Consider the following 56339-nt stretch of genomic DNA (forward strand, 5'->3'; position numbering starts at 1 on the left):
ACATGACCTAGCTAAAGGAATTAAAAATGCTGGCCAGAACTTATCTGCAATGAATGTACTAGATGATAAAGGAAATATTTTGTCTGCAGTAAAATTAAAAGAGGCTACGTTGAATGTAACATTAGCGCGACAAACTTTGATTGAATTGATACAATCTTATGTTAATCCTCAATGCATTTATACAGACCATGATGTTATTAAGGTTGAAAACGTTGAACAACATACGATGGTTCACTTTTCAAATCATGCAAGTCAAAGTTTTGATTTATGTATAGGTGCGGACGGGCTTCATTCTGTTGTCAGACAAGCTATTCATCCGAATGCGAAGATACTTTATCAAGGGTATACGTGTTTTCGTGGCTTAGTGGATGATGCTGATCTACATAACATTGATATTGCTAGTGAATATTGGGGTAAACGAGGTCGAGTAGGGATAGTGCCACTTATTAACAACCAAGCTTATTGGTTTATCACAATTAATGCGTCTGAAAAAGATCCCAAATATCAATCGTTTGAAAAACCACATCTACAAGCATATTTTAATAATTATCCTGAACCAGTACGACAAATTTTAGATAAGCAAAGTGAAACAGGTATTCTGAAGCATGATTTATATGATATGAAACCACTCAAATCATTTGTAAATCGACGTATTCTATTGTTAGGGGATGCAGCGCATGCAACGACGCCTAATATGGGTCAAGGTGCTGGACAAGCTATGGAAGATGCGATTGTACTAGTTAATTGTTTAGAAGAATATGATTTAGAAAAAGCATTAAAACGTTATGATAAATTAAGAGTTAAACATACTACAAAAGTTATCAAACGCTCAAGAAAAATTGGTAAAATAGCGCAAAAAGATAAAACATTTGCTATTTCATTACGTAATAGTGTTATGAAACGAACACCTAAACGTTTGTTAAGTGGACAAACTAAATTCCTGTATAAAGCGAAGCATAAATAAAATAAGACGGATACTGAAGACTAATTAAGCATATAAGTTAATGATTAATATGCTTCGTAGTCTCTTTCAGTTTCCGTCTTATTTACATTATAAATTATTTATTAACTATAAACTGTGGATTTTCGCCATTTAACTTTTTAATCGTATCATTTGCGACGATTTTAGACATCATATCTCTTGCTTCATAAGTTGCGTTACCAATATGAGGTGTGATAACTACATTATCTAGTGATTTCAAACCTTCTGTAATTTCAGGTTCAAATTCATATACATCTAATGCGGCACCTTCAATTTCTTTGTCTTCTAAAGCTTTTACTAAAGCTTCTTCATTAACTATTGGACCGCGACCTGCATTAATTAAATAGGCTGTAGATTTCATCAGTTTAAATTGTTCGGTATCAATCATGTGATGTAAATCAGGATTATAAGCAGCATTGATTGTGATGAAGTCAGCATTTTCAAGTAAGGTATTTAGATCTACATATTTTGCACCAATTTCACGTTCTTTTTCTTTCTTTTGGTGAGGACCAGTATATAAGATATCCATATCAAAACCTTTAGCACGCTTAGCTACTGCACTACCAATTTCACCTAAACCGATTATGCCAATCGTTTTGCCAGACACTTCACGACCTCTAAAGAATAAAGGTGCCCATCCATCAAAACCTTGTGTTCGAGATAATTTATCTCCTTCAACTATGCGACGCGCAACTGCTAAAACGAGTCCGAAAGTTAATTCAGCAGTTGAGGCTGTTGATGCTTTAGGTGTATTTGTTACATCAATATCTTTTTCACGTGCATATTTAACATCCACATTATTAAAGCCAGCACCATAGTTTGCAATGATTTTAAGGTTACTTGCACTATCAATCACTTCCTGATCAACATTCGTAGATAGAATGCTTATAAGCGCAGAAGCATCTTTGACACCTTCCATTAGTGTTTCTTTATCAATAATGCCTTCACCTTCATACATTTCTACTTCAAAGTGTTCTTTAAGTAAATTTAATCCTACTTCTGGAATTGCACCTGCTATATAAACTTTTACCATTAAGCTCACTCCTTATCAATAATCTCTCTTTAAGTATAATAAAAGGAGAAAACGTATACAAATGTAATTCATACAATTTTATTAAATCATTTTAAGGCCGATTACAGAGAAGAGTATCAAGAAAATAAAAATGATACGGCTAAAATGTGTTGATTCTTTGTAAAATAACATTCCTACAATAGCTCCTCCAGCTGTGCCAATACCAGTCCATATAGCATATGCTGTTCCCATTGGAATTGTTGTCATAGCTAATTTTAATACACTAAAACTAAAAATAAACGTAATTGCCATTAAAACAATATAAAATTTTTGTTTTGAGCGTGCATATTGGTTTAACCATATGACACCAAGTACCTCTAATAATCCTGCAATGAATAAATATAGCCATGACATATTACATTCCTCCCTTAGGTGAGTCATACGTTGACAGTTTAAGTCCAATAATGCCAACTAATAACAGAAGCAGTAATACAACTTTCATTTTTGTAAAGGGTTCTCCAAAGAAAAGCATATCTGCAATAACTGTACCAGCAGCTCCTATTCCCACAAATACTGCATAAACTGTACCGACTGGAAGTTGTTTAGAGGCGGAAATCATCAAGTAGAAGCTTAGTGCAATAAAAACTAATGTAAATAACCAAGTTGCAAAATTATGGGCATTATTTAATCCAATTACCCAAATAACTTCAATAATGCCAGCTAAGATGACTTTAAGCCATTGCATACCTTCACACTCCTTATAAAATAAAGACTAATATGCTTATTCTCTCAAAGCGTTACCTTTAATTCAATTTGTAAAACTTAAAAAGGACTTGGGAGTGGACAGAAATAATATTTTCTCAAAATTTATTTCGTTGTATCCCCAGCTTGCTTAGCTTGTAGAATTTCTTTAGGAAATTCTCTTTGCTGGGGTCCCGCCTACCAGGCAAGGATGACTAGGTTTGAAAAAAGCTTGATTCAAGCGCATTTTCAAATCAGTCAGCTACTGACAAAATGATAAAGTAGGCTGAGACATTTTATATTGTCCCAGCCTCTAGTCCTACATGAATGATTAGAATTGAGAAAGCTTGATTTAAAGCGACTTCTCAATCATTTAGATACTGTGAATTTACAATGCAGCTCTATAGTATAATGTTATCCTATATTTATGATTAGCATCATTTAAGCTTTATTTAAAATTATGATAAATGGATGTAGTTATAAGAACTAGCTTGGCTAGCTGAAATTGTACGTGTATCTTTCACATATGGTCCACCAGAATAATTCATTTCAGAAACAGTTACTGAACCATCGCTACCAACACTTTCTACATACGCAACATGTCCATAAGAACCTTCAGATGTTTGAAGAATTGAACCTTTTTCTGGAGTATTATTTACAGTGTACCCAGCTGCTGATGCTGCACTCGCCCAGTTATTAGCATTTCCCCAAGTACTACCGATTTTACCACCAACTCTGTCATATACATACCAAGTACATTGGCCGGCTGTGTATAAATTACCTGATGTAGAAGATGTAGTTTGAGTTGAAGAAGTAGTTGTAGAAGAACTACTAGATGACGAACTTCCATCTGATGTTGTTGAAGTTGTAGTGCTTTGATTATAATTGAAAGATTGTTGTTTAAATTGAGGTTGTTGATAATCTTGTCCTTGTTGATGACTAAATTGCATATTTTGACCATGTGGACCTTGTTGTCCGAATTGATTATGTTGTGGTGCTGGATTGTGAATATATTCTGCAGCATCTGCATGGTTAGCATTTAATCCTAATGCTGATACACCAATGCCTGCTGTTAAAGTTGAAATTGTAATAATTTTTTTCATAGTAAAAAGTCCTCCCAAAATTTGTATTCAACAATAGGTTAAAAATAGCGATATGTTGAATAGACTTTGAATTTGTATTTTTTTTGTCGCTCCCAACGACAAGTCATACTTTATCAGATTCTATTAGCACTGTGTGCAATGTTACGATTTCGTAAATGAAATACAAAAACCTTGAACAACTCCGTAATAAAGAGTAGTTCAAGGTTACGTACTGTAATATAGCTTGAATTATGCATGTATACTACATTAATCTTATATTTAGTTAGTGTTAACAAATGATTATTGTTACAACCTTTTGTAATATTAGATGCTGTACAACTTATTTGAAGAAACGAATTGATAAAGGCACTACATACTCTTTTCCACCAAAATATTTAACGCATGCAACGATATGAAAAACTACATATAGGATAGTAAGTATAATTAATAGTAATGAAAGAACAAATAATAATATTGTAGCGATAATGATCGCTGCTTCATTATTAACTATATATATGAAAAATACAGGTACCATACATATACCAACAACAAAGTTCCAAATTAAATAAGAAATAAGCATGTTGAAGTAATTCTTTCCAGCTTTATCAACTAATCGTGATTCATTACGCTTGATAGCCCAAATAATAATTGGACCTATTACAGAAGTGAAGAACCCCAATAGGAAAATTAACATAGACATTAATCGGGCATCATCTTCATTATCTCTCTTTACCGTAGAGTCTTGTGATTGATCATAATAATCCGACATAATAATACTCCTCTCAATTAAAAAGTTATGTTTCATAATTAATATAACAAAGTTACTTAAAAAAGATTAGTTAATTTTAAAATTAATATAAATAATTGAGTTGTGTTTAATTTTTGAAAAATAGGATATAGTTTAGCGTTGTATAAAAATGGATTACTAATGATATTAGTAAAACTCATTATTAGGATTTGGCATTAGCTGACTGAATAGAAATAATGTTGATTTAATATATATTTTTATTCTAGCCAACTTTGCCCGGGAGCGGGACTTAAATATGATCATTTTAATAAATGGTTGTATTTGAGGATATAAAGAAATCTATTTACATTTATTAGATTTCTAACCTGCTCCCTTTATTTTTTAAATGAAAAGCAGAGACGCTGATTTGATTAAGAAAGGAAGTTATAACTATGAAAATAGCGGTAGTAGGATCAGGTAACGGTGCAGTTACAGCAGCAGTAGATATGGTAAATCAAGGACATGATGTGAAATTATATTGTCGAAATTCATCCATTAAAAAATTTAATAACGCATTAGAAAAGGGTGGATTTGATTTTAATAATGAAGGTACAGAATCATTTGTACCATTTACAGACATAAGTGATGACATTGAATATGTATTGAAAGATGCTGAGATAATTCAAGTTATCATTCCATCATCATATATTGAATACTATGCGGAAATTATGGCTGAGCATGTAACAAGTGATCAACTTATTTTCTTCAATATTGCAGCTGCCATGGCGTCAATTCGATTTATTAACGTACTTGAAGATAAACATATTGAGGTAGAGCCGAAGTTTGCTGAAGCTAATACACTTACTTACGGTACGCGCGTTGACTTTGAAAATGCACGAGTAGACTTATCATTGAATGTACGTAAAGTATTCTTTTCTACATATAATAAGAAGGAACTTAGTGATAGCTTTGAAAAAGTAAGTCAAATATATCCGTATCTTGTTAAAGAAGAAAATCTATGGAAGACAAATTTAGAAAACGGAAACCCAGAGGTTCATCCTGGTCCAACATTATTAAATGTAGGAAGAATTGATTATGCTGATTCATTTGCCCTCTATAAAGAAGGTATTACGAAGCACACAGTAAGATTATTACATGCAATTGAGTTGGAACGTTTAACACTAGGGCGTAAATTAGGATTTGAACTTTTAACAGCCAAAGAAGCACGTATTCAAAGAGGCTATTTAGAACGTAAAGACGAAGATGAACCATTAAATCGTTTGTTTAATACAAGTCCTGTGTTTTCTCAAATACCAGGGCCTAATTCAGTACAAAATCGTTATTTAACTGAAGATATTGCATATGGACTAGTACTATGGTCAAGTTTAGGGCGTGCAATTGATGTTGAAACGCCTAATATAGATGCTGTTATTATGATTGCATCAACAATTTTAGAACGTGACTTTTTCGATGAAGGTCTAAAAGTAGAAGAACTTGGTTTAGAAAAACTTGGTTTAGAATAATTGACAAATTTAGATTACTAAAAATGAATCTTTAATTAATATTCTATTTATGATTAAATGCACATCTAACTATGAAAAGAGGTAATTAACTAAAAAGAAAAGAGGAATGTGTATGAAAAGACAGCCATCATTTTTGGAAGCAATATCTACAATTATCGTTATGGTTATTGTCGTGACAATAGGCTTTATAAAATTTAATATTCCCATGCAGGTACTGTTACTCATATCATCTGCATATGCATCTTTGATAGCTTGGCGAGTAGGCTTAAAATGGAAAGATTTAGAAGAGGGAATTACACGAAGATTAACGACGGCTATGCCTGCAATATTAATTATACTAGCTGTAGGTATAATAGTTGGAAGTTGGATGTATTCTGGAACTGTTCCAGCTTTAATATACTACGGTCTAAAGTTTTTAAATCCACATTACTTTTTAGTTTCTGCCTTTTTAATATCGGCTATTTGTAGTTTAGCTACTGGGACAGCCTGGGGATCAGCTTCAACAGCTGGTATTGCGTTGATATCAATTGCGCATCAGTTGAATATCGATATGGGTATGGCAGCAGGTGCTATTATTGCAGGTGCGGTCTTTGGTGATAAAATGTCACCATTATCAGATACAACTAACTTAGCTGCTTTAGTAACTAAGGTAAATATCTTTTCTCATATCAGATCAATGATGTGGACAACGATACCTGCTTCAATTATTGGACTAATAGTTTGGTTCTTTGCAGGATTAACTTCAAAAGGGTCAGTGAATACGAAACAAATTAATAAGTTATTGAATGAACTTGATGGTATCTATAATATAAATATTTGGGTGTGGGTGCCGTTATTAGTCATAATCATATGTTTAGTTTGTAACGTATCTACTGTACCATCTATGTTAGCATCAAGTTTAAGTGCAGTTATTATTGGAACATTAAATAATCATTTTAATATAGTTGATGGTTTTAAAGCTATGTTTAATGGATTTACACCTGCGATGACTGGACATTCTAATCTTTCTACCAATGCAACATCGCTATTAGAACAAGGTGGAATGATGAGTATGACGGAGATACTAGTGACAATATTTTGTGGGTATGCATTTGCAGGTATTGTTGAAGTATCGGGATGTTTAGATGTCATGTTAAAAACGGTTTCTAAAGGTATACATTCAGTAGGAACGCTTATCTTAATAACAGTCATTTGCTGTTTAATGTTAGTATTTGCAGCTGGTGTAGCATCTATAGTAATTATTATGGTGGGTGTCTTAATGAAAGACATGTTTGTTAGTAGGAATTTAGATAAATCAAATTTATCAAGAACTTTAGAAGATTCAAGTACGATGGTGTTGCCGTTAATACCATGGGGAACTTCAGGCATATACTACACGCAACAACTTGGAGTATCAGTAGATCAATTCTTTATTTGGACAGTTCCATGTTACTTGTGTGCAGTATTAGCAATTATTTACGGCTTTACTGGAATTGGTATTCGAAAATTAGATAACAAAAGTTATGTAAAAAATTCGTAAAAATATGTTTAATCATTTGTGAAAAGGGTGTATTTAAGTATGTTAAAACGTTACATAGATATTTTTGTAGCGAGAATTGGATCCATGAACGATGGACAAACGAATTTATTATCAACAATTATGTAGTAATAGATATAACAAATCAAGAAAGAATGAATTTGTTCGAAATAGATTAAGATTGGAAAGTATTGATTATTACTTTCCAATCTTTTTTGTTTTTAATTATACGGCAGGATGCTATTTATATCTCATAATAAGATTTTTAAACTAGTGGAGATGCATGTTGTTTAATGTATATATCTTTGAGTCTGAAAGTAAGCGCAAAAAAGCGATCCAAAAATGGATCGCTTTTATACTTATTAATAAAATTAGTGAATGTAGTTATATGAAGCAGCTTGGCTAGCTGAAATAGTACGTGAAGTAACAACACCAGCACCGTGACCATAGTTCATTTCTGATACTGTAACTGAACCGTCACTACCAACACTTTCAACGTATGCTACGTGACCATATGCACCTTGTGAAGTTTGTAAAATAGCACCAGCTGATGGTGAATTGTTTACTGTGTAACCTGAAGCAGCTGCAGCGCTTGCCCAGTTATTAGCATTTCCCCAAGTTGAACCGATTTTACCGCCAACTCTATCAAATACATAATATGTACATTGACCAGCAGTATATAAGTTACTACCTGAACTTGAAGTTTTTGAAATTGAAACGCCAGTTGATTGTGATGATGGAGCAGTAGTTGTAGTTACTTTAATGTTACGATCTGAAGTTGAGTAACTAGCACCTAAACCACCAGTTTGTTGATTATTTGCACTATATGATTGAGTGTTATTACTGTAGTTGTTGTAGTTATTATAGTTATTGTAATTATATGAATAGTTGTTGTATGAATGATTAGATTGACTAGAGTGATTTACTTGATTTGGGCTCCAGTTACCTTTCCAAGTGTAATGATAGTTACCTTGTTGGTCGATAGTGTAAGAGTAGCTGTATGAAGTTGGATCATTTGGGTTATATCCTTGTTCTGCTGCATGTGCCTCATGACCATGTCCAGCGATAGCGATAGTTGCAACTCCTGCAGTAGCGATTGTAGCTGTAGCGATTTTTTTCATTGTAAAATTTCCTCCTGAGAATTAAATTAATATTTTATATTTAATAGTCATTTGATGACCCTTGAGTCCAGTTTGTAATAAGTTTCTTAACGACAAGACATACTTTATCAGAAAAAAATCATTTTGTGTGCGTTGTTATCATTTTGTAATTTTTTGCTAATAAATAGTGTTGAGTTAAATACAATAAGAAATTTTTTGTAATATTAAAAAACGTTGTCATAACAGTGTTTAAAAAAATATATGAAAAAGATACTCATTTTCTTGTAACATTTTTGTAAAGTAACAGCAAAAATTAATTTGATATAAAATTAATAGAATTCATTATTTTTGTATTGTTTTAAAATTATATATATACAAAAGATCTATTAATTAAATTGTATTATTACTCTGAAATGCTATAAAAGAAGCTCTTATTGGGGATTATTCATAAAAACATTATAAAAAAATATACAAAAACATTTATATAAGATAATAAAATGATATAATTGGTTAAAAGTTTGCTACTGCTAATACCGAAATAAAACATACAATTATATATGAAGATAGGCATTCAAAAAAAGCGTTTAATTAGAAAATCGTTATTAATGCAGCAATAGTTATTAGCGTTATGGGGGATAATTTATTATTTCTGTTTATGTCATATCTTTATATATTATAAAGTGAAAGGACGTTCGTATGATTGATAACTTTTCGGTAAAGCTTTTAAAAAATATAAAGATAAGTAGTCAAAAGGAATCAAATATTAAATTAATCTATTGGCTAAAGGGGTCAGGGAGAGTAATTTTAAATTTAAAGAATTTTCAAATGAAAGAGAGAGATTTATTATTTGTAATGTTAAATGATATTTACTCGATTGAGAATGAGGATGGAGCAATTATCGCTAGTATTGAAATAGCATTCAAAGATTATTTGAAATATGCTGATGATTATATTAAGTCTAATGGATATAAATTTCCTTCTATTGAAAGAAAACAATTAGAACCCTTTATTTTAAATTTACTTGATTTTGAAAGTAGTAAGTCAGATAAATTACAAATAAAAGATAAGTTGGTAAAACACTTATGTGTAGAATTAGGATACTTGCAGAGAAATCAACGCACTCATTACAAATTAGATAATGCCTTAGTTGACAAAGTACATGAGTATATTATTAAACATCACAGTAATAAGATAAGTCGCCAAGATATGGCTAATGCACTCAATATGTCAGCCAAGGAACTTAGTAAAGTCATCAAGTATCACACGCCTTATCATAATATTACACAATATATTAATGATGTTAGATTAAAATTATGTTTGATAGACATTTTAAAAAGTAATCATTTAATACAAGATATTGCATATAAGCATGGATTCAACCATTTTCCACATTTCATTGCTTTATTTAATAAAAAATACGGCACCACACCTGGTCAAATCAGAACTAAGAATCAATCGCATCAATATCAATCATTTAATCAATCAGAAATACCATTAGATGAAGAAACACAATTATTAATTGCTGAAGCAAAAGATAATTACAGTTCAACCGAATAATAATAGATATAAGTCAAACATGATGATTGAGTACAAGTAAACACGACCTTTCAATTGATAAATTATAAAGATAATGTTGTTTATTTAAGAAATCAAGTCAATGTCTATCTTTAATAGATTGGGTAAATATAGAGTTATATATTCAATAGTTTCAAATGCAGTTTTAAAATATGGGGCTATGTTTAGAGAATTTGTTATCAAATTAGCATGGAAACTCTTAACCGTCCAATCCTGAAATAGTGTTATGAGGTGATAGCTATGATGAATAAAAATAAGCTAGAAACATTATTATTTTATCTTGTTTTTATGAAAGCGGTAGGTGAGGTGCTAAAGTATAGTTACCAATTAAAATTTGAGCAATTAAAAACATTGTATGAAATCATTAAATATTTTCATGTTCATCATCAAGGCGTTTATATAGATGAGTTAATCACTTATCAAACCATTTCAAAAAGACAATTACGACATCATTTAGAGCATTTATATCATTTAGGATGGATCACTAAATTGCGTGATGATAATGACCAAAGACGTATATTATTTCTCCCATCCAATAGCTGTCAAGATAAACTGAACATTATGTTTATGGAAGTTAGTGAAATGATAAAAGGGAAGAATTTTGACTATTTAATAGAAACAACAGCCCACTATAATCAATTAGGGCATGTTATAACCATTTTTGACGCACTTTACAAAGTTCGAAATATAGCAAAGGAGTCTAATTTGAGTTTGGATGAATTGTTTTTATTAGGTAAGTTACTATCTAGTCGACAAGTTATTTCATTAAAAGAAATTCAGTCAATGTCATATCGATATTTAATATGTATGAACGTGGTTATTAATGATCTTTATCAAAAAGGATATTTAGAAAAGTATCGTAATTCAATAGATGAACGTATTGTAAATGTAAAATTTATTGAATCACGAGCATATGAAACAAATAAATTATTTATTAGATGTTACAATAAGTTTCAAGAGGAAATGAAGTACAATAAAATATCATAATATGTAAGGAGAATGAATTCATGATTCTAGATAATGTGAATCCCAACGATTTGTTTCCAACAGAGTCAAAAGGCCCTTCAGTATTAGGTGTCATTGAGTATAATGTTCAAGGCCAAAGTGAATTTGAAGGAGCATTTATTGCCACTTCTGAAAGATTAATTATGAATGTAGATATGAATGGTCAATTCTATTATAGAAATATCCCATATAATGAAATAGAAGAAATACATTTTAATGGCACAGGTATTTTGTTTACTTTTAATATTGGAAAAGTACCAATGAAACAAATCAAAACTAAAGACGTTAAAGCATTCGTTGATTATGTGGAGTCTAAAATTAAATAATCAAAAAGTTGAATAAAACCTAAAATACGCTACTATGATTCTAAAGGAAACAACGCTTGTTATAGTTATATTATTATTACTATTAGATGAGGCTAAAAACATGTGAGTCTGTAACATAAATAATATAATGTTGCTATTTTGCAAATTCGCAGTAGTTGACTGAGATGAGAAGACGCTTAAATCATGCTTTCCTCAGTTCTGGTCATTCTTGTAGGGTTGGGACGACGAATTTTTATAAAGAATTCTGTCTCAGTCCTCTTTTTTATCTCCAAATGAATACCTATAGTGACTAATTGATTATATATAATTTAATTGATGTAACTTGTTATTGATAATTAATATCATTTGAATTTCATAAAAATATTGAAATATTATACATAAATGTTATAAAATAATTTTTATAGCATAAGAAATGTTTGGTAAGTAATAAATAGTAGACATGAACCTTGTAGCAACAAGACGTACATCAGAGGAGTGGTTTAGAATATGGGACAAATTAAAGACATCAATGATTTAGTTAACGCAACATTTCAAGTTAAAAAGTTCTTCAAAGATACTAAAAAGAAATATAATTTAAATTATGAAGAGGTTTATATTTTAAATTATATTGCGAGAAGTAAAACGAATGAAATAACTTCAAAGGAAATTGCAACGTATTCAGAGTTTAAACCTTATTACTTAACTAAAGCATTACAGAAGTTAAAAGATTTACAGTTACTTTCAAAAAAACGTAGCATACAAGATGAAAGAATAGTTATTGTTTATGTAACAGATGAACAACGAGACAAAATTAATAAACTGATTGCTGAATTAGAGAAGTACATTAAGTAATCAACGTTTATTCATAAAAGACTTAAGTTTTGAGAGATTTAATCTCATTGACTTAAGTCTTTTTGTGTTTATAATCCCTTAAGTGGTTAACTTTCAATTTGTAATGTCGAGTGATAAACTAGGTTTAAATAATAATGACAATGAACAGGTGATATAATTGATCGATTCAGTTCTGATTAATACAGATATTCAAAAGAAATGGATAAAAAAATTTCAATCAATAGAAGAGACGTTTAAAGCAAGAGCAACAGAGAATGATAAACAGTCTAGGTTCCCTTATGAGAATATTGAATGGCTAGTTAAAGAAGGTTATAGCTTACTAACGCTACCTGTAGAATATGGTGGAGAAGGTGCCACTATTGAAGATATGGTTGTTTTGCAAACATATTTAGGTGCTATTGACGGTGCAACAGCATTATCTATTGGTTGGCATTTAAGTGTTATAGGTCAAATATATGAACAAACGATGTGGAAGCAGGACATGCTTAATCGCTTTGCAAAAGATATCGAAAATGGAGCTCTTGTTAATCGAGCGGTAAGTGAAGCGGATACAGGGAGCCCAACTCGTGGAGGCAGACCTGCGACACATGCAGTAAAACAAGATGACGGTTACTTATTAAATGGTGTTAAAACGTTTACATCAATGAGTAAAGCATTGACCCATTATATTGTAGCTGCATATGTAGATGATTTACAGGAAGTAGGTTTCTTCTTAGTACCAAGAGAATTTGATGGTGTAGAAATTGCAGATAATTGGAATATGGTAGGTATGAGAGCTACAGAAAGTCACGATTTAGTATTGAATGATGTATGGATACCTAAAGACTTTTTCGTAGAGTCAAAAAGAAAGCCACAACCGAATGGCTGGATATTACATATTCCAAGTACATATTTAGGAATTGCACAGGCGGCAAGAAATTATGCCATAGACTTTGCGACGAGTTATGGTCCAAATAGTATAGAAGGAACTATTAGTCATTTACCAACTGTACAACAAAACATTGGGAAAATGGAGTCTTTACTATTATCAGCACGTCACTTTTTATGGAGTACCGCAAAAGGATATAATTATTCAGAAAATCAACCACACTTATGGAATGAAACATCTGCTAGTAAAGTGCTAGTGATGAACCAAGGGTTAAAAGTTGTTGATTTAGCGATGAGAATTGTTGGTGCAAAAAGTCTGGAAATGGATCGTCCGTTACAACGCTATTATCGAGATATGAGGGCTGGATTACACAATCCACCAATGGAAGATGCAGCATACACTAATATAGCGAAATCTTTATGTAATTTATTTTAAGAGTCTAATAACTATAGATTTTAGGAAGTGGGACAGAAATAATATTTTCTCAAAATTTATTTCGTTGTATCCCCAACTTGCTTAGCTTGTAGAATTTTTTTAGGAAATTCTCTTTGCTGGGGCCCCGAACCCCAACTTGTTTAGCTTGTAGAGTTTCTTTAGGAAATTCTCTTTGTTGGGGCCCCGCCTACCAGGCAAGGATGACTAGGTTTGAAAAAAGCTTGATTCAAGCGCATTTTCAAATCAGTCAGCTACTGACAAAATGATAAAGTAGGCTGAGACATTTTATTTTGTCTCAGCCTCTTTTTAATTTCACAAATTATTAAAATTTTTATTGTAAATAAAGAGGTAGTAGGATATAATTTTTGATGAAATTGATAATCGTTTTCAATAGGAGGATGTTATGAAAAAGTTAATTTTACCTTTACTTGTTCTAATCATCGTTTTAGCTGCATGTGGTAATAATGGTGGTTCAGGTAAATCCGATTCAAAAGAAGAAACAAAATCATATAAATTAGATAGTGGGAAAACTATAAAAATCCCTAAAGATCCAAAACGTATTGCGGTAGTAGCACCTACTTTTGCGGGTGGTTTACATAAATTAGGCGCAAATATTGTTGCAGTAAATAATCAAGTTGATCAAAGTCCAATTTTAAAAAATAAATTTAAAGACACGACTAAAATTGGTGAAGCTGACGTTGAGAAAGTTGCTAAGAAAAAACCTGATTTAATTATTGTTTACTCTACTGATAAAAATATTAAAAAATATCAAAAAATTGCCCCAACAATTGTAGTTGATTATGGAAAACATAAATATTTAGAACAACAAGAAATGCTAGGTAAGATTATGGGTAAAGAAGACGAAGTTAAAAAATGGGAAGACAAATGGAAGAAACAAACTGAAAAAGATGGAAAAGAAATCAAAGATGCAATTGGTAAAGATTCAACAGTTTCTATCTTAGATGAATTTGATAAAAAAGTTTACACTTACGGCGACAACTGGGGTCGTGGTGGCGAAGTATTATATCAAGCCTTTGATTTAAAAATGCCTAAAGGCCAACAAGATTTAGTTAAGAAAGAAGGTTGGGCTGAAGTAAGCCAAGAAAAAATTGAAGACGTAGCTGGTGATTATATCGTATCAACTGGTGAAGGTAAATCTAAACCAAGTTATGAAACAACTAATATATGGAAAAATTTACCTGCAGTGAAAAATAATAACGTTATTGAAGTTAAAGCTGAAACATACTGGTATAATGACCCTTATACGCTTGACTTTATGAGAAAAGATTTAAAAGACAAGTTACTTAAAGCTAGTAAATAATAAAATATAAAAACTATAATCAATTATTTATGATATTTAAGCTATGATTACATATAATGTAGTCGTAGCTTTTTTAAATTTACAAATGTATGTAAGGAGGAATCTTTTTGCGTAAAGTATATTTTAATCACGATGGTGGAGTAGATGATTTAATATCTTTGTTTTTATTATTACAAATGGATGATATCGAATTAGTAGGTGTTAGTACTATAGGAGCAGATTGTTATTTAGAACCTTCAGTCAGCGCTTCATGTAAAATTATAAATCGATTTTCTAATAATTCTTTACAGGTTGCGCCGTCCTATGAACGTGGGGCTAATCCTTTTCCAAAAGAATGGAGAATGCATGCATTCTTTATGGATGCGTTACCCATATTAAATGAATCAACTACCAATAAACAGTCTACCATCAGTGATATAGAAGCGTATGAGGACATTATGAGAGTATTAAGTCAATCAAGTGAACCTGTAACTTTGCTATTTACTGGACCACTAACAGATTTGGCTAAAGCGCTTAAAATTGAACCTGGCATTCAAAATAATATTGAAAAATTAGTTTGGATGGGCGGAACGTTTCTCGAAAAAGGTAACGTAGAAGAGCCTGAACATGATGGTACAGCTGAGTGGAATGCGTTTTGGGATCCGGATGCGGTTAAGACAGTATTTGATAGTGAAATAGCGATAGATATGGTAGCTTTAGAAAGCACCAATAAAGTTCCGTTAACATTAGACATTCGACAAATGTGGGCTGATAAACGTCAATATCCAGGTGTAGATTTTTTAGGTGTTAGCTATGCTGCAGTACCGCCTTTGACACACTTTATTACAAATTCTACATACTTCTTATGGGATGTCTTAACCACTGCTTATATAGGGAAACCTGATTTAGTTCAATATAAATCATTGAATGTAGATGTAGAATTTAAAGGGCCTAGTCAAGGACGTACATTTATTAAAGAAAGTGGGCGTTCTATCAAAGTTGTCACTGATGTTAAGCATGATGACTTCTTTAATTATATTACTGATTTAGCTAAAAAAGTAGATTCTCCTTCTTAAATGTAAACTTTATATTTTATAAAGTTTACATTAGTGGTATAATCATTTTCGTAGAAGGAGGATACAACATGAATACAAGAAATTTAGTTTACACAGCTTTAATGACAGCAATTATTTGTGTTTTAGGATTGGTACCAGGAATCCCGCTTCCAATTATGCCAGTACCTATTGTTTTACAAAATATAGGCATATTTTTAGCAGGTATTATTCTAGGTAAAAAATATGGGACACTGAGTATCATTGTCTTTTTACTATTAGCTGCTGCAGGTTTACCAGTTCTATCTGGTGGACGTGGAGGAATCGGAGTATTTGCGGGACCATCAGCAGGATTCTTATTCTTATATCCAGTAGTTGCATTTGGTATAGGATTAGTGAGAGACCGATACTTTAATAATATTAACTTTGCGATATTATTAGTCGCTACTTTAGTTATTGGTGTATTATTCTTAGATATCGTGGGTACGATTATTATGGGCTTCATTATAAATATCCATGCAAGCAAAGCATTCTTATTGTCATTTACATTTATACCTGGAGATATTATTAAAGCCATTATTGCAAGTTTAATTGGTGTAACTCTTTTAAATCATTCACGGTTTAAAAGTTTGATACAATAAATTTATCAAGCTAATAGGGTGGGTGAATATAGCTATGTCAAATATATCAATACATAATATTGCGCAAGATGGGCATTTATATCATGAAGATAAGCAGAAAATTATTTATTTAACGCCTTCAGAACCGCTTAAGTATGATACGAATAAGTGGTTTTATAAAGAAATGCCCACATTAGATCAGTGGTTCAAGGATATGACCTCTCAATATGAACTGCATCAAAAACAGGATTCAAATCACTTAGCGTTTACTTTTCCAGAGAATGAAAGATTAAGCCAGGAGTGGATAAATGCAATTAAAGATAGAGATTTTCAATTAGGCATACTTGAATTCTATATTATAGAAGGAACTGAATTAACACAGTTAACTAGTAGAAATGATGTAGACATTAAAGAAGTTGATGAAAGCAATATAGAAGATTATTTGAATATCTATTATTCATTTGCATTGCCTTATGGTAAACCATTTGCTATTGAAAGTATTAATAATGTAAGACAAACCATCCTACAAAAAAAAGACAATAAAAAACGATTAGTTGCTTATGTTGAAAATGAACCAGTAGGGACTGTTGATGTTATTATTACTGACGTAACTATTGAAATTGATAGTTTTGGTGTAATTGAGCAATTTCAAAGACAAGGTATTGGGTCAACAATACAAGCATACATAGGTAACTTAGCAAATGAACGACCAGTTATACTTGTAGCTGATGGAGAAGAAACAGCAAAAGATATGTATTTAAAACAAGGTTATACGTATCAAAGTTTTGTTTACCACATAGTTAAAGAAGAAGTTAATTAAATAAGGCACAGAGTAGTTTAAACTAATTATTCCAACTACTCTGTGGCTTTAATACGTTCAGGATGACTATAAACATTAAAACTTCCATCTCTAATAAAGCCAATAGCAGTAATATTTAAATCGTTGGCTAATGTAATAGCTAAAGTCGTAGGTGCGGATTTAGATAATATAACGCCTACACCTATTTTAGCCGCCTTTAATAATATTTCAGATGAAATACGTCCACTAAAAATAAGCACCTTATTTCTTACAGGAATACGTCTTTCAAGACAAAACCCATATAGTTTATCTAGAGCATTATGGCGACCAATATCTTGTCTATGTTCGAAAAATTCATTACCATCGCTAATGGCGGCATTGTGCAACCCACCAGTTTGTTTAAATAATGTACTTGCAGTTTGTAATCCAGTCATCATATTGAGTACTTGTTTAGGAGTTAATGTTATTTTTGACATTGAGGTTTTAGCTATTGCCGCATCATTGTGAAAGTAAAATTCTCTACTTTTTCCGCAACAAGATGCAATCATGCGTTTAGTAGAGTATTCAAAGCGATCGCCTAAATCTTTAGTTAACTCTACATGTGCAAAGCCTTTGCTATCATCTATTTGTAATGATTTTATTTCTTCGTTTTTATAAATAGCTCCCTCTGAGGCTAAAAATCCAACTACAAGTTCTTCCATATGTGTCGGGCTACAAATAACCGTTGCGAATTCCGTACCGTTTACATTGATAGTCAATGGAAATTCTGTAACATAACTATCTGTTGTATTTATTAATTGTCCATCTTCATAGCGGATAATAGATTGCCCCTGTAACACATCTTTGTTCATTTATATTTCTCCTTTAAGGATATGTAATTCTATATTAAAACTTTTAGTTACAATTTGAAAAGATTTAAATTACATATAAATAATTAATAGTATATTAAATGTATTTAATAATATGGATATTAGGTGGATTTTTATAATTTATACCTTTCAAAAGATTAAGAATAGCGTATAATTGAATGTATAAAAGGAAGGGGTTAAGAAATGAATATTAAACATTTCATGGCAGTGATTGCTACTTTAGTAATTATTTTAGCAGGATGTTCAAATTCTGGTAGTAATGATAGTGGCAATAAATCATCTGATTCTAGTAAAAAAGATAATGACAAAAAACAAGAATTACAAATTTCGGCAGCAGCGAGCTTAGGTGATGTTAGTAAAGCATTAGAAAAAGAATTTAAAAAAGATCATAAAAATGTTGATGTAAGCTTTAACTATGGTGGTTCAGGCGCATTAAGACAACAGATCGAAAAAGGTGCTCCAGCTGACGTATTCATGTCTGCAAATACTAAAGATGTTGATATGTTAAAAGACAAAGACAAGGCACACGATGCATATAAATACGCTCATAACAAACTTGTCTTAGTCGGAGATAAAAATAGCGATAAATCATCAGTTAAAGATTTACAAGATAATGAAAAATTAGCGATTGGTGAAGTTAAAACAGTTCCAGCAGGTAAATATGCGAAACAATACTTAGAAGATCAAGGTTTATACGGTGAAGTTAAAGATAATTTAGTTTACGCTAAAGATGTTAAACAAGTATTAAATTATGTTGAAAAAGGCAACGCTGAAATGGGCTTTGTTTATGAAACTGATTTATATACTGATAAAAAGAAAACAGATAAAGTAAACGAAATTAAAGAAGCTGAACTTAAAAAACCAATCACTTACGAAGCAGGTGTTACTTCAGATAAGAAACTTGCAAAAGAGTGGATGGACTTCTTAAAATCTAAAAAAGCAAAAGATATCTTGAAAGAATATCATTTTGAAATTTAGGAGGTAATAAGTATGCCTGACATTACACCTTTTTGGATTTCGATTCAAGTGGCTGTCATAAGTACCATTATTGTATCAGTACTAGGTATCTTTGTTTGCCGGTTGCTTTATAAAGGAAAAGGGCATCTTACTAAACTCCTTGAAAGTTTTATATTATTACCCATTGTTCTACCTCCTACGGTGCTAGGGTTTATTTTACTTATAATATTTTCTCCTAGAAGTGTTGTAGGACAATTTTTTGAAAACATACTACATCTTCCAGTAGTATTCACAATGACAGGTGCAGTAATTGCATCTGTCATTGTTAGTTTTCCGTTAATGTATCAACACACTATTCAAGGATTTAGAAGTATTAACCCGAAAATGCTAAATACTGCTCGCATCATGGGGGCAAGTGAGAATAAAATATTCTATCGTCTAATTTTACCGCTATCTAAACGTTCAATTATAGCGGGTATAATGATGAGTTTTGCACGTGCAATAGGTGAATTCGGTGCAACATTAATGGTTGCAGGCTATGTACCCAATAAAACTAACACGTTACCACTTGAAATTTATTTCTTAGTTGAACAAGGTAGAGAAAATCAAGCTTGGTTATGGGTGCTTGTGTTAGTCGCATTTTCAATTACGGTAATTGGTGTATTGAATTTTACGAATAAAGATAAATATAGGGAGGTAGAGTAGATGTTAGAGTTAAAGCTTCAATATCAATTAAAAAAGACATTTATTGATATTAACATTAACGATACAGTCCCTAAAATTTACGCAATCCGAGGGCCTTCTGGAATAGGTAAAACCACAGTGCTAAATATGATAGCAGGTTTAAGAACACCAGATAAAGCCTATATCAAAGTCAATGACAGACTGATTATTGATACTGAGCATAAAGTCAATCTGAAAATACAAAATCGCAAAATTGGCTATTTATTCCAAGATTACCAATTGTTTCCTAATATGACAGTTTACAAAAATATAACTTTTATGTCTAAACCATCTGTCCATATAGATGATTTAATGGATCGTCTAAATATTCATTATCTAAAAGAGCAATATCCATCGACACTTTCTGGTGGAGAATCTCAACGTGTTGCTTTAGCTCGAACACTAAGTACAAAGCCAGACTTGATTTTATTAGATGAGCCATTTTCAAGTCTAGATGATGCAACGAGAGATGAAGGAATAAATTTAATTAAACGTATTTTTAAAGAATGGAAAATACCAATCATCTTTGTCACACATTCTAATTTTGAAGCTGAAGTATTGGCTGATAAAATTATTAAGATAGGTTAATTAAAGATAGATTGGGATTAAAATTATAAAATTTTAGCGTTATAGCAGAATTATGATTATTATCTAAGTTAACAAGATGCTTATAATAGACTATTATTAAATCTAGTCAACATTGCGGGTGTGGCCGATGAATTCATATTGAATTCTGTACCACTCCCGCTTTGTTCGATATAATGATAGAAATGGATATTAACTAGAGAGGGCAATGAAAATGACGAGTGAACGTTATTCTAGACAAACTTTGTTTAAAGGAATAGGACACGAAGGACAACAGAAAATTAGTCAAAAACATGTACTCATTGTTGGTATGGGAGCGTTAGGAACCCATGTTGCTGAGGGTCTCGTTCGTGCGGGAATCAAAACACTTTCAATTGTAGATAGAGATTATATTGAATTTAGCAATTTACAACGACAAACATTATTTACTGAAGAAGATGCTAATACTATGTTGCCTAAAGTTGTAGCAGCGGAACGCCATTTAAAAGCATTGCGCCATGACTTGAAACTAAAAACTTTTATTACACATGTCGATTATTATTTTTTAGATAAGTATGCTAAACATGTAGATCTTATTATTGATGCGACAGATAATTTTGAAACAAGACAATTAATTAATGACTTTTCTTTTAAAGAGAATATACCTTGGATATATGGTGGTGTCGTGCAGAGTACTTATATAGAAGCAGCATTTATTCCAGGAGAGACACCTTGTTTTAACTGTTTAATGCCTCAACTACCAGCAATTAATTTAACTTGTGACACTGTAGGTGTTATACAACCTGCTGTTACGATGACTACAAGTTTTCAATTGCGAGATACCTTTAAATTATTAACTGAGCAATCAGTGCCTACTAAATTAACTTATGGAGATATATGGGATGGTCAACATTTTACATTTGGTTTTAGCCGTATGTTTAGAAAAGAGTGTCCAACATGTGGTTCAAATCCTTCCTTTCCATATTTAAATAAACAGCATACATTATATGCAACGTTATGTGGTAGGGATACAGTACAATATGATAATGATAAAATTTCCCAGGAAATGGTACGTGAATTTCTTAAGCAACATCACCTTAATTATCGAGAAAACAAATATATGATAATGTTTGAATATAAAGGACATCGAATTGTTAGTTTTGAGGGTGGACGAATGCTTATACATGGTACAACGAAGACGTTAGATGCCATTCATTTAATCAATCAATTATTCGGATAGGAGTGGAATTAATGCATCAACATGATCACGCGAAAGTAGATAGAATGATTCAATGTGCAGTTTTAACTGTATCTGATACTAGGGATAAAGAGACGGATAAAGGTGGTCAACTTGTACAAACTTTAATACAAGATATCAATGTCGAAGTATTAAATTCAAACTATGCTATTGTCAAAGATGATAAAGTAGCTATTCAATCTCAAATTGAACAATGGTTGGCATCTGATATTGATGTCATAATTACAACTGGTGGAACTGGCATTGCACAAAGAGATGTTACGATAGAAGCGGTTAAGCCACTTTTGGATAAAGAAATCGAAGGTTTTGGAGAATTATTCAGATATTTAAGTTACACAGAGGATGTCGGAACTAAAGCATTGTTATCAAGAGCAGTCGCTGGTTCAGTGAAGAACAAATTAATTTATACTCTACCAGGATCTACTGGAGCTGTGAAATTGGCTATTGAAAAGTTAATCAAGCCAGAATTAAACCATATGTTGCATGAATTGAATAAATAAAAAAATAGTCATGGATTTAAACTTAAATGATAGGTTTCCCTAATTGAAGTTTTGCATCCATGACTTTATTATTTAAATTGAAACATTATATGAGCGCTCGAAATAACTTAACGACGATAGTCACCAGATTTGCCACCTGATTTTGATTCAAGGTAAGTCTCACCGATAATCATACCTTTATCGACTGCCTTGGTCATATCGTAAACAGTTAAAGCAGTTGCAGAAGCGGCTGTTAATGCCTCCATCTCAACGCCTGTTTTTCCTGTAGTGGAGACAATAGCCGTGATATTTAATGTGTATGTAGTATTATCATTAATTTGCCAGTTAAATTGAACATCTATACCTGTTAAAGGTAGAGGATGACACATAGGTATAATCGTCGATGTGTTTTTAGCTGCCATAATACCAGCAATTTGTGCAGTGTTAAGTACATTGCCTTTTTTATTAGTATTATCTATAATTTGTTGATAAATTGTTTCATTAACAGTAATGCTAGAATGAGCTTGAGCAGTACGTTTAGTAATATTTTTATTTGAGACATCTACCATTTTAGCATTACCTTGTTCATTGATATGAGTGAATTTTGACATAATAACCCTCCTGATAGGGTTAGTATATCATGATTTTAAATTATAATTTGGAGATGATAAGTATGTCAGTTGAAAAAAGAAACCCAATACCAGTTAAAGAAGCGATAAATCGTGTTGTTCAACAGGATATATATTTGAATACTACAGAAGTGATGTTAGAAGATAGCTTAGGATATGTACTTGCGGAGAATATTGTTGCAACTTACGATATTCCTCGTTTTAATAAATCACCTTATGACGGGTTTGCTATTCGAAGTAAAGATTCTGCTGGTGCATACTCAGAAAATCGTAAACAATTTAAAGTGATTGATCATATAGGCGCAGGTTCAGTTTCAGATAAAATACTAGGTCAAAATGAAGCAGTACGTATTATGACAGGAGCCCAAATTCCAGAAGGTGCAGATGCAGTAGTCATGTTTGAACAAACAGTTGAGGATGGAGATACGTTTACAATACGTAAGTCATTTGAAGCAAATGAAAATGTATCTCTTAAGGGTGAAGAAACAACAACAGGTGATATTGTCTTGAAAAAAGGTCAAATCATTAATCCAGGTGCAATAGCCGTTCTAGCAACATATGGTTACTCTAAAGTTCCTGTGACACAACGCCCAAGTATTGCAGTCATTGCAACTGGTAGTGAACTATTAGATGTGGATGATGAATTACAACCAGGTAAAATACGCAATTCAAATGGTCCAATGATCAAAGCACTATCTGCAAAAGCTGGATTAAACGTTGAAGCATATAAAATTCAACAAGATGATTTGCAAAGTAGTATTTCAGTTGTCAAAGATGCCATGTCAAAACATGACATCGTAATTACTACGGGTGGCGTTTCTGTTGGAGATTTTGACTATCTACCTGAAATTTACAAAGCTGTAAATGCAGAGGTGTTATTTAATAAAGTTGCAATGAGACCAGGTAGTGTAACAACCGTAGCTGTTGCAAATGGGCAATATTTGTTTGGTTTATCAGGTAATCCATCAGCTTGTTTCACTGGATTTGAATTATTTGTCAAACCTGCGATTCAACATATGATGGGGGCAACTGCCTATTACCCTCAAGTTGTTAAAGCTACTTTAATGGAAGATTTTACTAAGGCGAATCCCTTTACTCGTTTTATTCGAGCATCTGCTACATTTTCACAGAGTGGTGCGACAGTAGTGCCATCAGGATTTAATAAATCTGGTGCAGTAGTAGCAATTGCACATAGCAATTCAATGATTATGTTGCCAGGGGGCACTAGAGGATTTAAAGCAGGTCATACAGTTAATGTTATTTTAACTGAATCGAATGTCTATGAAACGGAAATGACACTATGATTTTGCAAATAGTTGGTTTTAAAAATTCAGGAAAAACAACCTTGATGCAACATACGATAGAATTTTTAAAATCTTATGGTTACACAATAGTCACAATCAAGCATCATGGCCACATTGGTGATGATATAACGCTTCAAGAAGACCATGTAGATCATATGAAACATTTTAATGCTGGAGCAGATCAAAGTATTGTGCAAGGTGAACACTATCAACAAACTGTCACGCGTGCATATAAACAAAATCTTACTCAAATGATTGACCAATCTGTTACAATTGATTGTAATATCATTTTGGTTGAAGGGTTTAAAGATGAACATTTTGATAAAGTGGTCGTCTATCAGACTACTGAAGAATTAGAACAGTTAAAGCAATTAACTAGTGTTAAATATTGTTATTATGTTCATGATAAACATGCGTTATCACAATATGATTATTGGTTATTACAATGGATAGAGCAAAGGGATTGACATTAAATGAAACAATTTGAAATCGTTACTAAACCCATCCAAACAGAACAGTATCGAGAATTTACTATAAATGAACACCAAGGTGCTGTAGTTGTATTTACAGGACATGTAAGAGAATGGACTAAAGGTATTAAAACAGAATATCTAGAATACGAAGCATATGTACCTATGGCAGAGAAAAAATTAGCACAAATAGGTGATGAGATAGAAACGCGTTGGCCAGGGACGATTACAACAATTGTTCATCGCATTGGGCCACTTCAAATTTCAGATATAGCAGTGTTAATTGCAGTTTCATCACCCCATCGTAAAGATGCATATAGAGCTAACGAATATGCTATTGAACGTATTAAAGAAGTCGTTCCAATCTGGAAAAAGGAAATTTGGGAAGACGGTGCAGAGTGGCAAGGACATCAAAGAGGTAGCCACGATCTAGCTACTAAAGGAGAGGACTAACGTGAAGGTATTATACTTCGCTGAAATAAAAGAAATTTTGCAAACTGATAGTGAAACAATTGATATTAATGAAGCAATTAACGTTGATGCTTTTAAACAATATCTGTTTGAAAGACATCCTTCAATTAAATCTAAAAAGTTTCAGGTTGCAGTAAATGAAGAATTTGTACAGGATGAGGATATCATACAACCAACAGACATTGTTGCATTGATTCCTCCAGTAAGTGGAGGTTAACGGGAAATGAAAGCAATTATTTTAGCAGGTGGTCATTCAGAACGTTTTGGTAAGGCAAAGGCATTTGCCGAAATAGATGGACAATTATTTTACCAACAAATTGTTCAAACCTTACAAGAAACTAATATGTTTAATGATATTATTATAAGCACCAATGATCAATTAGCTAATCAATTTAAACATGACAATGTTATTATAGATGACGCTAACAATAAAGATAAAGGTCCACTTGCTGGTATTCATACTGTAATGAAACAATACAACGATGAAGAACTGTTTTTTGTAATATCTGTTGATACCCCTATGGTAACAGGTAAGGCTATTAGTGCTTTATACCAATTTTTAGTATCAAGACTCATAGAAGATCAAATTGATATAGCTGCTTATTCTGAACATGATCGAGTTATACCAACTATAGCCTTTTATCATCCAAATTGTATAAACGTTATGGATGAAGCTTTAGCTTCGAATGATTATAGTTTACGACATGTTTATAATAATGTGACGACGGAATGTTTAGATGTTACTAACATACAATCACCTGAATATTGGTATAAGAATATCAACTATCAAGAAGATTTAGATGACTTGAGACAACAGATAAATCATTAAGGAGGGTCCATTTATGGTTGCACAAATCAAAGATAAATTAGGTCGACCCATTCGCGATTTGCGTATCTCAGTAACAGACCGTTGCAATTTTAGATGTGACTATTGCATGCCTAAAGAAATCTTCGGTGATGACTATGTATTCCTACCTAAAGATGAGTTATTAACGTTTGAAGAAATGGTTAGAATCGCGAAAGTGTATGCAGAACTTGGTGTGAAGAAGTTACGTATAACTGGTGGCGAACCACTACTTAGACGAAATTTATATCAACTTATAGCTGAGTTAAATCAAATTGATGGTATTGAAGATATCGGTATGACCACTAATGGTCTATTATTAAAAAAACATGGACAAAAATTATACGATGCCGGTTTGCGTCGCATTAATGTTAGTTTAGATGCCATAGATAATGAAGTGTTCCAAGCGATAAATAATCGCAATATCAAAGCAACTACCATTTTAGATCAAATTGATTACGCCGTTTCTATTGGTTTCCATGTTAAAGTAAACGTTGTCATTCAAAAAGGTATTAATGATGATCAAATTATTCCAATGGTAGATTACTTTAAAGATAAGAATATTGAAATCAGATTTATCGAGTTCATGGATGTAGGTAATGATAATGGGTGGGATTTTAGTAAAGTTGTAACTAAAAATGAGATGCTAGATATGATTGAGTCTCATTTTGATATTGAACCAGTACCCCCAAAATATTTCGGAGAAGTAGCGAAGTACTATAAGCACAAAGATAATGGCGCTCAATTTGGTTTAATTACAAGTGTGTCAGCATCATTTTGTTCTACTTGCACGAGAGCACGATTATCATCTGATGGTAAATTTTACGGATGTTTATTCAGTACTGTTGAGGGCTTTAATATTAAATCATTTATACGATCAGGCGTAACTGATGACGAATTAAGAGAACAACTTATAAGCTTATGGAATGTTCGAGATGATCGTTATTCAGATGAACGTACAGAGCAAACGGTTAAAAATAGACAACGCAAAAAAATTAATATGAACTACATCGGTGGTTAGATATACTTCTCTAGCAATGGTTTACGAGTATTGCTAGAGTTTTTTTATTTTTGGAAAATATATTCAATTAATAGTTTAAATTTAAAGTAAATCATTATTGAATGTAATACCTATGATTAAAGAATATGATTATCATAATAGCATTGAGTATATGAATAACTGAATTTGTATTAAATATTAATCGGAAAATAAATAAAATTTGTAATAGATTAAATTGTGTATATGTTATATAATTTTATTAAGGAAATTCAATTTATAAAGCTATAACTACATCTTAGAATCTACATTGGAGGGCTTTAATTATGACAACAGAAAAAGTACAACGTTTTATTGCAGCAGAAAGAGAATTAAGCCAGTTGAAACATTGGTTAAAATCATCGTACAAAATCTCAATAGAGGAATTTGTAGTGTTATTTAAAGTTTATGAAGGTAAGAAAATTAGTGGTAAGGAGTTACGTGACACATTACATTTCGAGATGTTGTGGGATACAAGTAAAATAGATGTAATAATACGTAAAATTTATAAGAAAGAACTTATTTCTAAATTACGATCTGAAACTGATGAACGACAAGTATTTTATTTCTTTAATGCAACGCAACAGAAATTACTTGATAAAATGAAATCTGAAATTGAAGCAATTAGTATTGCTAATTAATAGATTATAAAAAGCGCTGGGAAATATTGACATATTTTCTAGCGCTTTCTAGATATTAATTTAATTGTGTTTTTACTTTTCTTCCATGAACAATAAAGTAAAGTACGGTGCTAAGTGCGGCGACGATAGCCATTATCATATAAACTTCTGTATAACTAATGAAACCTGTGAATAAGCCTAATAAAGATGGACCAAATCCTATACCTATATCTAGACCAATAAAGTAAGTTGAAGTTGCAATCCCATATTTATTAGTAGGTGACACTTTAATGGCAATAGCCTGCATAGATGATGATAAATTACCATAACCAATACCTAAGAAGACACCAGCTAGTAATAACATCCATCCACTATAACTGAATACTAATACTACAAAAGTAATGATAAGTGCGATAAATGCAGGATAAACGACAACATTTTCAGTACGTGCATCAATCATTTGACCTGCAATTGGACGTGTAATTAAAGAAGCGATCGCGTAACAAATAAAGAAGTAACTAGATGCTTCTAATAAATGACGTTGTTCAGCAAAAAATTTCAAGAAAGTCAGTATAGAAGCATAGTTCAGTGCAATAATCATCATAACTATTGATACTGGTACTGCTTCTTTTGCAATGAAGTTGTGTATATTAAAGCCTGATGCTTTAGCAATTTTAGCATCTGTTTTATTAAGAACAGCATCAAAATCAAGTTTAATAAATAGTGAAATTATTAAACTGATCACACCTAAAACTACACATATAGCAAATAGTAAATTGATAGAGAATGATTTTAATAATAAGATACCGAAGAATGGGCCTATAGCTGTACCAAGTACTAAACTAAGTGAAAATAGACTAATACCTTCGCTCTTACGCTCAACAGGTGTGACATGTGCTGCAATAGTACCAGTTGCAGTAGTAGCTATAGCAGTCGCAATCCCGTTAATTAGACGTACGAACATTAAGAATGTGATTGATCCAGGGATGAAGTAAAGTAATTGTGTAATCACAAGCAATAATAATCCAGTAATTAATATTTTTTTTGGACCAAATTTATTTACATATTTACCAGTTCCAAATCTACCTATTAAAGAACCGATAATAAATAATCCTACTACTAATCCAGCTAAACTATCTGAGGCGTGATAAGTAGTCTTACAATAATCAGCAATAATTACTAATAAAAGATACATACATAAATAAACGAAAAAATTGATTGAGAAATTGACTGTAAAACTTTTCGTGAAAATAGGCTGCTTTACATTCTTATTCTGAGTCATTCTGATTCCTCCTCTAAGAATGCATGATGAAGTTTGTTCATTACTGAAATAACATTTTCAAGTTCTATGTCAGATAATCCAGCATTTTTAATAAGCTCACGCTGAACTGGTAATATCTTACAATAAACGTCTTCATATAATATTTGACCTTTATCAGAGAGACTTAGTAACTTCTCACGTTTATCTTTCTTACTTGGTTCTACAATTAATAACTCTTTATCATATAACACTTTAATAATTTTACGTGTAGTGGGTTTTTCTATAAAACGACGTTTAGAAATATGAACTAAGGTCGTTGGAGAGGTACTGGCAATATCTCTTAAGATCAACCATTGACCAGGATGTAAATCAAATTGGTCGAGTATCGATTGCGTTCGTTTCATATATGGTCGGTATAAACCGATGAAACTGTTAAAAAATTCTTTTGTTAACATAATAAACTCCTTTCAACAAGTTAGCTTTGCTAACTATTTTGAGACAAAAATTATTATATGACGTTTTTTTAAAAAATGCAATACTAAATCAATAAGTTATGTGAATAAAAGAAGTAATCATACAAGAAGTTTGATAAGATAGATGCAAGTCGAACAATTAAAGGGGAATACGATCAATGGAACTCAGATTTGACCATATTATTCATTATGTAGACAACCTTAAAAATTTTAAATATCCAGGAGAAATTCTGAAAATTAGTTCTGGTGGCAAACATCACAAATTTGGAACATTCAATCGTTTATCATATATTAATGAAAATTACATAGAATTGATAGATGTAGAAGATAAAGAAAAATTAAATAAAGAGGCTAAAACAGAAGAAGGTCGTGTTGCTTTTGCGACTAAAATCGTTCAAGATCACTACAAACAAGGGTTTAAAACAATTGCATTAAGAACACCAAATATTGAATTAATAAAACAATCTTTAGAAGAACGCAACATTGATACGATTGGACCAGTGGAAATGCATAGAGAGAATAAAAAAGGTGATAAAGTAAATTGGAAATTACTTTACATTGCAGACCCTGATTACATGGTAAAGCCTCCATTTTTCATAGAATGGGAGGAAAGGGAAGAAGTGCACAATCAGAAATTAGACCCTCTTTTCCAAAAACAATTTAAAATCCATAAAATAATTCTTGATAGTGAAAAACGCTCTAAAACACTATCTAAATGGAAAAAATGGTTCGATGTGACTATCCTTGAAGAAGGAGATAATTATACAGATGTACAATTAACGGTAGACCATATTATTTACCGTATTCAAGATGGTAAAACGTCAGGCTATAACACGATTATATTTAAAGATACAGAAACAACTACACCATACTCAATTATTACGAAAGGTGCAAAATATCGATTCGAGCCTGAAGATTAGTATAGATAAATATAAGTACTATGGGCGATTAGTGCCATATGAACGATTGAAAGTATTAGAGATAATATGCTGAGATATGTAGTTACTTTAGACTTCCTTAAAAGCAAGAAAAAGATAGTTAAGACGAATGACAGTCCAACGAACATTACTCTTAAACTAAAATATGAAACTGTTAAAGGTTGAGTCATAATGACAACAATAGCTATCGCGTTAAACAAAATAAATAGTATTAATAATAAATATCGCATGTTAAACCTCTTTTTAAAGACTAATTTAAAATTTTAAGTTTATATATTATATCAAAAATTTAAAACTAGAAATAATATTTTAATTGAACGGCGAGTTTGTCGACACTCAAAACATGACATTGTATAATTATAATTAATGTAAAGAAAAAGGAGTTTTTATAGCATGGAAAAGATGAATATCACTAACCAAGAGCATGATGCGTTTGTGAAAGCTCATCCTAATGGTGATTTATTACAGTTAACAAAATGGGCAGAAACTAAACGCCTAACAGGATGGTATTCAAAGCGTGTGGCAGTGGGCGAAGATGGTGAGATTAAAGGTGTAGGTCAATTATTATTTAAAAAGGTACCTAAACTACCATTCACGCTATGTTACGTTTCTCGTGGTTTCGTAACGGATTATAGTGATAAAGCTGCATTGGAACAGTTATTAGAAGAAACTAAAAAAGTAGCTAAAGCAGAAAAAGCCTATGCTATTAAAATTGATCCAGATGTAGAAGTTGATAAAGGCATAGATGCACTTAAAAATTTAAATGCGCTAGGTTTCAAACATAAAGGTTTCAAAGAAGGGTTGTCTAAAGACTATATTCAACCACGTATGACAATGATTACGCCAATAGATAAATCAGATGAGGAAATATTCCAAAGTTTTGAGCGCCGTAATCGTTCTAAAGTAAGACTCTCATTGAAACGTGGTACTAAAGTTGAACGTTCAAATCGAGAAGGGCTTAAAAATTTCGCTGAATTAATGAAAATAACAGGAGAACGTGACGGCTTTTTAACACGTGATTTAAGCTATTTCCAAAATATTTATGATTCACTTCATGAAGATGGCGATGCTGAATTATTCCTTGTGAAATTAGAACCAAAACCTGTCTTAGATGATATTGATAATGAACTTGAGGAACTTGAAAACGAAAAAACACAACTTCAAAATAAATATGAGAGAAAGCAAAGTAACAAGACTAAAAATAAATTAAACGATGTCGAAGCTAAAATTCAAAAATCTATTGAAAGAAAAGACGACATGACTGACTTATTAGCAAAACATCCTAATGGAATTTATTTATCTGGTGCATTGTTAATGTTTGCAGGATCTAAATCATATTATTTATATGGTGCTTCATCGAATGATTACCGTGATTTCTTGCCTAACCATCATATGCAATATGAGATGATGATGTTTGCGCGTGAACATGGCGCTAAAACATATGATTTTGGTGGAACTGATAATAATCCAGATAAAGACTCTGAACACTACGGTTTATGGGCATTCAAACGTGTCTGGGGCACTTATTTAAGTGAAAAGATAGGGGAATTTGACTATGTATTAAATCAACCCCTTTATCAATTAATTGAACAAGTTAAACCGCGATTAACAAAAGCTAAAATTAAAATTTCTCGTAAATTAAAAGGCAAATAGTCATTAACGATTAAATTTAAATCTGAACGATTCCACAATAATCATTGTGACGTTCAGATTTTTTTAGGATAATAGGAATGATTAAAAAAAATTATAGCTTTTTAAAAGAAAAAGAATGGGGGAAGTAAATAAGTGATAAAGAAGATGTTAACGTTCTCGTTGGGAAATAAATTCGCAATTTTCTTAATGGTTGTTTTAGTAATTTTAGGAGGCGTATATTCTAGTGCTAAATTAAAATTAGAATTACTTCCAGATGTAGAAAATCCAGTTATATCTGTACAAACAACAATGCCAGGTGCTACACCTCAAACAACCCAAGATGAGATTAGTTCTAAAATTGATAACCAAGTACGATCTCTAGCATATGTTAAAAGTGTAGAGACACAGTCGATACAAAATGCATCAATTGTAACTGTTGAATATAATAACGGTACAGACATGGATAAAGCTGAAGAAGTATTAAAGAAAGAAATAGATAAATTAGACTTTAAAGATGGGGTTAGTGAGCCAGAATTAACACGAAATTCTATGGATGCATTCCCAATTGTAGCTTATTCATTTACTAATAAAAATGATGACTTAAAAACCACAACAAAAGAAATTAATGACCAACTTATTCCTAAATTACAAACCGTTGATGGCATTCAGAATGCTCAACTTAATGGTCAAACAACGAGACAAGTTACATTAAAATTTAAACAAAACAAATTAGATGAAGCGGGACTAACGGCTGATGACGTAGAAAATTACATAAAAACAGCAACTCGTGAAACACCTCTAGGATTATTTCAATTTGGAAAAAATGAAAAATCTTTAGTAGTAGATGGTCAATTTAAATCTGTTAAAGCACTCAAAGACTTAGAAATCCCATTAACAATAAGTGGTCAGAGTCAATCAGGCAGCAGTGATGATCAATCGAGTAGTGAGATGAGTAGTACTGGAGATAATATATCATCTTCAAGTTCTCAACCTCAAATGACTAATCAATCTCAAGCTTCAAGTGGAGAAATGCCTAGCGTCCCATTAAGTGATTTAGCAACAATAACTGTAGGAGATGAACGTGAGTCAATTTCTAAGACGAACGGTAAAGATGCAGTTAATGTACAAATTATGAAAGCACAAGATGCCAACACAGTTCAAGTTGCTAAAGAAGTTCAAAAGAAAATTGATGAATTTGTAAAAAATAATGATGACATAAAAGCTACGAAAACCATGGATACTGCTAAACCAATTGAAGATTCATTATATACAATGGTTGAAAAAGCAGCTTTAGGAACGATTGTCGCAATTATAGTTATCTTATTATTCTTGAGAAATATTAGAACAACGGCTATCTCAATTGTTTCCATTCCGCTTTCGATTTTAATAGCACTTATCGCATTAAAATTAAGTGATGTATCGCTAAACATTTTGACATTAGGTGCATTAACAATTGCTATCGGTCGTGTGATAGATGACTCAATTGTTGTTGTAGAGAATATTTATCGAAGATTATCAGATCCTAAAGAAGAATTGTCTGGCAACAATTTAGTCATTAGTGCAACAAGAGAAGTATTTAAACCGATTTTATCTTCTACAATTGTTACTATAATCGTGTTCTTACCACTAGCATTTGTGTCAGGTTCAGTTGGTGAAATGTTTAGACCTTTCGCATTAGCAATTGCGTTTAGTTTATTAGCATCTTTACTTGTATCCATTACTGTGGTGCCAGCATTGGCTTCTACATTTTTCAAAAAAGGTATTAAGTTAAAACGTAATTCACAACATCAGAATGATAGAGGACTAGGTATTGTAAGCAAGAGTTATCGTAAAATTTTAAACTGGTCATTAAATCATAAATGGATTGTCTTAATTATTAGTGTCGTTATTCTAGTAGGAAGCATTGCGTTAGGTGGTGCAAAATTAGGTACAAGCTATATTTCAACAGGTGATGACAAATTCTTAGCCGTAACCTATACACCTAAACCCGGTGAAACTGAAAAAGCTGTTTTAGATCATGCAAAGCAAGCACAAAAATATTTACAATCCAAGGATAAAGTAAAAACAGTTCAATATTCAGTGGGAGGTCCTTCACCAGCAGACCCAACTGGTAGTACGAATAGTATGGCTATTATGGTTGAATATGACAAAGATACACCTAACTTTGAAGAAGAGCCTGATAAAGTTATCTCCCATTTATCAAAAATGAATCAACCAGGTGAATGGAAAAATCAAGACATGGGTAATGGTTCCGGTAATGATTCAGTTGAAGTTACAGTCAAAGGGCCATCTACGAATGCAATTAAAGATACAGTTGCTAAAGTAGAGCAAAAGATGAAATCAGTAAACGGGATCACCAATGTAAAATCAGATTTATCGCAAACCTATAATCAATATGAAATTAAAGTAGATCAAAATAAAGCAACAGAGAAAGGTATTTCTGCAGGACAATTAGCATTAAATTTAAATGAGAATTTGCCTGAAAAGACGATTACTACAGTTAAAGAAAATGACAATAAAGTCGATGTTAAAGTAAAACAAAACAAGCAGACGGATTGGTCTCGAAATAAATTAAATAATATGGAATTAAAATCCCCAACAGGCGAAACGGTAAAACTTAAAGATATAGCCGAACTAGAACGTACAACTACGCCAAGTAAATTAGTTCAAGAAGATGGTGACTATGCAACAACTGTTTCCGGTAAAATTACTGATTCAGACGTAGGTGGTGTATCTAGTAAGGTAATGAATAAAATCAATAATATAGATAAACCAGACAACGTTAAAATTAATGTGGGTGGTGCTACTGATGACATTAATCAAGCAATGACTCAATTGGCATTCGCCATGTTAGTCGCTATTGTTATCGTATATTTAGTATTAGTCATCACATTTAAAGGTGGCTTAGCACCTTTCACAATACTATTCTCACTACCATTTACTATTATTGGTGTCGTATTAGCATTATTGATTACAGGTGAAACAATATCTGTTCCAAGTTTAATTGGAATGTTAATGTTAATTGGTATCGTAGTAACCAATGCCATAGTGTTAATTGATCGTGTGATAACAAATGAACATGAAGGTATGTCAATGAAGGAGGCATTGTTAGAAGCGGGAAGCACTCGTATTAGACCAATTCTTATGACTGCCATTGCAACAATTGGTGCATTATTGCCTTTATTATTTGGACAAGATAGTTCAATATTAATTTCAAAAGGTATGGCAGCAACTGTAATCGGAGGGTTGATTTCATCCACACTACTTACATTAATTGTTGTTCCCGTAATTTACGAAATTCTCTTTACACTTAAAGGTAGGTTAACAAGACAATAAAGAACAAAAGCCTGGGACATTAATCAATGTCTCAGGCTATAACTATATATTGGCAGTAGTTGACTGAATTATACTAATTTAATACATGATAAAAGTTAAAATAACATAAATGATAAATAATATAACTGATAAAATATTTAAAATTGAAACAGCTTTAGTATCATGTTTCAATTCTTTGAATGCGGTAACTTCAACATTACCAACAAGTAATGCTAAAACAATAAATACCCACCAGTTTTCAGCAGGGAATTGTAGAGTTGTAACTGCTAGTACAAACAGTAATAATACACCCATAATAATGCGTAAAATGCGAGTAATAATCGAATGCATTTTAAAAATGCTTATGTAACTAACGATGAGATATAAAATAGGCAATAATAATAAGTAAAGTTTCACTTGTTGTCTTCCTTTCTATAATGAACCTTAGACAAAATATAATTTTGATTCTATATAACAAATTCGAAGTAGCTGACTGAATTATTGAATAGAAATCATACTAGATTTACACAACTTTAATCATCTCATAAGATAGAAAAATTATTTATTTCTGACGTAACTTTGAACGTATCTCAGAGATTTGTAATTCAATATTTTCAAGTTGCTTAACGAGAGGGTCTATATTTTGATTTAAAGATTCCCGTTTCTCGAGGTCATTTTGTAAACGAACATAATCATACTTTAATTCATCTAATTGTGATTCTAAATTCATTAATCTTAACCCCCTTTAATTTCAAAATTTAACAATCACATTGAATTATATCATGAAACAATCCACTTCTAAAAATGAAGTAAATTATGTTAAAGTAATTAACTGTAATAATAATGTTAAAAAGAAGGAAGGAACTATCGTGACAGAGCAGTTTATAATGATTATTCTTTTAATCGCATTAGGTTATTTATTGAAACGGATAAACTTTTTAAAAGCGGCAGATAGTCAGGTATTATCAACATTAGTGCTCAATGTCACACTACCTTCTTTAGTCATTGTCAATCTCAATAGTGCAGAATTAGATTTTTCATTTTCGATATTACCTATAATGATGATTGTGTATGGCGTCCTTGCTAAAGTCACTGTATTGTGGCTGTTTAATAAGCATAACAATCATATAAAAGGTACAGTTGGAATGATGACTGCATCACTTAATATAGGTTTATTTGCATATCCACTTGTTGATACGATTTGGCCAAAAAATGGAATGATTTATTTTGGAATGGCTGATATAGGTGGGGCAATTATTATGTTTGGAGTAACTTATTTTGTAGGAAGTTATTTCAGTCAAGGTGGAGATCAGTTTGATTTTAAATTTTTAGGCAAAAAATTAATTACTTCTGTGCCCCTTGTCACATATATCGTCATGTTTACTTTAAATATGTTAAATATTCATTTGCCTAAAGTATCAATTGATTTTTTCACTATAATATCTAAAGCGAATATGCCACTATCAATGATTCTTTTAGGTGTTATGCTTAATTTTAAAATTGAACGTCATTTCCTACCAATCGCAGTTAAATATTTATTAGCTCATTATGGTTTAGGTTTATTAGCTGGTTTACTCGTTCATTTCTTCTTACCCGTTTCAGATAATATGATTAAAACGACATTACTCATTGCTTGGTTATTACCAGTAGGAGTAGCGATTATTCCGTATTCTATTCAATTTAAATACAAGACATTGCCTTTAGTAGGTATGGTTACTAACATTTCGATTATCTTGAGTATAATCATTTTATATGTTTATCAAGCGATATTTGTTTGATTAAATATGAAAAAAGCAAGCAATTCTACTTTAAGGATTGCTTGCTTTTTATTGCATAGTGTTTGAAATTCAACCCTTACCACCCATAAAGGCAGGGTAGTTAGTCATACCACCATCAACGTAAATGGTAGTACCGTGAATATAGTTCGCTAAATCTGAAGCTAAGAATAATGCCACATTAGCTACATCTTGTTCTTCACCAATTTCTTTAGCCGGAATCATTTCCAATGTCTCAGCACGAGTTTCTGGATTAGAGAATTTCTCCTTAGTATGCTCAGTGACTATCGCACCTGGAGAAATGTTGTTTATGCGTATACCATATTGTGCGTATTCCATAGACATTGTTTCCATCATTAACTTTAAGCCACCCTTACTAGCAGCATAATTAACATAATTAGGCCATGGAATCGTATCATGTACACTTGATGTATTGATGATTATTCCTTTTTTATCTTCTTTTAAAAATTGATTAACCGCTTCTCTAGAACCTATGAATGCACCAGTTAAATTAATATCTATCACTTTTTGCCATTCATCAACTGACATTTTATGGGTTGGGATAGGTTTTTCAAATCCTGCATTATTTATCATAATATCTAGCGTGCCAAATTCTTTAACAGCAGATTGAACTAATCGTTTTACATCTTCCTCGACAGCCACATCAGCTTGTACGGCAATTGCTTCACCACCAGCATCACTAATCATATGCTTAATTTCTTCAATTTCATCTAAATGACGGTCAGAGCGATAATTTAAAACTACTTTTGCTTTTGATTTACCAAAGTTCTCTGCAAAGGATTTACCAATACCACTCCCAGCACCAGTTATAATTACGACTTTACCTTCTAAATCTGAAAACATTTTGGTTCCTCCTTTGTAATGTTAATTTATTTAAGATTACCGAGTATAAATGCGGCAATAACGATTAAGATTATACCAGACCAAATTCCAATCATTTGGCGTTTGTCTTTTTTCTCACCTAGTAGGAAAATACCACCTAGTGTAGAAACGATTACGAGTAATTGTGATAATGAGAAACTTGTTGCAACACCAACTTTAGGTTGTGAATAGAACATAAATAAGTTACCAATCGCCCATACAACACCTGGTATTAAGTTAAGGGCTGTAGATTTAATATTAGTTTCATGTTTCATTGATAACAAGAAGCCACCTATAGCCATACCAATTGATTGGAAGAATAATGCATCAGTACCACTGACACCAAAGATATCGGCTATTACTACATATCCGACATAGCCAACTGTTGAAATCACTAATATTAACATTGCTTTCTTAAATTCTGGATCATTCGATTTTCCTTTATTTTTACCGCGTAAAGAGGTTAACGCGATACCTGTAACTAATAGAACCATGGCAATAATTCCCATTGTTACTTGAATACCAGTACTCCATTCTCCAAGAAAAATAGCACTAAATAATGTAGTACCAACTAATTGCATACCTGTAGAAATAGGCATTGTTTTAGAAACGCCAATTAAACTAATTGAACGTAATTGGTTACCTTGTCCAAAGGCCCACAAAGCGCCTGATATTAAACCAACAATAATCACTGTTAAATTATCAAATTGTGCTTTACCAATTAAGAGCAATACAATACCAACTATAAGTGCACCCAGTGTTGTACCTCTTATTTGGTTATAAGGTCCGCCCCCAACAAAAACATTAATTAAAACGACACTCCCCCAAAATAGGGCAGGTAATAATGCGATAAGTATATCTATAAATTGCATTATGTAAACACTCTCCTTATTTATTTACTTCAAGTGTTTCCTTCCTATAACACTCGTGAACATTTTATCTAAAAAAAATAACTTTTAAAATGTAAAAGCTCATACGTTGAAGTAAATAAAAAAAGCATATTAAGATTTAATGTGTAATTATCTTAATATGCTCTAATGGCATGCTAGTAATTCAATTGACTTGGATCAATTTTATATTTAGTATATTCACTTTCAATTTCGAATCCCAATTCATTAAATCGTTCAACTAAAGTGACATTTTTACTGCGTATTTTAAAATAAACTTTATCAATAGAAAAATGCTCAAATGCATAATGAATTGCATATGAAAGTAAGTCAAATGCTATCCCTTTGAGACGATAATCAGTATGTGAACTAAAATATCGTATTTCAGCTAGTGATGATAGCGTGTCTATTTGTAAATAAAGGTATCCTTTTAACAAGCCTTCACTAACAAATAAAAATAATCGGTTATGTTCATCTAAAGTATTGACTATTTCTTTAGGAGTTAATGCGTTGTGTCTAAACGTCTGTTCATGTAACTTACTGAAAGCTCTTTGGAACCCTGGCTGATATTCAATGATATTGAAATCTGATTCGGGTTCATTTAATGATTTATAAACATTTAAATAGTAATCTGTGAAGTTATAATTCGCATGAATTAGCTTCATTAAAGGTTTTGAATCTTGTGCACAATCATTATAAGAGAAGTTAAAAGTAGCATGCTCAGATTGTGATTCCATTAATGCAGAAAATAATGAGATAAAATGATTATCTGTAAGAGTGAAACCTTTACTAACAAATGGTCCAATAACTTTGTATTTATCTTCTTCATATAAAATTCCAGTGATTAATGCGACAATTGAATCATCTTCTATTAAACAGAAAACACCAGTGGTATGGATAGATTCATTTAGTAACTGTTCTACATCACCTTTAGACGTATGAAGTTTATATATATAAGACGCAAGGGTATCTGATGATGTATTAATAAAAGATATGATTTGGTTCAGGTTGCTTACTTTGACTATGTCCATAGCGTACCTCCATTTCAATATCATTTTGTTAAATTAATTATAAGTTTATTTATTAGTAATTGAAAGTTTAGACTATTGTCTATCGTGTTACAATTGTATTTACATCAAATACATGTATTAAGAGATCTTTTATTGAAAGGAAAGTTCTATGAAATCATTAATTTTGGCAGAGAAACCATCCGTAGCTAGAGATATAGCTGAAGCTATGAACATAAAGGGAAGACGTAATGGTTATATTGAAAACGAAAAGTATGTTGTCACATGGGCATTGGGTCATTTAGTCACTAATGCACAGCCGGAACACTATGATAAAGCGTACAAGGAATGGAAACTTGAAGATTTACCTATCATACCGAAGCACATGCAAACAGTAGTTATTAGTAAAACAAGTAAACAATTTAAAACTGTTAAGTCACTGATTTTAGATAAAAAAGTGAAAGAAGTTATTATAGCAACTGATGCTGGAAGAGAAGGGGAACTAGTTGCACGGTTAATATTGAATAAAGTTCATAATAAAAAACCGATTAAGCGCTTGTGGATTAGCTCCGTAACCAAAAAAGCAATTCAAGAGGGATTTAAAAAGCTTAAAGACGGACGTGAATTTCAACATCTTTATGAAGCAGCATTAGCTAGAAGTGAAGCGGATTGGATTGTGGGTATCAATGCAACACGTGCGTTAACGACGAAATATGACGCTCAATTATCATTGGGTCGAGTTCAAACACCAACAATCCAATTAGTTAATGCTAGACAACAAGAAATCAATCATTTTAAACCGAAGAAATATTATACACTATCTACTGAAATAGGTGGATTAACTTTCCAATTAAGGACAAATAAGCAGCACATGACTAGAGAAGACGCAACTCAAATTGCTAATGAAATAGAACATGTAGAAGGTAATGTTGATAGTGTTGAAAAGAAAGTTAAAAAAAGTCATCCTAAGCCTCTGTATAACTTAACTGATTTGCAACAAGAGGCATACCAACGATACAAAATGGGGCCAAAGGAAACACTTAATACCATTCAAAATTTATATGAACGCCATAAAGTTCTTACTTACCCACGTACAGATTCTAATTATTTAACAGATGATATGGTGGATACTATTAAAGAACGACTTTATGCTTTATTAGCAACTGACTATAAATCACAAGTCAAATCATTGTTGGGGCAATCTTATTCAAGTAAAATGCGGATTTTTAATAATCATAAAGTATCAGATCATCACGCAATTATTCCAACAGAAGTACGTCCAGATATGCAAAGTTTGAGTAACAGAGAAAGTAAGATATATATGATGGTAGCTGAAAGGTTCCTAGAATCTTTAATGGCACCTCATGAATATGAAGCGGTTAGAGTTAATGTTACTGTTGGCAAACATATCTTCGTTTTTAATGAAAAAGCCACACGTCAACTAGGTTATAAAGCACTTAAAATGAACAGTGATAATGTGGTAAAGAAAGTTGCTTTTCAAAAAGGAGAAAAGTATCACCTTCAAAGTTTAAAAGTAAATGAACATGAAACAACACCACCTGATTACTTTAACGAAGGTTCATTGCTAAAAGCCATGGAGAACCCTCAAAATTATATACAACTTAAAGAAAAGAAACATGCTAACACATTGAGACAAACTGGAGGGATTGGCACAGTTGCTACAAGAGCAGATATAATTGAGAAACTATTTAATCTTAATGCAATCGAATCTAGAGATGGCAAAATCAAAGTAACATCTAAAGGAAAGCAAATTCTGGATTTAGCGCCTCAAGAATTAACATCTCCATTATTAACTGCCGAGTGGGAAGAGAAACTATTATTAATAGAAAAAGGAAGATATAATTCTAGACACTTTATTGACGAAATGAAGGCATTTACTCAATCGATTGTAAATACTATTAAAAATAGCGAGCAAAAGTATAAGCATGATAATTTAACTACTACTGAATGTCCGACATGTGGAAAATTCATGATTAAAGTTAAAACTAAAAATGGACAAATGTTAGTATGTCAAGATCCTACATGTAAAACTAAAAAGAATGTCCAACGTAAGACAAATGCACGTTGTCCAAATTGTAAGAAGAAAATGACATTATTTGGACGTGGAAAAGATGCAGTTTATCGATGTGTCTGTGGTCATACTGAAACACAAGAACAGATGGATAAACGATTTAAAAATAAATCCAGTGGCAAAGTATCTAAAAAAGAAATGAAAAAGTATATGAATAATGAGGATTCACTTGAGAATAATCCGTTTAAAGATGCATTAAAAAACTTGAAATTATAGTTTAAAATCGAACTTAATCATATTTGTTGGTAAAAAAAGTTCGTTTTTATTATTGTGTTTTTCGAAAAGTAATATTAAAATATTAAAGTATTTTAATAAAAGGAGTTTAAAACCGTGAAACAATACTTTCAATTCGACGAGTATGATACTAATTATAAGAAAGAGATAATCGGTGGTATCACAACTTTCTTATCAATGGCATACATTTTAGCTGTAAATCCTCAAGTATTAAGTTTAGCAGGTGTTAAAGGTGTATCAGGTGACATGAAAATGGATCAAGGAGCTATTTTCGTGGCAACTGCTTTAGCAGCATTTGTTGGTTCTTTATTTATGGGACTTATTGCAAAATATCCAATAGCACTTGCTCCAGGAATGGGACTTAATGCGTTCTTTGCTTTTACAGTAGTTTTAACGATGGGAATTCCATGGCAAATAGGTTTAACTGGCGTGCTTTGTTCAGGTATATTCTTTGCTATACTTACAGCAACCGGTCTTCGAGAGATAATAATCAATGCTATTCCTTATCAAATGAAAATGGCTGTATCTGCTGGTATAGGATTATTTATTACCTTTGTAGGTTTACAAAGTGCTGGTATCATTGTGAAAAATGACTCAACATTAGTTACATTAGGACATTTAACAAAAGGTCCAGTTTTATTAGCAATTTTTGGTATTGCGATTACAATTATTCTATATGCTAGAAAAGTACCAGGTTCAATTTTTATAGGTATGATTATAACTGCTATAGTTGGAATGATAACTGGATTAATACAAACACCTTCTGGCGTAGTTGGTAAAATCCCTAGTATAACACCAACATTCGGTGCTGCATTTGAAGCCTTTAAGGATCCAAGTCAATTATTTACGATTCAATTTTTAATTGTAATTTTAACTTTCTTCTTTATAGATTTCTTTGATACTGCTGGAACATTAGTAGCAGTAGCTACTCAAGCAGGTATTATGAAAGATAACAAGCTTCCGAGAGCAAGTAGAGCTTTATTTGCTGACTCTTTAGCTACTATTGTTGGTGCCATTTTTGGTACAACAACAACTACATCTTATATTGAATCTACTTCTGGTGTAGCTGTGGGTGCGAGAACAGGTTTTGCTAGTATCGTGACAGGGATTTGTTTCCTTTTAGCATTATTCTTTAGTCCGTTAATTGAAATTGTTACAAGTGCAGTAACAACACCTGCATTAGTAGTAGTTGGGATTTTAATGGCAGCTAACTTTGCAGAAATAAATTGGAAGAAATTTGAAGTTGCAGTTCCAGCATTTATAACAATTATTATGATGCCACTATCATATTCAATTGCGACTGGTATCGCTTGCGGATTTATATTTTATCCAATAACTATGCTTATCACAAAAAAACACAAAGAAGTACATCCAATTATGTATTTCTTAATGGTACTATTTATTTTATATTTCGTATTTGTACACGGTTAATAAGGAAAAGGACGATGCTCTATTTAGAGACATCGTCCTTTTTTTACCATTTATTTGAATGATCATTTTTGTACTGAGTATAAATGACTTTTGCATCTTTATTACGAATATAGATAGGTGCACTCAATACTATAAAAATAAAGAATACCATTAAGAAAAATAGCACCCAATGAACAAACATTCCTACAATTGGAATAAATGCAACAAAAGATCCCACAATACCAATTATTGGAATAATTGACATAGGCTTGATTGCATTTTGATTATCAACTAAAAGAATAATTGCTAGTATGAGATATAAAAAAGCATTAATTAACAATGGTTGCCAACCAAAACCTAATATAAAGCTTCCGCCTAGAAAAGGAATGCCATAGAAAAATTCACATAATAATAAGAAGAAACTTATTAGGGCAAGAGCTACTTTAGTATTTCTTTTCAATATAACTACGCCTCCCACTATTTATTAAAAACAAATTTTAAATTCCTACTATTATAATAGTAGAAGCTTAATTTAAGACTTAACTTATATACATTATAAAGTAAAAACAAAAAAAGGGAAAAAATTTACTTAAAATGGTTGATGTACAAAACTATTTAAAGTACAATACTTAAGTATGTGTTAGACAAAGTACAAAAAGTTACAGAAAAACCTTGATTTATCACTGTTTTTCCTGTAACATATCTAATGTTGGACTTGATGAAAGCGATGAAGCGAAAGGTTACTGACACACCCGGCCGCTTTGCCATGGCGTTGTGTGAGATAGTTTTCGTGGAGAAGTCTATCACTTTTAAAGTAGACGAATAAGGAGGGAAAATTATGGCAAAACAAAAAATCAGAATCAGATTAAAAGCTTACGATCACCGTGTGATTGATCAATCAGCAGAGAAAATTGTTGAAACTGCAAAACGTTCTGGTGCAGAAGTTTCTGGACCAATCCCGTTACCAACTGAAAAGTCAGTTTATACAATTATTCGTGCGGTGCATAAGTACAAAGATTCACGTGAACAATTCGAACAACGTACTCATAAACGTTTAATCGATATTGTTAACCCAACACCAAAAACAGTTGATGCCCTAATGGGATTAAACTTACCATCTGGTGTAGACATCGAAATTAAATTATAATAGAAAATTTTAGGAGGTGGACTTTCGATGACCAAAGGAATCTTAGGAAGAAAAATTGGGATGACACAAGTATTCGGAGAAAACGGTGAATTAATCCCAGTTACAGTAGTAGAAGCAAGTCAAAATGTAGTATTACAAAAGAAAACTGAAGAAGTAGATGGTTATAACGCTATCCAAGTAGGTTTTGAAGACAAAAAAGCATACAAAAAAGATGCTAAATCTAATAAATATGCTAATAAACCAGCTGAAGGTCACGCTAAGAAAGCGGGCACAGCACCTAAGCGCTTCATTCGCGAATTCAGAAACGTTAATGTTGAAGAATACGAAGTAGGTCAAGAAGTCACAGTTGATACTTTTGAAGCTGGAGACATTATTGATGTAACAGGAACTTCAAAAGGTAAAGGTTTCCAAGGTGCTATTAAACGTCATGGCCAAGGTCGTGGACCAATGGCTCACGGTTCTCATTTCCATAGAGCCCCAGGTTCAGTAGGTATGGCTTCAGATGCTTCAAGAGTATTCAAAGGCCAAAAAATGCCTGGACGTATGGGTGGAAATACAGTTACTGTTCAAAACTTAGAAGTAGTTCAAGTTGATACAGAAAACAATGTAATTTTAGTAAAAGGTAACGTGCCTGGACCTAAAAAAGGTTTCGTAGAAATCCAAACTTCAATTAAAAAAGGTAATAAATAATAAGTAGCGAAAGGAGGAAAAGCATAATGGCTAATTATGATGTATTAAAAGTAGACGGATCTAAATCAGGTTCTGTTGAATTAAGCGATTCAGTATTCGCTATTGAACCAAACAACAGTGTTCTTTTCGAAGCAATTAACTTACAACGTGCTTCATTACGTCAAGGAACTCACGCAGTTAAAAATCGTTCAGCTGTACGTGGTGGCGGACGTAAACCATGGAGACAAAAAGGTACAGGACGTGCGCGTCAAGGTACAATCCGTGCTCCACAATGGCGTGGTGGTGGTATCGTATTCGGACCAACACCAAGAAGCTATGCATACAAAATGCCTAAGAAAATGCGTCGTTTAGCATTACGTTCTGCATTATCTTTCAAAGTTAAAGAAAACAACTTCACTATCGTTGATAATTTTGGTTTTGAAGCTCCAAAAACAAAAGAATTCAAAAATATATTAACTACACTTGAACAACCTAAAAAAGTGTTAGTAGTTACTGATAGCGAAGACGTAAACGTTGAATTATCTGCACGTAACATTCCTGGTGTACAAGTTAGTACAGCTCAAGGATTAAACGTTTTAGATATTACTAGCGCTGACAGTGTTATTATTACTGAATCAGCTGCGAAAAAAGTTGAGGAGGTGCTCGGATAATGGAAGCAAGAGATGTTCTTAAGCGCCCCGTAATCACTGAAAAATCTTCTGAAGCAATGGCTGAAGATAAATATACTTTTGACGTAGATACTCGTGCTAATAAAACACAAGTTAAAATTGCAGTTGAAGAAATTTTCGACGTTAAAGTTGCAAATGTAAACATCATCAACTACAAACCTAAGAAAAAACGTATGGGCCGTTACCAAGGCTATACAAACAAAAGAAGAAAAGCAATTGTTACTTTAAAAGAAGGTTCAATTGACTTATTCAACTAAACAATAAAATAAAAGTTACCATTAAGGAGGTAAGCGACAATGGCTCTTAAAAAGTATAAGCCAATAACAAATGGTCGTCGTAATATGACTAGTTTAGATTTCGCAGAAATCACGAAATCTACTCCTGAAAAGTCATTATTACAACCGCTACCGAAAAAAGCGGGTCGTAACAACCAAGGTAAATTGACAGTTCGTCACCATGGTGGAGGACATAAACGTCAATACCGCGTTATCGATTTCAAACGTAACAAAGATGGAATCACTGCAAAAGTTGATTCAATTCAATATGATCCAAACCGTTCAGCTAACATTGCTTTATTAGTATATGCTGATGGTGAAAAACGATATATTATTGCTCCAAAAGGATTACAAGTAGGCCAAGTAGTTGAGAGTGGTGCAGATGCTGACATTAAAGTTGGTAACGCATTACCATTACAAAACATTCCAGTTGGTACTGTAATTCATAATATCGAATTAAAACCTGGTAAAGGTGGACAATTAGCTCGTTCAGCGGGTGCAAGTTCACAAGTACTTGGTAAAGAAGGTAAATACGTACTAATCAGATTACGTTCTGGTGAAGTTCGTATGATCTTATCAACTTGCCGTGCTACAATTGGTCAAGTTGGTAACTTACAACATGAATTAGTTAATGTTGGTAAAGCAGGACGTTCTAGATGGAAAGGCATCCGTCCTACAGTTCGTGGTTCAGTAATGAACCCTAACGATCACCCACACGGTGGTGGTGAAGGTCGTGCACCTATCGGTAGACCATCTCCAATGTCACCATGGGGTAAACCAACGCTTGGTAAGAAAACTCGTCGTGGTAAAAAATCATCAGACAAACTTATCGTTCGTGGACGTAAGAAAAAATAATAACAACTTATTTGGGTGTGCGGCTTAATTGCTGCACGCACACAATAAGAAGGGAGGCGCCCAAATGGCTCGTAGTATTAAAAAAGGACCTTTCGTCGATGATCATTTAATGAAAAAAGTAGAAGCTCAAGACGGAAGTGAAAAGAAACAAGTAATCAAAACATGGTCTCGTCGTTCTACAATTTTCCCAAATTTCATCGGTCATACTTTTGCGGTATACGATGGTCGTAAACATGTACCTGTTTATGTAACTGAAGATATGGTAGGTCACAAATTAGGTGAATTTGCTCCAACTCGTACATTTAAAGGACATGCTGCAGACGATAAAAAAACTAGAAGATAATAAATAAAAGTAGAGGAGGAAATCCTAATGGAAGCAAAAGCGGTTGCTAGAACAATCAGAATCGCACCTCGTAAAGTAAGATTAGTTCTTGACTTAATTAGAGGTAAAAATGCTGGAGAAGCTATTGCTATTTTAAAATTAACTAACAAAGCTTCATCACCAGTAATTGAAAAAGTATTAATGTCCGCTTTAGCAAATGCTGAACACAACTATGACATGAACACTGATGAATTAGTTGTTAAAGAAGCATATGCAAATGAAGGACCAACTTTAAAACGTTTCCGTCCACGTGCACAAGGTCGTGCAAGTGCTATCAATAAACGTACAAGCCACATTACAATCGTCGTAAGTGACGGTAAAGAAGAAGCTAAAGAAGCTTAATAACTATTTAAGGAGGGAACACTGTGGGTCAAAAAATTAATCCTATCGGACTTCGTGTCGGAATCATCCGTGACTGGGAAGCTAAATGGTATGCTGAAAAAGATTTCGCTTCACTTTTACACGAAGATTTAAGAATCCGTAAATTCATTGATAACGAATTAAAAGAAGCATCAGTTTCTCACGTTGAAATCGAACGTGCTGCTAACCGTATTAACATTGCTATTCACACTGGTAAACCAGGTATGGTAATTGGTAAAGGCGGATCAGAAATTGAAAAACTTCGTAATAAATTAAACAACTTAACTGATAAAAAAGTACACATCAACGTTATCGAAATCAAAAAAATTGATATCGATGCTCGTTTAGTTGCTGAGAATATTGCACGTCAATTAGAAAACCGTGCTTCATTCCGTCGTGTACAAAAACAAGCTATTTCAAGAGCTATGAAACTTGGTGCTAAAGGTATCAAAACTCAAGTATCAGGTCGTTTAGGCGGAGCTGACATTGCTCGTGCTGAACAATATTCAGAAGGAACTGTTCCACTTCATACTTTACGTGCTGACATCGATTATGCACATGCTGAAGCAGACACTACTTACGGTAAATTAGGTGTTAAAGTATGGATTTATCGTGGTGAAGTTCTTCCTACTAAGAATACTAGTGAAGGAGGAAAATAATAATGTTACTACCAAAACGTGTTAAATATCGTCGTCAACATCGTCCTAAAACAACTGGTCGTTCAAAAGGCGGTAATTATGTAACATTTGGTGAGTATGGATTACAAGCTACTACAACATCTTGGATCACATCTCGTCAAATCGAATCTGCTCGTATTGCTATGACACGTTACATGAAACGTGGCGGGAAAGTTTGGATTAAAATCTTCCCTCATACACCATACACTAAAAAACCTTTAGAAGTACGTATGGGTGCTGGTAAAGGTGCCGTTGAAGGCTGGATCGCTGTTGTAAAACCAGGTAGAATTTTATTCGAGGTTGCAGGCGTATCAGAAGAAGTTGCTCGTGAAGCATTACGTTTAGCAAGTCACAAACTTCCAGTGAAAACTAAGTTTGTAAAACGTGAAGAATTGGGTGGTGAAACAAATGAAAGCTAAGGAAATTAGAGACTTAACCACTTCAGAAATCGAAGAACAAATCAAATCTTCAAAAGAAGAGCTTTTTAACCTACGCTTTCAGTTAGCTACAGGTCAATTAGAGGAAACTGCACGTATTCGTACAGTTAGAAAAACAATTGCACGTCTAAAAACTGTTGCTCGTGAAAGAGAAATCGAAGAAAGCAAAGCTAATCAATAATAAATTCGAAAGAGGAGGTTACAAAAGTGAGTGAAAGAAACGATCGTAAAGTTTATGTAGGTAAAGTTGTTTCAGACAAAATGGACAAAACTATCACTGTATTAGTTGAAACTTACAAAACACACAAATTATACGGTAAACGTGTAAAATACTCTAAAAAATACAAAACTCATGATGAAAACAATTCAGCTAAATTAGGAGACATTGTTAAAATTCAAGAAACTCGTCCTTTATCAGCATCAAAACGTTTTCGTTTAGTAGAAATTGTTGAAGAGTCAGTAATTATTTAATACAAGATTAGAGATAAGGGAGGTTTAACTAATGATCCAACAAGAAACTCGTTTAAAAGTAGCAGACAACTCTGGTGCTCGTGAAGTTCTTACAATTAAAGTATTAGGTGGATCTGGTCGCAAAACAGCGAACATCGGCGATGTTATCGTATGTACTGTTAAAAACGCAACACCAGGTGGCGTTGTTAAAAAAGGTGACGTAGTCAAAGCTGTTGTCGTTAGAACTAAATCAGGCGTTCGTCGTAATGATGGTTCTTATATCAAGTTTGATGAAAATGCATGTGTCATTATTCGTGATGACAAAGGCCCACGTGGTACTCGTATCTTTGGTCCTGTTGCTCGTGAATTACGTGAAGGTAACTTCATGAAAATCGTTTCATTAGCACCAGAAGTACTTTAATTTATAAAAACCAAATCATTTAAGGAGGTGCCCACATGCATATCAAAAAAGGTGACAACGTAAAAGTTATCGCAGGTAAAGACAAAGGTAAAGAAGGTAAAGTAATCGCTACTGAACCTAAAAAAGACCGTGTCGTTGTGGAAGGTGTTAATGTTATTAAAAAACACCAAAAACCAACTCAATTAAATCCTGAAGGTGGAATCTTAGAAACAGAGGCAGCAATCCATGTTTCTAACGTACAATTATTAGATCCTAAAACAAACGAACCTACTCGTGTTGGTTACAAATTTGTTGATGGTAAAAAAGTTCGTATCGCTAAAAAATCTGGCGAAGAAATCAAAACTAATAATTAATAACTAGTTGAAAGGAGGATCAACTTTGAACCGTTTAAAAGAAAGATACAATACTGAAGTTACTGAAAATTTAGTGAAAAAATTCAACTATAGTTCTGTAATGGAAGTACCAAAAATCGAAAAAATCGTTGTAAATATGGGTGTAGGTGATGCAGTTCAAAACTCTAAAGTGTTAGATACCGCTGTAGAAGAATTAGAATTAATCACTGGTCAAAAACCATTAGTAACAAAAGCAAAAAAATCAGTTGCAACATTCCGTTTACGTGAAGGTATGCCAATCGGTGCGAAAGTTACACTTCGCGGAGAAAGAATGTATGAATTCTTAGATAAATTAATCGCAGTTTCATTACCTCGTGTACGTGACTTCCAAGGTGTTTCTAAAACAGCATTCGATGGTCGTGGTAACTACACTTTAGGAATTAAAGAACAATTAATTTTCCCAGAAATCGACTATGATAAAGTAAGTAAAGTAAGAGGAATGGATATTGTTATCGTAACAACTGCTAACACTGACGAGGAAGCTCGTGAATTGTTAACAAACTTCGGTATGCCATTTCGTAAATAATCTCTAAAAGGAGGCTAATTAAGTGGCTAAAACTTCTATGGTTGCTAAGCAACAGAAAAAACAAAAATATGCAGTACGTGAATATACTCGTTGTGAACGTTGTGGTCGTCCACATTCTGTATATCGTAAATTCAAATTATGCCGTATTTGTTTCCGTGAATTAGCTTACAAAGGGCAAATCCCTGGCGTACGTAAAGCTAGCTGGTAATATATAAGAGTCTGAAAGGAGGCAACAATCAATGACAATGACAGATCCAATCGCAGATATGCTTACTCGTGTAAGAAACGCAAACATGGTGCGTCACGAGAAATTAGAATTACCTGCGTCTAACATTAAAAAACAAATTGCTGAAATCTTAAAAAGTGAAGGTTTCATTAAAAACGTAGAATACGTTGAAGATGATAAACAAGGTGTTATTCGTTTATTCTTAAAATATGGTCAAAACAATGAACGTGTTATCACAGGATTAAAACGTATCTCTAAACCTGGTTTACGTGTATATGCTAAAGCAAACGAAGTACCTAAAGTATTAAATGGTTTAGGTATTGCATTAGTTTCAACTTCTGAAGGTGTTATCACTGACAAAGAAGCTAGAAAACGTAACGTTGGCGGAGAAATTATCGCATACGTTTGGTAATAATAAATAAGGAGGTGCCATAACATGAGTCGTGTTGGTAAGAAAATTATTGACATCCCTAGCGACGTTACAGTAACTTTTGATGGTCATACTGCTACTGTAAAAGGTCCTAAAGGTGAATTAACTAGAACATTTAACGAAAGAATGACTTTCAAACAAGAAGAAAACACTATCGAAGTTGTAAGACCTACTGAGTCTAAAGAAGATAGAACAGTTCATGGTACAACTCGTGCTTTATTAAATAATATGGTACAAGGTGTTTCTCAAGGTTTCGAAAAAACACTTGAGCTTGTTGGTGTAGGTTACCGTGCTCAAATGCAAGGTAGTGACTTAGTATTAAACGTTGGTTACTCTCATCCTGTTGAAATTAAAGCTGAAGATGGCATTACTTTCGCAGTAGAGAAAAACACAACTGTTAGAGTATCTGGTGTATCTAAAGAACAAGTTGGAGCAATTGCTTCTAACATCCGTTCAGTAAGACCTCCAGAACCTTACAAAGGAAAAGGTATCCGTTACCAAGGTGAATATGTTCGCCGTAAAGAAGGTAAAACAGGTAAATAATAGATAACTCTCTTAAGAAAGGAGTAATACAATGATCAGTAAAATTGATAAAAACAAAGTGCGTTTGAAAAGACATGCTCGTGTGCGTACTAAATTATCAGGTACAGCTGAAAAACCACGTTTAAATGTATATCGTTCAAACAAACACATTTATGCACAAATTATCGATGATGTTAAAGGCGAAACTTTAGTTCAAGCTTCATCAAAAGATAAAGATATCGCAAGCGATTCAACTTCTAAAGTAGATTTATCTACTAAAGTAGGCGAAGCAATTGCTAAAAAAGCATCAGACAAAGGTATTAAAGAAATCGTATTTGATCGTGGCGGTTACTTATACCATGGTCGAGTAAAAGCTTTAGCAGAAGCTGCTAGAGAAAGCGGATTAGAATTTTAATTTAAAGGAGGGACAAATACATGGCTCGTAGAGAAGAAGAAACGAAAGAATTTGAAGAACGCGTTGTAACAATCAACCGTGTTGCTAAAGTTGTTAAAGGTGGTCGTCGTTTCCGTTTCACTGCATTAGTAGTAGTTGGAGACAAAAATGGTCGTGTAGGTTTCGGTACTGGTAAAGCTCAAGAGGTACCTGAAGCTATCAAAAAAGCTGTTGAAGCAGCTAAAAAAGATTTAGTAGTTGTTCCGCGTGTTGAAGGAACTACTCCTCACACTATCACTGGCCGTTATGGTTCAGGTAGCGTATTCATGAAACCTGCTGCACCTGGTACAGGAGTTATCGCTGGTGGTCCAGTTCGTGCCGTATTAGAATTAGCAGGTATCACTGATATCTTAAGTAAATCATTAGGATCTAACACACCAATCAATATGGTTCGTGCTACAATCAATGGCTTACAAAACCTTAAAAATGCTGAAGATGTTGCTAAATTACGCGGCAAATCAGTAGAAGAATTATATAATTAAGGAGGGAAAATAAATAATGGCTAAATTACAAATTACCCTCACTCGTAGTGTTATTGGTCGTCCTGAAACACAACGTAAAACTGTTGAAGCTTTAGGTCTAAAAAAGACTAATAGTTCAGTAGTAGTTGAAGATAACCCTGCTATCCGTGGGCAAATCAACAAAGTTAGACACTTATTGACAGTAGAAGAAAAATAATTAAGGAGGTGCCTATATAATGAAATTACATGAGTTAAAAGCAGCTGAAGGTTCACGTCGTGTACGTAACCGCGTTGGCCGTGGTGCTGGTTCTGGTAACGGTAAAACTAGTGGTCGCGGACAAAAAGGTCAAAAAGCACGTTCAGGTGGTAGCGTAAGACCTGGATTTGAAGGTGGACAATTACCTTTATTCCGTCGTTTACCAAAACGTGGTTTCACTAACATTAATCGTAAAGAATATGCTATTGTTAACTTAGACCAACTTAATAAATTTGAAGATGGTACTGAAGTAACTCCAGCTTTATTAGTTGAAACTGGTGTAGTTAAGAATGAAAAATCTGGTATCAAAGTACTAGGTAATGGCTCACTTGATAAAAAATTGACAGTGAAAGCTCATAAATTCTCAGCTTCAGCAGTAGAAGCAATTGATGCAAAAGGTGGAGCACACGAGGTGATCTAATGTTTCAAACGCTTGTGAGCTTCTTTAAAACTAAAGAAGTTCGAAACAAGATTTTCTTTACCTTAGCAATGTTAGTTATATTCAAAATAGGAACTTACATTCCGGCTCCAGGAGTTAACCCTGAGCCTTTTGAACAACAAGGTTCTGATCAAGGAGTCGCCGCTCTTCTTAATACGTTTGGTGGCGGAGCCTTAAAGAACTTTTCAATATTTGCTATGGGCATCATGCCCTACATCACCGCATCTATCGTAATGCAATTACTACAAATGGATATTGTTCCGAAATTCTCTGAATGGGCGAAACAAGGTGAAGTAGGTAAAAGAAAGCTTAGCAATGTAACACGTTATTTCGCTATCATTTTGGCTTTTATACAGTCAATTGGTATGGCATTCCAATTTAATAACTATTTAGGTGGTAAATTAATTATTCACCAATCTATTATGAGTTATTTATTGATTGCCATTGTTTTAACAGCAGGAACTGCATTTCTAATTTGGCTTGGTGATCAAATTACTCAATTCGGAGTTGGTAATGGTATTTCTATCATTATCTTTGCAGGTATTTTATCAACTTTGCCTTCATCAATTATTCAATTCGTGCAACAAGCATTCGTTGGTAATGATGATACTACATTAGCATGGTTAAAGGTTATTGGTTTAATAGTAGGTTTAGTTTTACTCACAATTGGGGCTATTTATGTACTAGAAGCGAAACGTAAAATTCCTATCCAATATGCTAAAAAACAGTCTGCACAAAGATTAGGATCACAAGCAACTTATCTACCTTTAAAAGTTAACTCTGCAGGGGTAATTCCAGTAATTTTTGCGATGGCATTTTTCTTATTGCCAAGAACATTAACATTGTTCTTCCCGAAAGCTGATTGGGCGCAAACTATATCTGAATATGCAAACCCTTCAAACACTTATGGTATGATTGTTTATGTAGTATTAATTATCGCATTTACGTATTTCTATGCCTTTGTTCAAGTTAATCCTGAAAAAATGGCTGATAACTTGAAGAAACAAGGTAGTTACGTTCCAGGTATTAGACCTGGTGAACAAACTAAAAAATATATTACTAAAGTACTTTATCGCTTAACTTTTGTCGGCTCTATTTTCTTAGCAGTCATTGCGATATTACCAATATTAGCGACTAAATTCATGAGTTTACCTCAATCTATACAAATTGGTGGTACAAGTTTATTAATCGTAATTGGTGTCGCAATTGAAACTATGAAATCACTTGAAGCTCAAGTGAGTCAAAAAGAATATAAAGGCTTTGGTGGTAGATAATTTGTAGGAGGGCAATTTATGAATATCATTTTAATGGGTTTACCTGGCGCAGGTAAAGGAACTCAAGCGAGTGAAATTGTTAAGAAATTCCCAATACCACATATATCTACTGGTGACATGTTCAGAAAAGCGATTAAAGATGAAACAGATTTAGGAAAAGAAGCTAAATCTTACATGGATCGTGGAGAATTAGTCCCTGATGAAGTTACTGTAGGTATCGTTAAAGAAAGAATATCTGAAGACGATGCAAAAAAAGGATTTTTATTAGATGGCTTCCCAAGAACAATCGATCAAGCTGAGGCGTTAAATGATATTATGTCTGAGCTTGGTAGAAACATCGATGCTGTCATTAACATCGAAGTTCCTGAGGAAGAATTAATGAATCGTCTTACAGGTCGTCGTATCTGTGAAAAATGTGGTACGACTTATCATCTTGTATTTAATCCTCCAAAGGTTGATGGTATTTGTGATATCGATGGTGGAAAGCTTTATCAACGCGAAGATGATAATCCTGAAACAGTATCTAATCGTTTAAACGTTAATGTTAAACAGTCAAAACCTATTTTAGAGTACTATAATGAAAAAGGTGTGCTAAAAAACATTGATGGTGCGAAAGATATTGACGATGTAACCAAAGATGTCATTGATATCTTAGATCAATTAAAATAGATCAACTTAATACGGTCTAGATTTATGTGAATTTGATTAGGTTTCTCTGGCAAGAATTAATTTTCTGAGTGTCGAATGACGATAATAATTCCCGCATTTTGTTAAACTTATTTTAACTAGTCACTATATTAGATTCGTATCGTTGAAGTTGTCTATTGACGATTACCTTACTATTGTAAAAAGGGAGGAAGTTAATCAATGGCGAAACAAGATGTAATTGAATTAGAAGGTACAGTATTAGATACTTTACCAAATGCTATGTTTAAAGTAGAATTAGAAAATGGTCATGAGATTTTAGCTCACGTAAGTGGTAAAATTAGAATGAATTATATTCGTATTCTACCTGGCGACAAAGTAACTGTAGAAATGTCTCCGTATGATTTATCACGCGGTAGAATTACTTATCGTTATAAATAATCGTCACTCCATAATATAGGGAGGTATAAAAATGAAAGTAAGACCATCAGTTAAACCAATTTGCGAAAAATGTAAAGTCATTAAACGTAAAGGTAAAGTAATGGTAATTTGTGACAATCCTAAGCACAAACAAAGACAAGGTTAATAAAAGAGAGGTGTAAATATATATGGCACGTATTGCAGGAGTAGATATCCCACGTGAAAAACGCATTGTTATCTCATTAACATATGTATATGGTATTGGTACTTCAACAGCTAAAAAAATCGTTGAAGAAGCTAACGTATCA

At 32.7% G+C, this 56339-nt stretch carries 72 protein-coding genes (2 of these 72 only partly in view); 56 read left to right on the forward strand and 16 right to left on the reverse strand.

The window, feature by feature from the left end:
• Positions 1-964 carry the 3' portion of an FAD-dependent monooxygenase gene (locus BB045_RS06280; RefSeq protein ID WP_070582016.1) on the forward strand. 161 nt of this gene lie to the left of the window's left edge, so only the last 964 of its 1125 coding nucleotides appear in the window; the start codon falls outside the window, past its left edge; its stop codon occupies positions 962-964.
• A gap of 94 nt (positions 965-1058) precedes the next feature.
• Here BB045_RS06280 and BB045_RS06285 read toward each other — a convergent pair whose 3' ends face one another.
• The 5 genes from BB045_RS06285 to BB045_RS06310 form a co-directional block, all read right to left on the reverse strand.
• Positions 1059-2015, reverse strand: coding sequence for a 2-hydroxyacid dehydrogenase family protein (locus tag BB045_RS06285; RefSeq protein ID WP_070582017.1), 957 nt, complete (start codon positions 2013-2015; stop codon positions 1059-1061).
• Positions 2016-2096: 81 nt separating this feature from the next.
• Positions 2097-2408 (reverse strand): DMT family transporter, encoded by a 312-nt coding sequence (locus BB045_RS06290; protein WP_070582018.1) that lies wholly within the window; start codon positions 2406-2408, stop codon positions 2097-2099.
• Position 2409: 1 nt separating this feature from the next.
• Positions 2410-2739 (reverse strand): DMT family transporter, encoded by a 330-nt coding sequence (locus tag BB045_RS06295; RefSeq protein WP_037549865.1) that lies wholly within the window; start codon positions 2737-2739, stop codon positions 2410-2412.
• A 454-nt stretch (positions 2740-3193) separates the two neighbouring features.
• Positions 3194-3838, reverse strand: a complete 645-nt coding sequence (locus BB045_RS06305) for a CHAP domain-containing protein (protein ID WP_070582019.1) — start codon at positions 3836-3838, stop codon at positions 3194-3196.
• A 319-nt stretch (positions 3839-4157) separates the two neighbouring features.
• Positions 4158-4586, reverse strand: a complete 429-nt coding sequence (locus BB045_RS06310) for a DUF4870 domain-containing protein (RefSeq protein WP_070582020.1) — start codon at positions 4584-4586, stop codon at positions 4158-4160.
• Between the two features lie 410 nt (positions 4587-4996).
• Here BB045_RS06310 and BB045_RS06315 point away from each other — a divergent pair, with 410 nt between their 5' ends.
• Positions 4997-6067 (forward strand): NAD/NADP-dependent octopine/nopaline dehydrogenase family protein, encoded by a 1071-nt coding sequence (locus BB045_RS06315; protein ID WP_053025490.1) that lies wholly within the window; start codon positions 4997-4999, stop codon positions 6065-6067.
• Positions 6068-6179: 112 nt separating this feature from the next.
• Positions 6180-7586 carry a Na+/H+ antiporter NhaC gene (gene nhaC, locus BB045_RS06320; RefSeq protein ID WP_070582021.1) on the forward strand — a complete coding sequence of 469 codons (1407 nt, stop codon included), beginning with the start codon at positions 6180-6182 and terminating at the stop codon, positions 7584-7586.
• A 368-nt stretch (positions 7587-7954) separates the two neighbouring features.
• Here nhaC and BB045_RS06325 read toward each other — a convergent pair whose 3' ends face one another.
• Positions 7955-8704 carry a CHAP domain-containing protein gene (locus BB045_RS06325; RefSeq protein ID WP_075140599.1) on the reverse strand — a complete coding sequence of 250 codons (750 nt, stop codon included), beginning with the start codon at positions 8702-8704 and terminating at the stop codon, positions 7955-7957.
• 804 nt (positions 8705-9508) lie between these two features.
• Between BB045_RS06325 and BB045_RS06330 the strand changes: the two genes are divergently transcribed.
• From BB045_RS06330 to BB045_RS06375, 9 genes are all read left to right on the forward strand, one after another.
• Positions 9509-10240, forward strand: coding sequence for a helix-turn-helix transcriptional regulator (locus tag BB045_RS06330; protein ID WP_240565864.1), 732 nt, complete (start codon positions 9509-9511; stop codon positions 10238-10240).
• Positions 10241-10498: 258 nt separating this feature from the next.
• Complete coding sequence (locus BB045_RS06335; protein WP_256327013.1) at positions 10499-11245, forward strand: transcriptional regulator, SarA/Rot family; 747 nt, start codon at positions 10499-10501, stop codon at positions 11243-11245.
• Between the two features lie 20 nt (positions 11246-11265).
• A complete protein-coding gene (locus tag BB045_RS06340; protein WP_037549846.1) occupies positions 11266-11589 on the forward strand; it encodes a PH domain-containing protein in 324 nt (107 codons plus the stop codon).
• 486 nt (positions 11590-12075) lie between these two features.
• Positions 12076-12420, forward strand: coding sequence for a transcriptional regulator, SarA/Rot family (locus BB045_RS06345; RefSeq protein ID WP_037549844.1), 345 nt, complete (start codon positions 12076-12078; stop codon positions 12418-12420).
• 160 nt (positions 12421-12580) lie between these two features.
• On the forward strand, positions 12581-13723 hold the full coding sequence (locus BB045_RS06350; RefSeq protein ID WP_176745726.1) for an acyl-CoA dehydrogenase family protein: 1143 nt from the start codon (positions 12581-12583) through the stop codon (positions 13721-13723).
• Between the two features lie 403 nt (positions 13724-14126).
• The gene (locus BB045_RS06360) at positions 14127-15044 is read left to right on the forward strand and encodes an ABC transporter substrate-binding protein (protein WP_070581217.1); all 918 of its coding nucleotides are present in this window, start codon (positions 14127-14129) and stop codon (positions 15042-15044) included.
• A gap of 107 nt (positions 15045-15151) precedes the next feature.
• Complete coding sequence (locus BB045_RS06365) at positions 15152-16099, forward strand: nucleoside hydrolase (RefSeq protein ID WP_070442438.1); 948 nt, start codon at positions 15152-15154, stop codon at positions 16097-16099.
• A gap of 68 nt (positions 16100-16167) precedes the next feature.
• Positions 16168-16716 (forward strand): biotin transporter BioY, encoded by a 549-nt coding sequence (locus BB045_RS06370; protein WP_070442434.1) that lies wholly within the window; start codon positions 16168-16170, stop codon positions 16714-16716.
• 34 nt (positions 16717-16750) lie between these two features.
• Entirely contained in the window at positions 16751-17515 is a 765-nt protein-coding gene (locus BB045_RS06375) for a GNAT family N-acetyltransferase (protein ID WP_070485077.1), read from the forward strand.
• A 35-nt stretch (positions 17516-17550) separates the two neighbouring features.
• On the opposite strand, the gene fdhD is transcribed toward BB045_RS06375, so the two are convergent.
• A complete protein-coding gene (gene fdhD, locus BB045_RS06380) occupies positions 17551-18345 on the reverse strand; it encodes a formate dehydrogenase accessory sulfurtransferase FdhD (RefSeq protein WP_070581218.1) in 795 nt (264 codons plus the stop codon).
• Positions 18346-18546: 201 nt separating this feature from the next.
• Here fdhD and modA point away from each other — a divergent pair, with 201 nt between their 5' ends.
• From modA to BB045_RS06405, 5 genes are all read left to right on the forward strand, one after another.
• Entirely contained in the window at positions 18547-19341 is a 795-nt protein-coding gene (gene modA, locus BB045_RS06385; RefSeq protein ID WP_070581219.1) for a molybdate ABC transporter substrate-binding protein, read from the forward strand.
• A 12-nt stretch (positions 19342-19353) separates the two neighbouring features.
• Positions 19354-20025, forward strand: a complete 672-nt coding sequence (modB, locus tag BB045_RS06390) for a molybdate ABC transporter permease subunit (RefSeq protein WP_070442426.1) — start codon at positions 19354-19356, stop codon at positions 20023-20025.
• Complete coding sequence (locus BB045_RS06395) at positions 20026-20631, forward strand: ATP-binding cassette domain-containing protein (protein WP_070442423.1); 606 nt, start codon at positions 20026-20028, stop codon at positions 20629-20631.
• Positions 20632-20842: 211 nt separating this feature from the next.
• Positions 20843-21847, forward strand: coding sequence for a ThiF family adenylyltransferase (locus BB045_RS06400; RefSeq protein WP_070442420.1), 1005 nt, complete (start codon positions 20843-20845; stop codon positions 21845-21847).
• 11 nt (positions 21848-21858) lie between these two features.
• A complete protein-coding gene (locus tag BB045_RS06405; protein ID WP_011275100.1) occupies positions 21859-22365 on the forward strand; it encodes a MogA/MoaB family molybdenum cofactor biosynthesis protein in 507 nt (168 codons plus the stop codon).
• A 107-nt stretch (positions 22366-22472) separates the two neighbouring features.
• On the opposite strand, the gene moaC is transcribed toward BB045_RS06405, so the two are convergent.
• Complete coding sequence (moaC, locus tag BB045_RS06410) at positions 22473-22955, reverse strand: cyclic pyranopterin monophosphate synthase MoaC (protein ID WP_011275101.1); 483 nt, start codon at positions 22953-22955, stop codon at positions 22473-22475.
• Positions 22956-23017: 62 nt separating this feature from the next.
• Here moaC and BB045_RS06415 point away from each other — a divergent pair, with 62 nt between their 5' ends.
• From BB045_RS06415 to BB045_RS06445, 7 genes are all read left to right on the forward strand, one after another.
• Positions 23018-24277 carry a molybdopterin molybdotransferase MoeA gene (locus tag BB045_RS06415; RefSeq protein ID WP_070442417.1) on the forward strand — a complete coding sequence of 420 codons (1260 nt, stop codon included), beginning with the start codon at positions 23018-23020 and terminating at the stop codon, positions 24275-24277.
• Positions 24274-24744, forward strand: coding sequence for a molybdopterin-guanine dinucleotide biosynthesis protein B (gene mobB, locus BB045_RS06420; RefSeq protein ID WP_070581221.1), 471 nt, complete (start codon positions 24274-24276; stop codon positions 24742-24744). The genes BB045_RS06415 and mobB overlap by 4 nt, the downstream gene beginning before the upstream one ends.
• Positions 24745-24750: 6 nt before the next feature.
• Positions 24751-25200: a molybdenum cofactor biosynthesis protein MoaE gene (locus tag BB045_RS06425; RefSeq protein ID WP_070442412.1), complete on the forward strand. Its 450-nt coding sequence runs from the start codon at positions 24751-24753 to the stop codon at positions 25198-25200.
• A 1-nt stretch (position 25201) separates the two neighbouring features.
• The gene (gene moaD, locus BB045_RS06430; RefSeq protein ID WP_070442409.1) at positions 25202-25435 is read left to right on the forward strand and encodes a molybdopterin converting factor subunit 1; all 234 of its coding nucleotides are present in this window, start codon (positions 25202-25204) and stop codon (positions 25433-25435) included.
• Positions 25436-25441: 6 nt separating this feature from the next.
• On the forward strand, positions 25442-26047 hold the full coding sequence (gene mobA, locus BB045_RS06435) for a molybdenum cofactor guanylyltransferase MobA (protein ID WP_070581222.1): 606 nt from the start codon (positions 25442-25444) through the stop codon (positions 26045-26047).
• 13 nt (positions 26048-26060) lie between these two features.
• Positions 26061-27083, forward strand: coding sequence for a GTP 3',8-cyclase MoaA (gene moaA, locus BB045_RS06440; protein ID WP_053016652.1), 1023 nt, complete (start codon positions 26061-26063; stop codon positions 27081-27083).
• A 302-nt stretch (positions 27084-27385) separates the two neighbouring features.
• Positions 27386-27739 (forward strand): SarA family transcriptional regulator, encoded by a 354-nt coding sequence (locus BB045_RS06445; protein WP_011275108.1) that lies wholly within the window; start codon positions 27386-27388, stop codon positions 27737-27739.
• 55 nt (positions 27740-27794) lie between these two features.
• Here the strand turns inward: BB045_RS06445 and BB045_RS06450 are convergent, their stop codons facing one another.
• Together BB045_RS06450 and BB045_RS06455 are read right to left on the reverse strand one after the other, a co-directional pair.
• Positions 27795-29000: an MFS transporter gene (locus tag BB045_RS06450; protein WP_070839229.1), complete on the reverse strand. Its 1206-nt coding sequence runs from the start codon at positions 28998-29000 to the stop codon at positions 27795-27797.
• Entirely contained in the window at positions 28997-29434 is a 438-nt protein-coding gene (locus tag BB045_RS06455) for a MarR family winged helix-turn-helix transcriptional regulator (protein ID WP_070581224.1), read from the reverse strand. The genes BB045_RS06450 and BB045_RS06455 overlap by 4 nt, the downstream gene beginning before the upstream one ends.
• Positions 29435-29610: 176 nt before the next feature.
• Here BB045_RS06455 and BB045_RS06460 point away from each other — a divergent pair, with 176 nt between their 5' ends.
• The 3 genes from BB045_RS06460 to BB045_RS06475 all read left to right on the forward strand — a co-directional run bounded on the left by BB045_RS06460 (position 29611) and on the right by BB045_RS06475 (position 35358).
• Positions 29611-30372: a VOC family protein gene (locus BB045_RS06460; protein WP_075140600.1), complete on the forward strand. Its 762-nt coding sequence runs from the start codon at positions 29611-29613 to the stop codon at positions 30370-30372.
• A gap of 411 nt (positions 30373-30783) precedes the next feature.
• Positions 30784-32043, forward strand: coding sequence for a lipid II:glycine glycyltransferase FemX (locus BB045_RS06470; RefSeq protein ID WP_070581226.1), 1260 nt, complete (start codon positions 30784-30786; stop codon positions 32041-32043).
• 132 nt (positions 32044-32175) lie between these two features.
• Positions 32176-35358 carry an efflux RND transporter permease subunit gene (locus BB045_RS06475; RefSeq protein WP_075140602.1) on the forward strand — a complete coding sequence of 1061 codons (3183 nt, stop codon included), beginning with the start codon at positions 32176-32178 and terminating at the stop codon, positions 35356-35358.
• Between the two features lie 78 nt (positions 35359-35436).
• On the opposite strand, the gene mspA is transcribed toward BB045_RS06475, so the two are convergent.
• On the reverse strand, positions 35437-35754 hold the full coding sequence (mspA, locus tag BB045_RS06480) for a membrane stabilizing protein MspA (RefSeq protein ID WP_011275115.1): 318 nt from the start codon (positions 35752-35754) through the stop codon (positions 35437-35439).
• Positions 35755-35899: 145 nt separating this feature from the next.
• On the reverse strand, positions 35900-36067 hold the full coding sequence (locus tag BB045_RS12005) for an SE1832 family protein (RefSeq protein WP_110709153.1): 168 nt from the start codon (positions 36065-36067) through the stop codon (positions 35900-35902).
• A 139-nt stretch (positions 36068-36206) separates the two neighbouring features.
• Here BB045_RS12005 and BB045_RS06485 point away from each other — a divergent pair, with 139 nt between their 5' ends.
• Entirely contained in the window at positions 36207-37115 is a 909-nt protein-coding gene (locus BB045_RS06485; RefSeq protein ID WP_070581228.1) for an AEC family transporter, read from the forward strand.
• Between the two features lie 69 nt (positions 37116-37184).
• Here the strand turns inward: BB045_RS06485 and BB045_RS06490 are convergent, their stop codons facing one another.
• The 3 genes from BB045_RS06490 to BB045_RS06500 form a co-directional block, all read right to left on the reverse strand.
• Positions 37185-37976: a glucose 1-dehydrogenase gene (locus tag BB045_RS06490; RefSeq protein ID WP_075140603.1), complete on the reverse strand. Its 792-nt coding sequence runs from the start codon at positions 37974-37976 to the stop codon at positions 37185-37187.
• Positions 37977-38002: 26 nt separating this feature from the next.
• A complete protein-coding gene (locus BB045_RS06495; protein ID WP_070442381.1) occupies positions 38003-38866 on the reverse strand; it encodes a GRP family sugar transporter in 864 nt (287 codons plus the stop codon).
• 173 nt (positions 38867-39039) lie between these two features.
• Positions 39040-39912, reverse strand: coding sequence for a GNAT family N-acetyltransferase (locus tag BB045_RS06500; RefSeq protein WP_070442378.1), 873 nt, complete (start codon positions 39910-39912; stop codon positions 39040-39042).
• 148 nt (positions 39913-40060) lie between these two features.
• On the opposite strand from BB045_RS06500, the gene BB045_RS06505 reads away from it, so the two are divergent.
• Together BB045_RS06505 and BB045_RS06510 are read left to right on the forward strand one after the other, a co-directional pair.
• Positions 40061-42196 (forward strand): DNA topoisomerase III, encoded by a 2136-nt coding sequence (locus BB045_RS06505; RefSeq protein WP_070442375.1) that lies wholly within the window; start codon positions 40061-40063, stop codon positions 42194-42196.
• A gap of 114 nt (positions 42197-42310) precedes the next feature.
• Positions 42311-43645 (forward strand): NCS2 family permease, encoded by a 1335-nt coding sequence (locus BB045_RS06510; RefSeq protein WP_070442372.1) that lies wholly within the window; start codon positions 42311-42313, stop codon positions 43643-43645.
• A gap of 43 nt (positions 43646-43688) precedes the next feature.
• Here the strand turns inward: BB045_RS06510 and BB045_RS06515 are convergent, their stop codons facing one another.
• Entirely contained in the window at positions 43689-44084 is a 396-nt protein-coding gene (locus tag BB045_RS06515; RefSeq protein ID WP_070581231.1) for a hypothetical protein, read from the reverse strand.
• A 378-nt stretch (positions 44085-44462) separates the two neighbouring features.
• Here BB045_RS06515 and rpsJ point away from each other — a divergent pair, with 378 nt between their 5' ends.
• From rpsJ to rpsM, 26 genes are all read left to right on the forward strand, one after another.
• On the forward strand, positions 44463-44771 hold the full coding sequence (gene rpsJ / locus BB045_RS06520; RefSeq protein WP_015900978.1) for a 30S ribosomal protein S10: 309 nt from the start codon (positions 44463-44465) through the stop codon (positions 44769-44771).
• A 27-nt stretch (positions 44772-44798) separates the two neighbouring features.
• The gene (gene rplC, locus BB045_RS06525; protein WP_070442789.1) at positions 44799-45461 is read left to right on the forward strand and encodes a 50S ribosomal protein L3; all 663 of its coding nucleotides are present in this window, start codon (positions 44799-44801) and stop codon (positions 45459-45461) included.
• A gap of 26 nt (positions 45462-45487) precedes the next feature.
• A complete protein-coding gene (gene rplD, locus BB045_RS06530; protein WP_070442786.1) occupies positions 45488-46111 on the forward strand; it encodes a 50S ribosomal protein L4 in 624 nt (207 codons plus the stop codon).
• Complete coding sequence (rplW, locus tag BB045_RS06535; RefSeq protein WP_011275127.1) at positions 46111-46386, forward strand: 50S ribosomal protein L23; 276 nt, start codon at positions 46111-46113, stop codon at positions 46384-46386. The genes rplD and rplW overlap by 1 nt, the downstream gene beginning before the upstream one ends.
• A gap of 39 nt (positions 46387-46425) precedes the next feature.
• Positions 46426-47259, forward strand: coding sequence for a 50S ribosomal protein L2 (gene rplB / locus BB045_RS06540; protein WP_011275128.1), 834 nt, complete (start codon positions 46426-46428; stop codon positions 47257-47259).
• Between the two features lie 64 nt (positions 47260-47323).
• Complete coding sequence (gene rpsS, locus BB045_RS06545; protein WP_001829710.1) at positions 47324-47602, forward strand: 30S ribosomal protein S19; 279 nt, start codon at positions 47324-47326, stop codon at positions 47600-47602.
• A gap of 27 nt (positions 47603-47629) precedes the next feature.
• Positions 47630-47983 (forward strand): 50S ribosomal protein L22, encoded by a 354-nt coding sequence (gene rplV, locus BB045_RS06550; RefSeq protein ID WP_001829734.1) that lies wholly within the window; start codon positions 47630-47632, stop codon positions 47981-47983.
• 23 nt (positions 47984-48006) lie between these two features.
• On the forward strand, positions 48007-48660 hold the full coding sequence (gene rpsC, locus BB045_RS06555) for a 30S ribosomal protein S3 (protein WP_011275129.1): 654 nt from the start codon (positions 48007-48009) through the stop codon (positions 48658-48660).
• Positions 48661-48662: 2 nt separating this feature from the next.
• Positions 48663-49097, forward strand: a complete 435-nt coding sequence (gene rplP / locus BB045_RS06560) for a 50S ribosomal protein L16 (RefSeq protein ID WP_002432945.1) — start codon at positions 48663-48665, stop codon at positions 49095-49097.
• Positions 49087-49296 (forward strand): 50S ribosomal protein L29, encoded by a 210-nt coding sequence (gene rpmC, locus BB045_RS06565; RefSeq protein ID WP_011275130.1) that lies wholly within the window; start codon positions 49087-49089, stop codon positions 49294-49296. Before rplP ends, rpmC begins: the two co-directional genes overlap by 11 nt.
• A 26-nt stretch (positions 49297-49322) precedes the next feature.
• Complete coding sequence (gene rpsQ / locus BB045_RS06570; protein WP_011275131.1) at positions 49323-49586, forward strand: 30S ribosomal protein S17; 264 nt, start codon at positions 49323-49325, stop codon at positions 49584-49586.
• Positions 49587-49617: 31 nt separating this feature from the next.
• Complete coding sequence (gene rplN / locus BB045_RS06575) at positions 49618-49986, forward strand: 50S ribosomal protein L14 (protein ID WP_002466492.1); 369 nt, start codon at positions 49618-49620, stop codon at positions 49984-49986.
• Positions 49987-50021: 35 nt separating this feature from the next.
• A complete protein-coding gene (gene rplX / locus BB045_RS06580; protein WP_033079619.1) occupies positions 50022-50339 on the forward strand; it encodes a 50S ribosomal protein L24 in 318 nt (105 codons plus the stop codon).
• Between the two features lie 25 nt (positions 50340-50364).
• Positions 50365-50904 carry a 50S ribosomal protein L5 gene (rplE, locus tag BB045_RS06585; protein WP_037549744.1) on the forward strand — a complete coding sequence of 180 codons (540 nt, stop codon included), beginning with the start codon at positions 50365-50367 and terminating at the stop codon, positions 50902-50904.
• Between the two features lie 22 nt (positions 50905-50926).
• Positions 50927-51112 carry a type Z 30S ribosomal protein S14 gene (locus BB045_RS06590; protein WP_001140799.1) on the forward strand — a complete coding sequence of 62 codons (186 nt, stop codon included), beginning with the start codon at positions 50927-50929 and terminating at the stop codon, positions 51110-51112.
• Between the two features lie 31 nt (positions 51113-51143).
• Positions 51144-51542 (forward strand): 30S ribosomal protein S8, encoded by a 399-nt coding sequence (gene rpsH / locus BB045_RS06595; protein ID WP_011275134.1) that lies wholly within the window; start codon positions 51144-51146, stop codon positions 51540-51542.
• 24 nt (positions 51543-51566) lie between these two features.
• The gene (gene rplF, locus BB045_RS06600) at positions 51567-52103 is read left to right on the forward strand and encodes a 50S ribosomal protein L6 (RefSeq protein ID WP_011275135.1); all 537 of its coding nucleotides are present in this window, start codon (positions 51567-51569) and stop codon (positions 52101-52103) included.
• A gap of 31 nt (positions 52104-52134) precedes the next feature.
• Entirely contained in the window at positions 52135-52497 is a 363-nt protein-coding gene (gene rplR / locus BB045_RS06605) for a 50S ribosomal protein L18 (protein WP_011275136.1), read from the forward strand.
• A gap of 20 nt (positions 52498-52517) precedes the next feature.
• Positions 52518-53018 carry a 30S ribosomal protein S5 gene (gene rpsE / locus BB045_RS06610; protein ID WP_011275137.1) on the forward strand — a complete coding sequence of 167 codons (501 nt, stop codon included), beginning with the start codon at positions 52518-52520 and terminating at the stop codon, positions 53016-53018.
• Between the two features lie 16 nt (positions 53019-53034).
• On the forward strand, positions 53035-53214 hold the full coding sequence (gene rpmD / locus BB045_RS06615; RefSeq protein WP_011275138.1) for a 50S ribosomal protein L30: 180 nt from the start codon (positions 53035-53037) through the stop codon (positions 53212-53214).
• A 19-nt stretch (positions 53215-53233) separates the two neighbouring features.
• Complete coding sequence (gene rplO / locus BB045_RS06620; RefSeq protein ID WP_070442783.1) at positions 53234-53674, forward strand: 50S ribosomal protein L15; 441 nt, start codon at positions 53234-53236, stop codon at positions 53672-53674.
• Entirely contained in the window at positions 53674-54966 is a 1293-nt protein-coding gene (secY, locus tag BB045_RS06625) for a preprotein translocase subunit SecY (protein WP_070442780.1), read from the forward strand. Before rplO ends, secY begins: the two co-directional genes overlap by 1 nt.
• An 18-nt stretch (positions 54967-54984) precedes the next feature.
• A complete protein-coding gene (locus BB045_RS06630) occupies positions 54985-55635 on the forward strand; it encodes an adenylate kinase (RefSeq protein ID WP_011275141.1) in 651 nt (216 codons plus the stop codon).
• Positions 55636-55833: 198 nt separating this feature from the next.
• Positions 55834-56052 (forward strand): translation initiation factor IF-1, encoded by a 219-nt coding sequence (infA, locus tag BB045_RS06635; protein ID WP_001829792.1) that lies wholly within the window; start codon positions 55834-55836, stop codon positions 56050-56052.
• Between the two features lie 31 nt (positions 56053-56083).
• Positions 56084-56197 carry a 50S ribosomal protein L36 gene (gene rpmJ, locus BB045_RS06640; protein WP_001829709.1) on the forward strand — a complete coding sequence of 38 codons (114 nt, stop codon included), beginning with the start codon at positions 56084-56086 and terminating at the stop codon, positions 56195-56197.
• 22 nt (positions 56198-56219) lie between these two features.
• Positions 56220-56339, forward strand: partial view of a 30S ribosomal protein S13 gene (rpsM, locus tag BB045_RS06645; protein WP_011275142.1) — the 5' portion only. It continues 246 nt past the right edge of the window; the window shows 120 of its 366 coding nt (coding positions 1-120); the start codon lies at positions 56220-56222; its stop codon lies beyond the right edge, outside the window.

Origin of the sequence: Staphylococcus sp. MB377 (genome assembly GCF_001922505.1) — a bacterium.
Classification (GTDB): Bacteria; Bacillota; Bacilli; order Staphylococcales; family Staphylococcaceae; genus Staphylococcus; species Staphylococcus haemolyticus.

What these genes read in the sequence shown, in the direction of transcription:
- BB045_RS06495 (WP_070442381.1), bottom strand. Translation starts at nt 38,866, where the DNA reads ATGCAATTTATAGATATACTTATCGCATTATTACCTGCCCTATTTTGG.
- BB045_RS06290 (WP_070582018.1), bottom strand. Translation starts at nt 2,408, where the DNA reads ATGTCATGGCTATATTTATTCATTGCAGGATTATTAGAGGTACTTGGT.
- moaC (WP_011275101.1), bottom strand. Translation starts at nt 22,955, where the DNA reads ATGTCAAAATTCACTCATATCAATGAACAAGGTAATGCTAAAATGGTA.
- rplW (WP_011275127.1), top strand. Translation starts at nt 46,111, where the DNA reads ATGGAAGCAAGAGATGTTCTTAAGCGCCCCGTAATCACTGAAAAATCT.
- BB045_RS12005 (WP_110709153.1), bottom strand. Translation starts at nt 36,067, where the DNA reads ATGAATTTAGAATCACAATTAGATGAATTAAAGTATGATTATGTTCGT.
- fdhD (WP_070581218.1), bottom strand. Translation starts at nt 18,345, where the DNA reads ATGAACAAAGATGTGTTACAGGGGCAATCTATTATCCGCTATGAAGAT.
- BB045_RS06285 (WP_070582017.1), bottom strand. Translation starts at nt 2,015, where the DNA reads ATGGTAAAAGTTTATATAGCAGGTGCAATTCCAGAAGTAGGATTAAAT.
- rplP (WP_002432945.1), top strand. Translation starts at nt 48,663, where the DNA reads ATGTTACTACCAAAACGTGTTAAATATCGTCGTCAACATCGTCCTAAA.
- BB045_RS06375 (WP_070485077.1), top strand. Translation starts at nt 16,751, where the DNA reads ATGTCAAATATATCAATACATAATATTGCGCAAGATGGGCATTTATAT.
- BB045_RS06335 (WP_256327013.1), top strand. Translation starts at nt 10,499, where the DNA reads ATGATGAATAAAAATAAGCTAGAAACATTATTATTTTATCTTGTTTTT.
- nhaC (WP_070582021.1), top strand. Translation starts at nt 6,180, where the DNA reads ATGAAAAGACAGCCATCATTTTTGGAAGCAATATCTACAATTATCGTT.
- rplN (WP_002466492.1), top strand. Translation starts at nt 49,618, where the DNA reads ATGATCCAACAAGAAACTCGTTTAAAAGTAGCAGACAACTCTGGTGCT.
- BB045_RS06315 (WP_053025490.1), top strand. Translation starts at nt 4,997, where the DNA reads ATGAAAATAGCGGTAGTAGGATCAGGTAACGGTGCAGTTACAGCAGCA.
- BB045_RS06450 (WP_070839229.1), bottom strand. Translation starts at nt 29,000, where the DNA reads ATGACTCAGAATAAGAATGTAAAGCAGCCTATTTTCACGAAAAGTTTT.
- BB045_RS06445 (WP_011275108.1), top strand. Translation starts at nt 27,386, where the DNA reads ATGACAACAGAAAAAGTACAACGTTTTATTGCAGCAGAAAGAGAATTA.
- rplD (WP_070442786.1), top strand. Translation starts at nt 45,488, where the DNA reads ATGGCTAATTATGATGTATTAAAAGTAGACGGATCTAAATCAGGTTCT.
- BB045_RS06370 (WP_070442434.1), top strand. Translation starts at nt 16,168, where the DNA reads ATGAATACAAGAAATTTAGTTTACACAGCTTTAATGACAGCAATTATT.
- modA (WP_070581219.1), top strand. Translation starts at nt 18,547, where the DNA reads ATGAATATTAAACATTTCATGGCAGTGATTGCTACTTTAGTAATTATT.
- BB045_RS06460 (WP_075140600.1), top strand. Translation starts at nt 29,611, where the DNA reads ATGGAACTCAGATTTGACCATATTATTCATTATGTAGACAACCTTAAA.
- rplC (WP_070442789.1), top strand. Translation starts at nt 44,799, where the DNA reads ATGACCAAAGGAATCTTAGGAAGAAAAATTGGGATGACACAAGTATTC.
- modB (WP_070442426.1), top strand. Translation starts at nt 19,354, where the DNA reads ATGCCTGACATTACACCTTTTTGGATTTCGATTCAAGTGGCTGTCATA.
- rpmD (WP_011275138.1), top strand. Translation starts at nt 53,035, where the DNA reads ATGGCTAAATTACAAATTACCCTCACTCGTAGTGTTATTGGTCGTCCT.
- BB045_RS06310 (WP_070582020.1), bottom strand. Translation starts at nt 4,586, where the DNA reads ATGTCGGATTATTATGATCAATCACAAGACTCTACGGTAAAGAGAGAT.
- rplB (WP_011275128.1), top strand. Translation starts at nt 46,426, where the DNA reads ATGGCTCTTAAAAAGTATAAGCCAATAACAAATGGTCGTCGTAATATG.
- BB045_RS06490 (WP_075140603.1), bottom strand. Translation starts at nt 37,976, where the DNA reads ATGTTTTCAGATTTAGAAGGTAAAGTCGTAATTATAACTGGTGCTGGG.
- BB045_RS06425 (WP_070442412.1), top strand. Translation starts at nt 24,751, where the DNA reads ATGAAACAATTTGAAATCGTTACTAAACCCATCCAAACAGAACAGTAT.
- BB045_RS06395 (WP_070442423.1), top strand. Translation starts at nt 20,026, where the DNA reads ATGTTAGAGTTAAAGCTTCAATATCAATTAAAAAAGACATTTATTGAT.
- rplX (WP_033079619.1), top strand. Translation starts at nt 50,022, where the DNA reads ATGCATATCAAAAAAGGTGACAACGTAAAAGTTATCGCAGGTAAAGAC.
- rplR (WP_011275136.1), top strand. Translation starts at nt 52,135, where the DNA reads ATGATCAGTAAAATTGATAAAAACAAAGTGCGTTTGAAAAGACATGCT.
- moaA (WP_053016652.1), top strand. Translation starts at nt 26,061, where the DNA reads ATGGTTGCACAAATCAAAGATAAATTAGGTCGACCCATTCGCGATTTG.
- mobA (WP_070581222.1), top strand. Translation starts at nt 25,442, where the DNA reads ATGAAAGCAATTATTTTAGCAGGTGGTCATTCAGAACGTTTTGGTAAG.
- BB045_RS06340 (WP_037549846.1), top strand. Translation starts at nt 11,266, where the DNA reads ATGATTCTAGATAATGTGAATCCCAACGATTTGTTTCCAACAGAGTCA.
- rpmC (WP_011275130.1), top strand. Translation starts at nt 49,087, where the DNA reads ATGAAAGCTAAGGAAATTAGAGACTTAACCACTTCAGAAATCGAAGAA.
- secY (WP_070442780.1), top strand. Translation starts at nt 53,674, where the DNA reads ATGTTTCAAACGCTTGTGAGCTTCTTTAAAACTAAAGAAGTTCGAAAC.
- rpsE (WP_011275137.1), top strand. Translation starts at nt 52,518, where the DNA reads ATGGCTCGTAGAGAAGAAGAAACGAAAGAATTTGAAGAACGCGTTGTA.
- BB045_RS06305 (WP_070582019.1), bottom strand. Translation starts at nt 3,838, where the DNA reads ATGAAAAAAATTATTACAATTTCAACTTTAACAGCAGGCATTGGTGTA.
- BB045_RS06295 (WP_037549865.1), bottom strand. Translation starts at nt 2,739, where the DNA reads ATGCAATGGCTTAAAGTCATCTTAGCTGGCATTATTGAAGTTATTTGG.
- rpsS (WP_001829710.1), top strand. Translation starts at nt 47,324, where the DNA reads ATGGCTCGTAGTATTAAAAAAGGACCTTTCGTCGATGATCATTTAATG.
- BB045_RS06325 (WP_075140599.1), bottom strand. Translation starts at nt 8,704, where the DNA reads ATGAAAAAAATCGCTACAGCTACAATCGCTACTGCAGGAGTTGCAACT.
- BB045_RS06500 (WP_070442378.1), bottom strand. Translation starts at nt 39,912, where the DNA reads ATGGACATAGTCAAAGTAAGCAACCTGAACCAAATCATATCTTTTATT.
- BB045_RS06345 (WP_037549844.1), top strand. Translation starts at nt 12,076, where the DNA reads ATGGGACAAATTAAAGACATCAATGATTTAGTTAACGCAACATTTCAA.
- BB045_RS06400 (WP_070442420.1), top strand. Translation starts at nt 20,843, where the DNA reads ATGACGAGTGAACGTTATTCTAGACAAACTTTGTTTAAAGGAATAGGA.
- rplV (WP_001829734.1), top strand. Translation starts at nt 47,630, where the DNA reads ATGGAAGCAAAAGCGGTTGCTAGAACAATCAGAATCGCACCTCGTAAA.
- rplF (WP_011275135.1), top strand. Translation starts at nt 51,567, where the DNA reads ATGAGTCGTGTTGGTAAGAAAATTATTGACATCCCTAGCGACGTTACA.
- rpsH (WP_011275134.1), top strand. Translation starts at nt 51,144, where the DNA reads ATGACAATGACAGATCCAATCGCAGATATGCTTACTCGTGTAAGAAAC.
- BB045_RS06630 (WP_011275141.1), top strand. Translation starts at nt 54,985, where the DNA reads ATGAATATCATTTTAATGGGTTTACCTGGCGCAGGTAAAGGAACTCAA.
- BB045_RS06360 (WP_070581217.1), top strand. Translation starts at nt 14,127, where the DNA reads ATGAAAAAGTTAATTTTACCTTTACTTGTTCTAATCATCGTTTTAGCT.
- BB045_RS06505 (WP_070442375.1), top strand. Translation starts at nt 40,061, where the DNA reads ATGAAATCATTAATTTTGGCAGAGAAACCATCCGTAGCTAGAGATATA.
- BB045_RS06330 (WP_240565864.1), top strand. Translation starts at nt 9,509, where the DNA reads ATGAAAGAGAGAGATTTATTATTTGTAATGTTAAATGATATTTACTCG.
- rpsJ (WP_015900978.1), top strand. Translation starts at nt 44,463, where the DNA reads ATGGCAAAACAAAAAATCAGAATCAGATTAAAAGCTTACGATCACCGT.
- BB045_RS06455 (WP_070581224.1), bottom strand. Translation starts at nt 29,434, where the DNA reads ATGTTAACAAAAGAATTTTTTAACAGTTTCATCGGTTTATACCGACCA.
- rpmJ (WP_001829709.1), top strand. Translation starts at nt 56,084, where the DNA reads ATGAAAGTAAGACCATCAGTTAAACCAATTTGCGAAAAATGTAAAGTC.
- BB045_RS06470 (WP_070581226.1), top strand. Translation starts at nt 30,784, where the DNA reads ATGGAAAAGATGAATATCACTAACCAAGAGCATGATGCGTTTGTGAAA.
- rplO (WP_070442783.1), top strand. Translation starts at nt 53,234, where the DNA reads ATGAAATTACATGAGTTAAAAGCAGCTGAAGGTTCACGTCGTGTACGT.
- infA (WP_001829792.1), top strand. Translation starts at nt 55,834, where the DNA reads ATGGCGAAACAAGATGTAATTGAATTAGAAGGTACAGTATTAGATACT.
- mobB (WP_070581221.1), top strand. Translation starts at nt 24,274, where the DNA reads ATGATTTTGCAAATAGTTGGTTTTAAAAATTCAGGAAAAACAACCTTG.
- BB045_RS06415 (WP_070442417.1), top strand. Translation starts at nt 23,018, where the DNA reads ATGTCAGTTGAAAAAAGAAACCCAATACCAGTTAAAGAAGCGATAAAT.
- BB045_RS06405 (WP_011275100.1), top strand. Translation starts at nt 21,859, where the DNA reads ATGCATCAACATGATCACGCGAAAGTAGATAGAATGATTCAATGTGCA.